The following is a 54,971-nucleotide window of genomic DNA, read 5'->3' as shown; positions in this document are numbered from 1 at the left end:
GGGCGCCACCTCAACAGGCTGTCGAGCTGGCGCGTGCCGCACCTGCGCCGCGAGATCGGCGCGGTGTTCCAGGACTTCCGGCTGCTGCCCAACAAGACCGTGTACCAGAACGTCGCGTTCGCGCTTCAGGTGATCGGCAAGTCCAAGCGCGACATCCAGACCAACGTGCCCGAGATGCTCGAACTGGTAGGGCTGGCGGGCAAGGAGCGACGGCTGCCGCACGAGCTCTCGGGCGGTGAGCAGCAGCGCGTCGCGATCGCGCGCGCCTTCGTCAACCACCCACCCATCCTGCTGTGCGACGAGCCCACCGGCAACCTCGACCCCGGCACGTCCGTGGGCATCATGCGCCTGCTGGACCGCATCAACCGCACCGGCACCACGGTGCTGATGGCGACGCACGATGATGAGATCGTGGACCAGATGCGCAAGCGAGTGATCGAGCTCAAGGGCGGCCATCTCGTGCGCGACCAGGATCGCGGCGTGTACGGCCTGGAGACGGTGTGAGGCGCTCGGCATGAGAATTCGGTTCATCCTCGGCGAGGTCGCGAGCGGCCTGCGCCGCAACTCGACCATGGCGTTGTCCGTGGTGCTCGTGACGTTCGTGTCGCTGACCTTCGTGGGCGCCGCCGCGCTCACCCAGATGCAGGTGCAGCAGCTGCGTGACGCGTGGTACGGCGAGGTGGAGGTGTCCATCTTCCTGTGCCCTGAGAACTCGCTCTACGAACAGTGCGCCGCCGGTCCGGTCTCGCCCGTCCAGGAGGACGACATCCGTGCCGTGCTCGAGGAGGGCTCCGTCGCCGACATCGTCGACGAGGTCTACTACGAGACCCGCGAGGAGGTGTTCGAGAACATCGTGGGCGCCGACGAGACCGGGGTGTATTCACAGCTCGAGCCCGCAGACTTGGGCCCCGTGTTCCGCGTCAAGCTCACCGACCCGGAGCAGTTCCAGGTCGTGGCAGACGCCACCGAGGGGCTGCCTGGCGTCGAGGAGGTCAACGACCAGCGCGAGGTGTTCGACGAACTGTTCCGGTTCCTCAACGCCGCGACGTTCATCGCCGCCGGGCTGGCCGCCATCATGATGCTCGCGGCCGTGCTCCTCATCACCACCACCATCAGGCTCAGTGCGCTCAGCAGGCGCCGTGAGACCACCATCATGCGCATGGTCGGCTCGTCCAAGAGCCTGATCCAGATGCCCTTCATGCTCGAAGGCGCCGTCGCCGCGACGCTCGGAGCGGTGCTCGCCATCGGCGGCCTGTACCTCTCAGCCCGCTACTTGATCGAGGACTGGCTGCACGGCTCGATCGCATGGGTCGACTACGTGGGCCGTGACGACGTCTGGACCGTGGCTCCATGGCTGCTGGCGATCGCGGTGGGCCTCGCGGCCCTCGCCTCGCTGGCGACGCTGGGAAGGTACACGCGGGCATGACTCGGACTCGCAGGCTCTCGGCGCTCGTCGTGGCGATCCTGGTCGCGGCGATCTTCGGCGGCTACGCCGTGGGCGCATCGGCGCTGTCGCCGCAGGGTCTCTCGCAGGCGTCGTCCGACGACTACCAGGACGATATCGACGCGACGGAGCGCGAGCGCAAGGCGGCCGAGCGCCGTGCCGAGCAGCTCGAGCACGAACTCGAGAACACGGACGCCCGCATCGCGGAGGCGCTCATCGAGCTCGAGGAGCTCGAGGCCCAGCTGCCTGCGCTCGAGGCGGAGCTCGAGGAGGCAGAGCGCCTTGTCGAGGCTGCGATCGTCGAGCAGGGCATCGTTCAGGACAAACTGGATTCCGCGGAGGCGCAGGACCGCGCCATCTCCGCGCAGATCGCCGAGGACGAGGAGCGCACCGCCACGCTGGAGGCCCTCGTCGCAGCTATCGCGCGCGAGACCTACAAGGGCAACGACAACTCGGCCGGTCTCGCGATCGTCTTCGGTTCCTCCGACACTCAGGACTTCGTCGACGAGTACACCGCTCAGCAGTCGGCGGCGCGAGTTCAGAGCAATGCGCTGGGCGAGCTCGAGGACATCGCAGCCGTCAACCGCAACCGTGGGGCACGCCAGGCGGCGGTGCGGGACTACATCGGCGAGCTGAAGGCGGAGATCGACGCCCTGGTCATTCAGCTCGACGCCGCGCGCGATGTCGCTCAGGCGGCGCGGGACGAGGTGCAGGCGCTACTGGATGAGCAGCAGGAGGTGCGGGACTATCTCGAGTCGCAGCGCGCCTCGTTCATCGCTCAGCAGGAGGAGAACGAGGCGCTCCAGCGGCAGCTCCGCAACGAGGTGCTGAACCTGTACTCGAAGAAGCGCGAGGCAGAGGAGCGCGAGGCGGAGCAGGCCCGGAAGCGTGCGGAGGCCAACAACGCCAAGCCCAGCAGCGGCCTCACCAAGGGCTCGCTGTCCTTCCCCACGAAGGTGCCGTACAAGACGTCGTCCTACGGCATGCGGTACCTGCAGCACTACGGCTACGCCCGCATGCACGCCGGCACCGATCTGCGCGCGTACTGCGGCACCCCCATCTACGCCTCGGCCGCCGGCACAGTCGAGTGGGCCACGTACAGGCCGGGCTACGGCAACCAGGTCCTGATCGACCATGGGCTCATCGGCGGCAAGTCCGTCATCACGAACTACAACCACTTCTCGCGGTTCGCCGTGGGCGGGGGACAGCGGGTGGCCAGGGGCGACCTGATCGGCTACTCGGGCAACACGGGATCCTCAACGGCGTGCCACCTGCACTTCGAGGTGTACGTGAGCGGCAAGCACGTGGACCCGGAGAACCTGCTCCCCAACTTCCCGTAGGCGCGGCCGCTGCGCGGGGCCTCTATACTCGAACGTCCCTGCATCCATGGGCGACACGTGCGGACGGCACTCGAGGAGGTGAGTCATGGCAGACGAACAGAAGATCGTCGCGACCAACCGGTCGGCGCGCCACGACTACTTCATCGACAAGACCTACGAGGCCGGGATCGTGCTCCAAGGCACCGAGGTCAAGGCCCTCCGCCAGGGTCGCGCGGCGATCGGCGAGGGGTACATCTACGTCGACAACAACGAGGCGTGGCTCGAGAACATCCACATCCCCGAGTACACGCAGGGGACGTGGACCAATCACGCGCCGCGGCGACGGCGCAAGCTGCTCCTGCACCACATCGAGCTCGACGAGCTGATGATCAAGACGCGCGAGAAGGGCTTCACGATCGTGCCGCTGCGGCTGTACTTCGTGAAGGGCCGCGCGAAGGTCGAGATCGGGATCGGCCGCGGCAAGAAGCTGTACGACAAGCGACAGACGCTTCGCCAGAAGCAGGACGATCGGGAAGCGCAGCGGGCCATGAGCCTGCGCCGCAACACGTAGCGCGCCGCGTGGAGGTGCCCCGCGGGTGCCCCCGTCCTCGGCACAATGGAGCCATGCCCTCCAATCGTCGTCAGACAGTGCTGCGCTCGGCCCCTGCGCCCACCTCGCCCACCCGCGACCGGGGCGTCCATGCCCTGCGCGCCCTCCTTGCGATGGGAGCTGCCGCGTTCGCCGTCGCGCTGACGGCGATCCCGGCACCCGCCGCCACCAGTGACGACTACCCCGGTCGCGAGGTGCTCCGGTGGGACGCCACGTACGCGCTCCACGAGGATGGTTCCGTCGACGTGCGCACCGAGATCGACTTCGACTTCGGCAATGAGCCGGGCCACGGGGTGATCTTCACGCTGCCCACGGCCCAGCCCATCGACGACGGCTACGAGCGCGTGTGGGATATCTCCGACGTCACCGCGGACAGCCCCACCGGTGCCCCCGACGATCTGAGCACCGAGGGGCAGGGCGACGTCATGGCAGTGCGGATCGGCGACGAGAACGTCGATGACGTCTCCGGGGTCCAGACGTATGCGATCACCTACTCGGTCGCACACGTGATGAACGAGACCACCGCGGATGAGACGGACGCGGGCGTCGCGGGGGACGAGTTCCACTGGAACGCCATCCCGTCCGCCTGGGAGACGCCCATCGCCGAGGCCTCGATCACCGTGCAGTCACCCGTCGCCGCGACGGACGTCGCGTGCTCCGCCGGGCCGCCGGGCACCAGGGGCGGGTGCGACGCGACCGGCGAGCCGGCCGAGACGATCACGTACGAGGCCTCGGGGCTCGCGGCGGGGGAGCCGCTCACGGTGACCGCGCTGTACCCCTCCGGGTCCTTCGATACCACCGCCAACACGCGCATCGCGAACGACGTCGAGAGAGCCTTCGCGATCACTCCGTGGACGGTGGGCATCGCGGTGGCCATGCTCGCGGTGGGCCTGGGTGCGCTGGCGCTGCACTTCCGTCGCACGGCCGTGGACCGGCAGTACGCGGAGCTCACTCCGGGTCTCGGTCCGGTGTCGGGGGCCGATGCGGGCACGCGCCCGGTCGCCGGCGGCCAGCCTGTGGCGGTGCAGTTCGAGCCCCCGGCGGGGCTGCGGCCGGGGCAGCTCGGCACCCTTCTCGACGAGAAGGCGGATGTGCGAGACGTCACGGCCACCATCGTGGACCAGGCGGTGCGCGGGTACATGCGCATCGACCCGGTGGGTGACGAGCAGGAGCCGGAGGACTACACCCTCGTCAAGCTGCGCGATGGAGACGACGCGATGCCGGCGTACGGGCGCACGTTGTTCGATTCGATCTTCGACGTGCGCGAGCAGGTGACGCTCACGGAGCTGAAGGCCACCTTCGCGGCAGACTTGGCGAAGGTGCAGAAGGAGCTGTACGCGGACGTCACGGACCGGGGCTGGTTCCACCGGAATCCGCAGTCGGCGCGCGTGGCGTGGGCGTCGATCGCAGCGGCGGGCCTCGTCGTCGGCGTGATCGGCACGCTGGTGCTGGCGGCGAACTCCCGGTGGGCGCTCGTGGGCCTGCCGGTCGTGATCGTCTCGATCATCGCACTGGTGCTGACTGGCGCGGCGCCGGCGCGGACCGCCGAGGGCACCCGGGTGCTGGCACAGACCAAGGGCTTCAAGCTCTTTCTCGAGACCGCCGATGGCTACCGCCTGCGCTTCGAGGAGGGGCACGACATCTTCAGCCAGTACCTGCCCTATGCCATCGCTTTCGGCATCGCCGACAAGTGGTCGGCGAAGTTCGCCGCCCTCGCGCAGGAGGGCTACGACGTTCCGACGCCCACCTGGTACGGCGCGTACTACGGAGGCGGCTTCTGGCTGGGTCACCAGAACTTCGGAGCCCAGATGCAGGACTTCACGTCCCTCACCGACGCCGCCATCTCCACGCCGACGGCCGGGGCCAGCGGGGGATCCGGGTTCTCCTCTGGCGGCGGGTTCTCCGGTGGCGGAAGCTTCGGCGGCGGTGGCGGGGGCTGGTGACTCCCGCGGCAGGCTAGCCGCGCGCGGTCTCGGTACGCAGCCGCGCAAGCCCGGCGAAGCCCTCGCGATCGAGGCTCGCGGCCGTGGCGGAGACAAGCGCGAGCCCCACACCCGCATCGCGATCCACCCCCACCCATGACGCGAAGCCGCCCGTGCGGCCGTTGTGCCACGTCACGGAGGCGTCGCCCGCCTGCGTGGTCAGCCACGCGGCGCCGATGCGCGACGTGCCGGGGGCATCGGCTTTCGGGTCGAGCGCGCCGATGCCGGGGGCCCGGCGCTCGATGAGGCCGCTCAGCAGGGCCGCCAGGTCAGCGGCCGTCGCCCTCACGCCGCCGGCGGGGCCGATCGCCTCGCCCGTCCACGGCTCGTGGGGGCGCCCGTTCTTGGATCGTCCCGTGAGCGACGCGGTCCCGAGGCAACGGGGAGTCGACGGGACGGACACCCCCGCCATCCCCAGGGGCTCCGCGACGCGAGCCAGGAGCAGTCGCTCGTACGTGGTGCCAGCCGTCCTCGCGAGCGCCGCTCCGAGCAGTGCGAAGCCCAGGTTCGAGTACAGGAAGCGGGGCCTGCCGAGCCGGACGTCGGCCGCCTCGTCGAGCAGCTGGTCGACCGAGTCGCCGTAGGGATTCTCCCCGTGTCGCCACATGCGCCACGTGCGCCGGACCATGGTGCGCGGGCCGCCATATGGAGGGTGCGGGGGCAGGCCCGAGGCGTGCGTGGCCAGTGATCCCAGCGTCACCTGGGCGTAGGCCCCTTCGGGCCGGTCCAGCGCCTCTCCCAGCGTGGTAGCAGGCGTGACCTCGCCCCGGTCGACCGCGTCCTGGTACAGCAGGCCCGTGAGGCACTTGGAGACCGAGCCGATCTCCGCATCGGCCGTCTCGGGGGCGCTGTAGGTGCGATGAGCGGAGTCGCCGCCCGCCACCGCGGCGATCAGCACACGGTCGTGGCGGCGATGGAGTGCGGAGCGGAGGCCGTCGAGGTCGAGCGTCATGCGCACCACGCTAGGCGGGCGCGCGGCGGCGCGTCATCGGCCGCGCGGACGGTCTGGCCTCAGGGGCCAGGGCGTCACGCGACGCCCTGGCCCCTGAGATCAGGAGCGCTCAGCGGTGTCCGGGGAGGTGGCGGGCTCCGTGGGCGCGGGGGTCTCTGCGGCGTGCGCGTTCACCACTGGGTGTGAGCGCTCGAGAGCCGATCCCTCGACGTCCACGTTGGGCAGGATCCGGTCGAGCCACGCGGGAAGCCACCACGCGCGCTCTCCGGCGACGTGGATCAGCGCGGGCACGATGACCATGCGGACCACGAACGCGTCGAGGAGCACGCCCATCGCGAGCCCCAGACCCATCGGCCGGATCATCGCCGTGTGCGAGAAGATGAACCCGCCGAAGACCGACGCCATGATGATGGCCGCTGCGGTCACGACCGCGCGTCCGCCCCGCATGCCGGCCACGACCGCCTGGCGCGCGTTCGCTCCGTGCACGTACGCCTCCCTCATCCCAGAGGTGAGGAACAGTTGGTAGTCCATCGCGAGCCCGAACAGGATGCCTGTCAGCAGGATGGGCAGGAAGCTCAGTACCGGGCCAGGGGAGTGGACGCCGAAGATGTCCGACAGCCATCCCCACTGGTACACCGCCGTGACCACGCCGAAGGCGGCGAACAACGACAGCACGAACCCGGCTGTGGCGATGATCGGCACCAGCAGCGAGCGGAACACGATGACCAGGATCACCAGCGACAGTCCCACCACGACGGCGAGGTATACCGGCAGCGCCTCGTCGAGCTTCTCGGAGACATCGATGTTTCCCGAGGCGGACCCGGCCACCCCGATCGGGGTCTCGCTCAGGTCCGCGCCCTCGACCTGAAGATCCAGTGGTGACATCGCGCGCAGCGCGTTCACCAACTGCTCCGTGGATTCGCTGGATGGGCCCTCGCGCGGGATGACCTGGAAGGCCATGAAGTCGCGATCGTCCGAGACGGCCGCAGGTGCTGCGGCCGCCACGTCGCTCTCGCCCATGATTGCGTCGATGATGGCGACCTGGGTTGCGAGCACGTCCTCCTCGGCCACCGCCTGGGGGAGGTCTGCGGTGACGAGCAGAGTGCCGTTGAGTCCCTCGCCGAACCGCTCGTCGATGGTCGTGTACGCCTGGTACTGCGTGGAGTCCTCGGGCTCCTGCGTGCCGTCCGGCAGGCCGAGCCGCATGGAGGCAGAGGGAATTGCGATGACGCCGAGAGCCACCGCCGCGACCACGAGAGCGAGCACCGCGCGCCCGGTGCGCATGGGGGTGAGGGGCTTCTCCGCCTCCTCGGGATGGCCGATGCGCGCACGCGAGCGCTTGGAGATCGCCCGCATGCCGGTGAGGCCCAGCAGCGCCGGGGTCAGCGTCACCGCGACCAGCACGGCGACCGCGACGCAGAATGCCGCGACGGATCCCATGACGCCAAGGAACGGCACGCCGGTGACGTTGAGGGCGAGGAGGGCGATGAGCACCGTCGAGCCCGCGAACACCACCGCATTGCCGGACGTGCCGTTGGCGAGGCCGATCGATTCGTGGACGTCCATGCCCCGCTTGAGCTGCGTGCGGTGACGGTTGACGATGAACAGCGAATAGTCGATGCCCACCGCGAGCGCGAGCATCACTCCCAGCACGGGGGTGACGGCGGACATCTCGGTGACGTCCGAGAACGACAGCGCCGTCGCCACGCCCACGCCCACGCCGATGATCGACGTGATGATGGGCTGGATCGCCGGCAGCCAGGCGCGCATCATGACGAGCAGCACCACGAGGGCGAGTGCGACGCCCACGATCTCGCCCACGCCGAGGATGCCGCCCACAGACGTGGCGATCTCGGCGGAGAAGTACACGTCCACGCCGTCGATCGGGGTCGACTCGACCGCATCGATCACGCCGTCCTTGTCCTCCTGCGGGAGGTTGAAGCCGCTGGCGTCGAACTGCACCACACCAAGAGCGGTCGAGCCGTCCTCCGACACAGTGCGGATGCCAGCCGCCGCGTCGGCGAGATCGCGCCCCAGCTCGACCTGAGTCGACTGAGCCTCGAGCTCGGCTACGGCCGCGTCCAGTTCGCTCTGCTGCGTGGCGATCTCCTCGAGCCCCGCGTCGATCTGGGCCTGCTGCTCGGCGAGCGCGGCCTGCTGAGCGTCCAGCTCCGCCTGCTGAACCTCGAACTGTGCCCGCTGCGACTCGTACACGCCTGCGTCCTGCGCCTGCTGAACGGCGGCGTCGAGCTGCGCTTGGCCCTCCTCGAGCTGCGCCTGGCCCTCGTCGAGCTGGGTCTGACCTGCCTCGAGCTCTGCGGTAGCGGCGTCGATCTGCTGCTGCCCGGCCTCGATCTCGGCCCGTGCGCCCTCGATCTGTGTGGCGCCTGCCTCGAGCTGCGCGACCTGCTCGGCGCGCTCGGCGGCGGTGGCGAACGGGTCGACGATGCCGGCGACGGACCCGACGTCAGTGGTCGACGCGAGCGCTTCGCTGATCTGTGATTGCTGCTCTTCATCGAGAGCGGAGCCGTCCTGAGACTCGAACACCACGCGCGCTGAGGCGCCGTCGAGACCCGAGATCTCCTCCGAGAGCTGGTCGGAGACGCGCTGAGTCTCGGTGCCTGGGATCGTGAAGCTGTCGGTGAGTGTGCCACCGAAGGCGAAGAAACCGCCGACCGCTGCCGCGAGTGCGACCAGCCACGCGACGATGGCGACGAATGGCTTCGCAGCAGAGCCACGGCCGATGCGGAAAAGGAGGTTGGCCACGTCAGAGCCTTTCTCAGTAGGGGAAGTGTGAGCGGCGACGATGCCTGCGGAAAGTGTAACCCGCATCGGCCAGTTATACGACAACTGTTGGTTATTGGTTGGTGAACCCAGCGTCGAGGGTGCAGAATGTCGAGGTGGATGCACGCATCGTGAGGACTCGCAGACGCCTACAGGAGGCGCTCTTCTCGCTCGCGCGCGAGCACGGGCTGGACCAGGTGTCGATCAGCGCGATCGCCGATCGCGCAGGTGTCAACCGCACCACCTTCTATCAGCACTATGCCGACAAGGAGACGCTGCTGGCCGACGCGCTCGACCTGGTCGCGCAAGAGGCAGGCGCTCAGCTGCACGGGATCGACGAGTACTCCCTGGAGCCGCCGGCGCCGCTCGTGACCTTCCTCAGGCACATCGATGAGCACGCCGAGCTGTACGGGCAGGTGTTCTCCGAGCCCGGTTCCGGAGTGGTGCTGGCCCGACTGCGTCACCACGTGTACGACGCGGTGTATACGTCGGCGGAGGCGACTGACAAAGGACAGTTCGACATCCCGGTGGACGTCATTGCCGCCGGGGTTGCGGGCTCCATCATTGGGGTCATCGGGGCGTGGCTGGAGCGCGAGCCCCGCGCCTCCGTCGACGATGCCGCCCTGTGGGTCTGGCGCATCATCATGGGGCCGCACGACACGGGGCCGAAACCCGCCTGTTGAGCCGTGTCGGCGCACCGGCGTACACTGGAGGCACAACTGCACAGGGGATGATCGGTTTCGACGTGTGTGCTTTCTTCAGGGGAAGCGGGCCGAGGACGTCACGTTATCTCGTTAACGATCGTGGCAAACCAATAGGTGCCGATTCCAAGCGCACCGACTTCGCCCTCGCTGCTTAAGCGAGCCTAGAAGTCCGTCAGCCCAGGCGTGTTCCCGTCCTGGTTCCTGGCGTCATTCAGGGAACTTGCTCCACCCCTTCGTCACCGGGGGGTGGGGGACTCTAAGGTGACTGGGGCTATCGCACAGTGTGTCTGAAGACAGTGCGGGTCCGAGATACTGAGTATTCAGACTGCGCCCGGAGAATACCTGTCGTCGTGCACGCGGACGCGGGTTCGATTCCCGCCATCTCCACGCTTTCATCCCTGGTAGGTGACCGAAAGGCCATCGCACTCCGTCACTGGAGCGCGGTGGCCTTTCGTGCGCCCGGCGCGGTTGTCGGCGTCGTGGTTGATCGTGATCGTGCGACGGAAGGCCTGCGCCCACTCCGCCAGGAGCCAGCACTCGGTCGCCTCCCCTTCCTCGTCGCATCCACCGACCCGAATGACGTGCAGGATGGCTTCCCCGTGGTGATCGACGACGCCGGTTCGCTCCCGGGTGGCGAACGGCTCAACACGTGCGTGCTGGCCGGGGAGAAGCATCGCGCACGCATGCTCGCGAGCCTCCTCACCGCCTGGCACGACTCTTCCGGATCGTCGGCCGGCACCGAGGCGTTGCGTGCACGGTCGAGGGACTCGAGGTTGCGACGCTCGACGAGCTGATCGGATTCATCCAGTCGGAGTCGAGCGGCGCGGGTCTTCATCTCACGCCGGGCGGTCCTCGCTCTATTCGCCTGGGCCGTGTGGCGACTTACGTCGACGGGGTGTGAAGTCGTTGTCGGAAGGCTGCGGGGGTGACGTCGGCCCGGAGCGCGAAGAACTTGACAAAGTTGCTGGCGTCGGGGAATCCGAGCGCGGACGCAATCGCGGCCACGGAGTCGTCAGTATGCGCGAGCAACCGCTTCACCTCCAGCACCACCCGGCGGTCGATGAACTCTTTGGCGCCGAAGCCGGTGGCTGCGAACGAGGCGCGGGTCAGTGTGCGGGGCGAGTACCCGAGGTGGCGTGCGTAGTGGCCGACATCGCGGTGGCGCGCGAAGTCGGCCTCAACGGCTGTGCGGAAGCGAAGGAAGGTGTCGGCGTACTCGGCGGGTGGCGTGCCGACTGTGGCAGTCCCCGCGGTGAGCCGCAACAGCAGTACAGCCAACAGATTGCTCAGGACTGTCGCCCGCGTGGATGTCGGGATGCCGTTAGACCCGAACTCTGAGATGAGGTGCGTCAGCGCCCGGTGCGTGGCGAGCTGGTCTTCACCGGTCAGCGTCCACAGGGTCGGGGCGAACGGGTTGTCCAGTCCTACGTCGGAGGCGGTGCTGGGTTCGAGGGTGCCAGGTTGGAAGAGGACGACGGTGCCGGTGGCGCCGGTCAGGTCACCGAAATGCTGAACCTGGGTGGGCCGTACCCACACCCACCTGCCGGCGGTGACCGCGTAGTCCTGAAAGTCGACCATGTGCCACAGGAGCCCGTCGGTGACGGCGAGGAGCACGTGGAAGTCGGGGCGTTGAGTCGCTCGTTGCGGGTCGTGGCGTTCCACCCTGCGGTGGAGCTCTGCGATCGACAAGACCTCGATGCCCGCAGCGCCACTGGCGGGGGACGTGTACTGGACCTCGGGAATTCGAGTGTGTCCATTTTTCACCATCATCGGTCCTGAGCATACCTCGCGGCTACGTTGCCCGCCCCCTACCGTGGACAACGCACGCCAGCCGACAACGCCAGCAGGCCACGCAGTCCGGTGGTCGTTCGCACATCGAGCTGGCTGACCGTCTTCCACCAGAACAGGAGCACCACATGGCCTCGCCAGTACGCCTCACCTACGCCTTCGACGCCTATTGCGGCTGGTGCTACGGATTCGCGCCCGCCCTGCACGAGTTCGCCAAGGAGAATGCCGAGCGGATTGATCTGCGGGTGCTGTCCGGGGGACTGTTCTCCGGCGCCGCAGCCAAGCCCATCGGCGCCTATCCGCACATCCCCGATGCGAACAAGCGGATCGCTGCGCTGACTGGTGTCACCTTCGGTCGCGCCTACGAGGAAGTGCTGGCCGAAGGAGTCCGGGTCATGGACTCGACGGACGCGGCGAGTGGGCTGGTGGCGCTGCGCCGACAGACCTCGCCGCTCTCCGCAGCAGCGGCCCTCCAGCACGCTTGGTATGACGACGGTTTGGACCTCTCAGATGTGGAGGTCTACCGATCCATCGCCACCGACCTCGGACTCGACGCCTCCCGGGTGGTCGCAGAACTCACCGACCCCGCGACGGGTGTGGAAGCGCAGGCCGACTTCACTGAACTGCGTCGCCTCGGCGTCGACTCCTACCCGACCCTGCTGCTTCACAGCGACACCGGAGCGCACCGTCTCGGCGGCCCCGTCTCCAGCGCCGCCGCGCTCACCGAGGGGCTCGACAGGCACCTCGCCGTCACCGCATGAGAGCTGCCACCGTGAGGCCCGGACCGCTTCGCCGGGTCTGTCGCCCGGTCCATCGGCACTCGTGATCTCTCTGCTCCACCGCAACACTGGATGGGTCTCCTCGGCCTGTCCCCAACCCAGAAGGAACACCACATCATGACGAACATCGCCATTATCGGTGCCAACGGCACCATCGGATCCGCCATCGTCCGCGAAGCCCTCGGCCGCGGCCATACCGTCACTGCCGTCGTGCGCGACCGGGCCAAGGTCTCCGTCGGTGACCCCCACCTCAGGGTCAGCGTGGGTGACGTCCTCGACCCCGCCTCGATGAGTGCCGCGGCCCAAGGCCACGACGTCGTTGTCAGTGCCGTGGGCGGCGGCGACGGGCCCGGCCACCTCGCCACCATCGCCCCGGCCGCCCGGTCCCTCGTCGAAGGGCTGAGGGCGCTCGGTGACCAGGCACCGCGCCTGGTCACCGTCGGAGGCGCAGGTTCCCTCAGCGTCGGGGACGGCAAGCAGGTGTGGGACGCCCCTGACCTGCCGGAGTTCCTGCTTCAGATCATGCACGCGCACGGCGACGCTCTGGACTTCTACCGTACGGTCGACGACGTCGCGTGGACCAACATCAGCCCGGCGGCCACCATCGCCCCCGGTGAGCGGACCGGCACCTACCGCACCGCACTCGACGACCTGCTGCTCAACGAGCGAGGAGAGAGTGCTATCTCGGTCGAGGACTACGCCGTCGCCGTCCTCGACGAGGTCGACGAGCCTCGGCACACCGGCCGCCGGTTCGCCGTCGGCTACTGAGCCGCCGTCTCCGGGACGGCCGCGCTCGTGCCAGAGATGATCTCGGTCAGCCGGGCATGGGGGTCGACGGGTTCCGCGACCTTCATGCCCAGCCGTCCAGGCCCGTTCCGGGCCCCGCGAGCACATGCTCTGACACGTCACGGCCCCGTGTCGTCAGCGCAACCGCCAGCGAGCGCTCGTCGCGCGAGTCCCGGCTCCGGTTGACCCGGTGCGCTGTGCCAACGGCTGCGACATCGATCCGCGATCGAGACTCCACCTCCTCCGGGCAAGTGCCGCCGCTACCCCTCGCCGCCGCCGAATGACCGTCGTTGACGCACCGAGGCCGGGCCATCACCCCAGTGCCGCGGCGGAGCACGAGGCGGGTCTCACCTGTCTCAAGAGTCGAGGAATCGGGGGCCTCCTCGCTGGCCGTCACCGCATTCCTCCACGTGGCCGCCGGACTACGGGCATCCCCGCAATCCAGATCCAACGTCACGTCCGTCTCGACGCTTTCATCCCTGGCAGGTGACCGCAAGACCATCGCACTCCGTCACTGGACGCGGTGGCCTCTCGTGCGCCCGCCACCGGGGGAGGGCCGATGCGCGGGTGCGCCGTACGGCGCTCGCCCGAGTGCGGCTAGCGTGGGGCGTATGGAACAGCGCACCCTCGGATCCGCCCCCTTCGCCGTCAGTGCCATCGGACTGGGGTGCAACAACTTCGGCCGCCAGGGCACGGTGTCGCAGACGCAGGAGGGCACAGATGCCGTCATTCACGCCGCGCTCGATGCCGGTGTGACGTTCTTCGACACTGCGGACCTGTACGGCGGCGAGTGGGGACTGTCCGAGTCGCTGATGGGGCACGCGCTCAAGGGTCGACGCGACGAGGCGATCGTCGCCACCAAGTTCGGCTTCACGGAGGTCGAGACTCCGCTCGACGAGCGTGGGGCCAAGGGCTCGCGTGCCTACGTCCGCGCCGCCTGCGAGGCCTCGCTCGAGCGGCTCCAGACCGATCGCCTCGACCTCTTCCAGCAGCATCAGCCGGACCCTGCGACGCCCATCGAGGAGACCATCGGCGCGCTCGCCGAGCTGATCGACGAGGGCAAGATCCGCGCCTACGGCGTCTCGCAGTTCACTGCGGAGCAGCTCACGCGTGCCGATGCGGCGGCGTCGCGTCTCGGCGTGCCCGCCATCGCCTCGAGCCAGGACGAGTTGAGCCTGGTCGCACGCGCCGTGGAGACGGACGGTCGTCTCGCCGCCGCCGAGCGCATCGGCGCGGGGTTCCTGCCGTTCTTCCCGTTGGCCAACGGGCTCTTCACCGGCAAGTTCACACGCACCGACATGCCCGCCGATTCGCGGATCGCGCGTCAGCGCCCCCACATCGCCCAGCAGGCGGACTGGGACGCGATGGAGGCGTATCAGCGGCTGTGCGACGAGTGGGGCGTGACCATGCTGGAGGCGACGTTCGGGTGGTTCCTGTCTCGTGCCGCCGTCTCCTCGGTGATCGCCGGCGCCACCCGGCCGGAGCAGATCGTCCAGAACGCCGCCTCGGCCTCGTGGCGCCCCGCGCCGGATCAGGTGACGCTGATCGAGGCGCTCTTCCCGGGCTGAAGGGCGCCGCGTCCGGGCCCGAGAGGGCCGTCCTCCGCGTTTCCGATTGCCCCGTGGAACGGTGCATGTTAACGTTCACTCCATGACGCTCGATGATGGCGGCAGCGACGCCGCACACGACCCCTCGACCGGCGACGCCCATGTGATCGGCATCGACTTCGGAACCCTGTCCGGACGTGCCCTGGTGGTCCGGGTCTCCGACGGCGCCGAGTTGGGCACCGCGGTTCACGACTACAGCCATGCGGTGATGGACTCGACCCTCGCCGCCACCGGCGAGAAGCTTCCGCCGGAGTGGGCCCTCCAGGTGCCGGACGATTACCGCGACGTCCTGCGTGAGGCGGTCCCCGCAGCCGTGAAGGCCGCCGGAATCGACCCCTCCTCCGTGATCGGCATCGCCACCGACTTCACCGCGTCGACGCCGCTTCCCGTGCTCGCCGACGGGACGCCGCTGTGCGAGGTCCCCGGCTTCGAAGGCCGCAAACACGCGTACGTGAAGCTGTGGAAGCACCACGCCGCCCAGCAGCAGGCCGACAGGATCAACGCCGCCGCCCACGAGCGCGGCGAGTCGTGGATCTCACGGTACGGCGGCTTCATCTCCTCGGAGTGGGAGTTCGCGAAGGCGCTGCAGCTGCTCGAGGAGGACCGCGAGATCTACGACCGCATGGACCACTGGGTCGAGGCGGCCGATTGGATCATCTGGCAGCTCTCCGGCACCTACGTGCGCAACGCGTGCACCAACGGCTACAAGGCCATCTATCAGGATGACGCCTACCCGTCGCGCGAGTACCTGGGGGCGCTGAACCCCGACTTCGCCGACTTCGCGGAGACCAAGCTCACGGGCGACATCGGTCAGTTGGGCCACGCTGCCGGAACGCTCACAGCGGAGGCTGCCGAGTGGACCGGACTGCCTGCCGGCATCGCGGTCGCCGTCGGCAACGTCGACGCGCACGTCACCGCTCCGGCCGCCAAGGCCGTCGAACCGGGCCAGATGGTCGCGATCATGGGCACCTCGACCTGTCACGTCATGAACGGCGAGCAGCTCGCCGAGGTCCCCGGCATGTGCGGTGTGGTGCCCGGCGGAATCGTCGAGGGACTGTACGGCTACGAGGCCGGCCAGTCAGGCGTGGGAGACATCTTCGCGTGGTACGTGAAGAACCAGGTGCCGGCGTCGTACTACGCCGACGCCGAGTCGGCCGGTCAGTCGATCCATGAGCACCTCACGGATCTGGGCTACGCCGAGCCGGTGGGCGCGCATGGGCTCATCGCGCTCGACTGGCACTCCGGCAACCGCTCGGTGCTCGTCAATACCGAGCTCTCCGGGATGGTGCTGGGGGCCACGCTCACCACCCGCCCCGAGCAGATCTACCGCGCGCTCCACGAGGCCACCGCCTTCGGCACGCGCGTGATCGTCGAGACGTTCAACGCCTCCGGCGTCCCCGTCACCGAGTTCGTCGTCGCGGGCGGGCTGCTCAAGAACCGCGACCTCATGCAGGCGTACTCGGACATCCTGCGCCTGCCCATCTCCACCATCGCCTCCGACCAGGGCCCCGCGCTCGGCAGCGCCATCCACGCCGCCGTGGCGGCCGGCGCCTACCCGGACGTGCGCGCCGCGGGGGAGGCGATGGGCAAGGTGAACCGCGCCGTCTATACCCCGAACCCCGCATCGGCCGATGCCTACGACGCCCTGTACGCCGAGTACCTGCACCTGCATGACTACTTCGGCCGCGGAGGCAATGACGTGATGAAGCGACTGAAGCACATTCGTCGGGAGGCGCACCAGTGAGCCAGTTCAGCTCTGCCGTCCAGGAGACCATCGACCGCATCCGCGCCGATGTCTCGCGCCTTCACAGTGAGCTGACGCGCTACGAGCTGGTGGTGTGGACCGGCGGCAACGTGTCCGGCCGCGTGCCGGGCGAGGAGCTGTTCGTGATCAAGCCCTCTGGCGTGAGCTACGACGAGCTCGCTCCTGAGAACATGATCCTGTGCACCCTCGACGGGCGTGCCGTTCCCGGATCGCCGGGGTCCGACCGCAGCCCCTCGTCCGACACGGCCGCGCACGCCTACGTGTACCAGCACATGGCCCACGTCGGCGGGGTCGTCCACACCCACTCGACGTACGCGACCGCGTGGGCGGCGCGCGGCGAGCAGATCCCGTGCCACATCACCGGCATGGCGGACGAGTTCGGCGGCCCCATTCCCGTGGGTCCGTTCGCGATCATCGGCGACGACAGCATCGGCCGCGGGATCGTCGCGACCCTCGATGGCCACCGGTCCAAGGCCGTGCTCATGCAGAACCACGGCGTCTTCACCATCGGCAAGGACGCCAAGGATGCGGTGAAGGCCGCCGTCATGTGCGAGGACGTGGCACGGACCACCCACATCGCGCGTCAGGGCGGAGACCTCATCCCCCTCCCGCAGGACAAGATCGACGCCCTGTTCGATCGGTATCAGAACGTCTACGGACAGCGCGGCGGCGCCGCAGAAGGAGAATCGAAGTGAGCACCCGTTCCGTCATCCCTGATCTCGCTCAGTACGAGGTCTGGTTCCTCACCGGCAGCCAGGACCTCTACGGAGACGAGACGCTGCGACAGGTCGCCGAGCAGTCGCAGACGGTCGCGGCTGCGCTCGACGGCGCCGACGCGGTGCCCGCGCGCATCGTGTGGAAGCCGGTGGTGAAGTCTCGGGACGGCATCCGCCAGGCCATGCTCGACGCGAATGCGGACGACAAGGTCATCGGCGTCATCGCGTGGATGCACACGTTCAGCCCCGCGAAGATGTGGATCGCCGGCCTCGGCGCCCTCGACAAGCCGCTGCTCCACCTGCACACTCAGGCGAACGTGGACCTGCCGTGGGACCAGATCGACTTCGACTTCATGAACCTCAACCAGGCCGCGCACGGCGACCGCGAGTTCGGCTACATCGAGACCCGCATGTCGATCCCGCGCACCACCGTCGCGGGGCACGCGTCGCACGCCGCCACGCAGGAGCGGGTGGGCACGTGGGTGCGTGCCGCCGCAGGACGTCACGCGACCCGCAGCCTGCGCCTCGCGCGGTTCGGCGACAACATGCGCAACGTCGCGGTCACCGAGGGTGACAAGACGGAGGCCGAGATCAAGCTGGGGGTCCAGGTCAACACCTGGGGCGTCAACGAGCTCGCCGACGCCGTCCACGCTCAGTCAGAGGCCGACATCGACGCGCTGGTGGCCGAGTATGTCGATGCTTACGACGTGGACGAGAACCTTCGTCCCGGCGGCGAGCGCGCGGACTCGCTGCGCTACGGCGCCGCGATCGAGCTGGGATTGCGGTCCTTCCTCGAAGAGGGCGGGTTCACCGCCTTCACCACGACGTTCGAGGACCTGGGCGAACTGCGTCAGCTCCCCGGCCTCGCCGTTCAGCGCCTGATGGCCGACGGCTATGGCTTCGGCGCCGAGGGTGACTGGAAGACCGCCATCCTGGTGCGCACCGCCGCCGTCATGGGCGCCGGACTGCCCGGCGGCGCGAGCCTCATGGAGGACTACACGTACCACCTCGAGCCCGGCAACGAGCTGATCCTCGGCGCCCACATGCTCGAGGTGAACCCCGCGCTGTCCAGCGAGAAGGCGCGCCTGACGGTCGCGGAGCTCGGCATCGGCGGCAAGGAGGACCCGGTGCGGCTGGTGTTCACGGCCGATGCGGGAGACGCGATCGTCGTGGCGATGAGCGACATGCGCGAGCGGTTCCGCCTGGTCGCCAACGTCGTCGAGAACGTGGCGCTCCCGGCTCCCATGCCCAAGCTGCCCGTCGGTCACGCCGTGTGGAAGCCGCAGCCCGACTTCCACACCTCGGCGACGGCCTGGATCCAGGCCGGCGCGGCACACCACACGGTGATGTCGAACCAGGTGGGCCTCGAGGTGTTCCGCGACTTCGCGACCATGAGCGAGATCGAACTGCTCGTGATCGACGAGTCGACCACGCTGCCCGCCTTCGCCGCAGAGATGCGCGCGAACGCCGCCTACTATCGCCTGGCTCAGGGACTGTAGAGAGGAGCGGCCGCAGGGCTTCGGCGGCCTCGGCCCAGCCCCGTTCGGGGGGCCCTGGCCCATCGGCGTCTCGCGACGATTCGAGCCTCAACTCGGCCAGCGCGTTGTGCCACCCCCCGCTGCAGGCGCTGGCTGGTGGGGCTCGCGGCCACCTGGTTCGCATCCTCGCAGGTGGGGTCGCAGACGGTCACGCTCGCCTCGACCCAGGCTGGCGGCGTGACGGTCGAGGCCACCGTCGAGGTGACCGTGAGCGAGCCTGCGGCGAGCGTCGTCGAGCTGGTCGACGAGGCCACCAGGGTGAGAGTCGTGGAGACCACGGACGCCCTTGCCGGGGCCCGCCTACGGCGCTCTGCGCGAATCCTCCTCCGCGCATCGGCCCCACTGGCGTGTCCGGGGCAGTCGCATCGACCGCACTCCTCACACGGCGGTGACGAAGGGGCGCTGCGGTGAGGTCGTGCAGACCGAGAAGGGTCTAGCGGCCCATCGCGGTGCGCTCGGGGCAGTCGAACGGGTCGCGAGCGGCCAGCCCTACGCGGTTGAGGTACGCGATGACGATGCCGTACGACTCGAGCAGGGAGGTCTCCGTGTAGGGGACGTCGTGCTGCTCGCAGTACTCACGCACGATGGTGCGGGTCGCGGCGAGGTTCGGGCGCGACATGTTGGGGAAGAGGTGGTGCTCGATCTGGTAGTTGAGCCCGCCCATGAAGATGTTCATGCCCCAGCCGCCGCGGATGTTGCGGCTGGTGAGCACCTGCTTGGAGAAGAAGTCCATCTTGACGTCGTCGGGGACGATCATCATGCCCTTGTGGTTGGGGGCGAACGAGGCTCCCATGTAGACGCCGAAGACGGCCATCTGCACGCCGATGAACGCGAAGGCCATGCCGAGCGGCAGCATCAGGAACAGGGGAACCAGGTAGAGGCCGAAGTGGAGAGCGATCATCGGCAGCTCCATCCACCGCTGACGGCGCGAGCCCTGCGTGATCAGCGAGGCCACGGACCGGTAGTGCAGGTTCAGGCCCTCGAACGCGAGCAGCGGGAAGAACAGCCATCCCTGGCGCTGGTTGATCCAGCGGATGACGCCCGTGGTCTTCGCCGCGTCCTCCTCCACGAACGTGATGGTGTCCTGCTCGATGTCAGGGTCGGAGCCGCGCTTGTTCGGGTTGGCGTGGTGACGCGAGTGCTTGGACATCCACCACTGGTGGCTGATGCCGACGATGATCGTGCTGAGGATGCGTCCCAGGCGGTCGTTGGCGGGACCGGAGACGAACACGGCGCGATGCGACGCTTCGTGGCCGAGGAACGCGACCTGCGTGAGGACGAGGCCCAGAGCGGCGGCGATCAGTAGCTGAAACCAGGAGTTGCCCAGCAGGATGAAGCCGGTGATGACCCCGCCGAGCGCGACGGCCAGGCACGCGCCGAAGATGGCGTAGAAGCCGTAGGCCCGCCTCAGGAGGCCGGTATCGCGCACCGTTGCGGCGATCTCGGCGAACCGGTGGGTGATCGGGTTGCTAGGAAAATTGGTGGGCGCGCTGCGCGGCGATTGCGTCATGCCTCTCCAGATGGGAGTCGTCGGTCCGGTGTGGGGGCCGGCGACGAGCGGGAGCTCATCGTTGATGTCCTCACCCTACGCGACCGTAGGTTGACTGTCACACCCCCGCGCGGGGGATCTCACACGAGGGAATGTGTGAGCGCAGGTACTCTCAAGCCCATGGTCGTCCCCGTCATCGCCACTCTTGTCGGACTCGCGATCCTCGCGTGGAGTGCCGAGAAGTTCGTGATGGGCGCGGCGACGGTCGCGCGGTTCCTGGGGATGGCGCCCCTGCTGATCGGCATGATCGTGATCGGCTTCGGCACGTCCGCTCCCGAGATCGTGGTGTCGTCATTCGCGGCCGCCCAGGGCACGCCTGAGATTGCGCTCGGCAACGCCTTCGGGTCCAATATCGCGAACATCGGCCTGATCCTCGGCGTGACCGCGATCGTGCTTCCGATCATCGTCAAGCGCGGCATCCTGCGCAAAGAGATGCCCCTGCTGATCGTGGTGACCCTGGTCGCGTGGCTGCTGCTGAGCGACGGCGAGCTCTCGCGCGGCGACGCCGCGGTGCTGGTGCTGCTGCTCATCGTCCTGCTCACCTGGTCGGTGATGCAGTCGAAGCAGGAGACCGACGGCGACTACGCCCACGACGTGGACCAGGAGACCGATGAACGCGGGCTGTCTCGCAAGGCCGCGTGGATCTGGCTAGTGGTGGGGCTCGTGCTGCTGGTCCTGTCCTCCCGCCTACTGGTGTGGGGCGCGACCAAGATCGCGCAGGAACTCGGCTGGTCGGACCTCGTGATCGGCCTGACGGTGGTGGCGATCGGCACCTCTGCACCGGAGCTGGCGTCCTCGCTGGCGGCTGCCCGCAAGGGCGAGAACGACCTCGCCCTGGGAAACATCATCGGCTCCAACCTCTTCAACACGCTCGGCGTGGTGGGCGTCGCGGGTCTGATCGCGCCGGCCGCGGTGGGAACCGACCTGCTGTACCGCGACATCCCCATGGTGATGCTCATGACCGTGCTGCTGCTCGTGTTCGGCTTCCGACTGCGGCGCAACGGGCGCATCAACCGGTTCGAGGGCGCGGCGTTCGTGGCCCTGTGGCTCGGCTACACCGCCTACCTCGTGCTCAACCCCGCATGACGGGCACCGATGCCCGGGCGACGGCCCTGTCGCTGCGCGGCCTGACCAAGCGCTTCGGGGCGACCCTTGCGGTGGACGGCATCGACCTCGACATCCCCACTCACACCTTCTACGGCGTGGTAGGCCCCAACGGCGCGGGCAAGACCACCACGCTCTCGATGGCCACGGGCCTGCTCGAGCCCGATGCCGGAGCGGTGTCCGTGCACGGCATCGACCTGTGGTCGCGTCCCGATGAGGCGAAGCCCATGATCGGCGTCCTGCCGGACGGCCTGCATACGTTCGACCGGCTCACGGGAGCCGAGCTGATCAGTTACGCGGGCCTCCTGAGGGGCATGCCCAAGGACGTGGTGCGGGAGCGTCGCGACGATCTGCTGGCGGCGCTTGACCTGGGGTCTGCGGGCTCGACCCTCGTGACCGACTTCTCCGCGGGCATGACCAAGAAGATCGGGCTGGCGTGCGCGCTGGTCCATGCACCCCGCGTGCTGGTGCTCGATGAGCCGTTCGAGGCCGTCGACCCCGTCAGCGCGGGCGCCATCCGGCGCATCCTGCGCGCATTCGTGGAGACGGGCGGCACCGTGGTGCTGTCGTCCCATGTGATGGCCCTGGTCGAGCGTCTGTGCGATCACGTCGCGGTGGTGGGTGGAGGTCGCATCCTCGCTGCGGGCACGGTCGACGACGTGCGCGGGGGAGTGGACCTCGAGGAGCGGTTCGTGGGGCTCGTCGGCGGGCAGACCGATGCGCGGGATTTGACGTGGTTGCGGCAGTCCTAGGGCTCAAGGCCCGCGTGCTGCGCCATCAGCTGCGACGGGAATGGTGGCGGGCGCTGCTGCTGCTTGGCGGTGTGGTGTGGTCCCTGTCGCTGATCCCCGCGACGTTCTGGGTGCAGCGCTACCTGTCGACCGAGGCCTCTGATGTGCGTGCGACGCTGCTGGTCGGCTTCGCCACGGTGTGCGTCGCCGGCTGGCTCGTGGTGCCGCTGCTCGTGACCGGGCTCGAGGACGCCCTCGATCCGGGCCGATTCGCCAGCCTGGGGGTGCAGGCACGGCGCCTGATGCCGGGCCTCACGATCGCCGCCGCGCTGACGTTGCCCACGCTGTTCTTCGTCGCGGTCTTTCTCATCCTGGCCGGATCGTGGCGGTACGCGGGTGGGGAGGCGGTGACGGTGGCGAGCGTGGGCGGGCTGCTGACGGTCGCGCTGATGGTCGTCACCGCTCGCGTGGCGGTGGCGTGGTCGGGCCGGCTGCTGTCGTCGCGCCGCTCTCGGTGGGGTGCGTTCGCGGGACTCGTGGTGGTGGCCGCGGGGCTGGGGCCAGCGGTGTGGCTCACGTTCCGCGACGGCGTCGACTCCGCGCTCGCCTACGAGATACCCGTGATTCTCGAGTGGCTGGGCCGCACGCCCGTCGGTGCAGGCATGGCCGCCCCTGGAGCGCTCGCCCAGGGCGATGTGCTCGGCGCCGTGTGGCGACTCGCCTTGCTGGCGGCCACGGTGGCGGTCGTCCACGGCGCCTGGCGTGCGAACGTCGAGTACACGCTCGTGCACCCGACGTTCCGGGGGGCGGGCACGCGCCGTCGGGGGGACGCGGTCCTCGATGCCCGTCAGCGAGCCACGGGCGACGGCATCGCGGCGGCCGTGCGCTCTCGTTCCCTCATCTATTGGCGTACGGACCCCCGCTACCTCGTGGGCGCCATCGGCGTCATCGCGTTGCCGCTCGTGTTCTTCGCGCTGGCGATGCCCGTGCTGGGTCTGGACCAGCGATGGGGATTCGCGGCGCCCGTGATGCTCGCCGCCTCGATCGGATGGGGACGTCACAACGACGTCGCCTACGACTCGACGGCGCTGCACCTGGACATCGTGGCCGGACGCGTCGGCCGGGCGGTGATGACGGGTCGCACCCAGGCGGTGCTGGTGTGGGCGGTGCCGCTCGTGGCCCTCGCCGCGCTCGGTCTTCTCGCATGGACGGGGCAGTGGGACGCCGCGCCCGGCCTGATCGGGGCGTGCACGGGGGCGCTCGGCCTCACGCTGGGCATCTCGGCCGTGACCTCCGTGCTGCTGCCTTACCGCGCGCCGGCGCCGGGACAGAACCCGTTCGGCGCCGAGGTGGGCGCCGTCGGCGCAAGCCTGGTCGCGCAGCTCGTCTCGGGGGCCGCGATGGCCGCGGCGCTCCCGATCGTGACCGTCGCCTTCGTGCTCTCCCTGACGGCCGATGCGCGCTGGGGTTGGCTCGCGCTCGTCGCCGGGACGGGCCTGGGCGTGGCGGGGGCGCTGGCTGGGGTGCGCGCCGCAGGGGCGCTGTACGACCGCCGTGCCGGGCGCCTGCTGGCCGCCGTCTCCTGACCGTCGATCCTGCCGCGCGCGGGCCTGTGCGTGCCCGCGCGGTGGTCGTAGGATGGGCGGCATGAGCGAGACCCTCGACCCCCAGTCGGACCCCGGCTCCCCTCAGGGCGGCACCGCGACCATCGAGCGCGTCAGCACCCGCGAGCTGGCGGAGCCGGGAGATGCCGAGCGCTTCGCGCACTACGTGCGCAAGGAGAAGATCATGGAGTCCGCGCTCTCGGGCGACCCCGTGATCGCGCTGTGCGGCAAGGTGTGGATCCCCGGCCGCGACCCGAACAAGTTCCCGGTGTGCCCGGCCTGCAAGGAGATCATCGACGGCAGGTTCGGCAGCGACGACGGGGACGACTGACCCGCAGGCGCACCACGCCCCCGTGACGCCCGGCCTCCCCACCCCGCGCGCGCATCGGCCCTAGGCTGGAGACGTGTCCACGCAGGAGGAGATCGAGCGCGACGGCGCTGTCGCGACCCGCGCGGACGACGCCTGGGTCACCATCGTGTGGAATGACCCTGTCAACCTCATGAGCTATGTCACCCACGTGTTCCAGACGTACTTCGGGTTCTCGCGTCACGATGCTGAGGCACGCATGCGCGAAGTGCACGAGAAGGGCCGCTCCGTGGTCAGCTCCGGCGGCCGCGAGAAGATGGAGGTCGACGTGCAGGCCATGCATGGCTACGGACTGTGGGCGACCCTGCAGCGGAGTGGCGAGTGAAGGGCTTCACCGCTCGTGACGGTGCCGCCGTCGCAGAGCTGGACGATGAGGAGCGCATGGTGGTCGCGCGCATCGTGGCCGACGTGGGGCTGCTGCTCGGGGGCGAGCAGTTCGGCATGGACTCGCCGATCGACCGTGACGCGGGAACCGATGAGGCGGACGAGATCTTCCGCCACCTGCGCGGTCTCGAGGAGTCCCTGACGGAGCCGGACGACCCTGCGGTGCTGCGTCTGCTGCCGTCGGCCTCGAAGGACGACCGCGACGTCGCGGACGAGTTCCGTCGCCTCACCGAGCACGATCTGCGCGACCTCAAGGTCGCGCGACTGCGCACCATGTGGTCGCAACTGAGCGAGGACGGCCCCGACTGGGCCGTCGCGCCCGCCGACGCGATGTCCACGGCGGCCGCACTGACGGACGTGCGCCTGGTGCTCGCCTCTCGACTGAGGCTGGCGAGCGACGAGGATGCCGAGCGCCTTCATGCGGAGATCGACCTGGCGACGCACGCGCTCGCGACCGACGCCGACGATGACCTGGAGGTGGACCCCGAGCGGGTCTGGCTCGGCATGCTGTATCAGGCGCTGACGTGGCTGCAGGAGTCGTTGGTGCAGTTCGCGATGGAGGAGGACGCCGGTGAGTGACGCGCCCATCGGGGTGTTCGACTCGGGAGTGGGAGGTCTCACGGTCGCCCGCGCGATCATGGATCAGCTGCCCCACGAGTCCATCCACTACGTGGGGGACACCAAGTACGGCCCCTACGGACCGCTGCCGATCTCGGATGTCCGCAAGCATGCGCTGTCGATCATGGACGCCCTGGTCGAGGACGGCGTGAAGATGCTGGTCATCGCGTGCAACACCGCATCGGCCGCCGTGCTCCGTGACGCCCGCGAGCGGTTCTCGCGCGAGCGCGGCGTCCCGGTGGTCGAGGTGATCGTCCCCGCAGTGCGGCGCGCGGCATCGCTCACCAAGTCCGGGCGCATCGGCGTGATCGGCACCACCGCCACCATCACGTCCGGGGCGTACGACGACGCGCTCGCGGCGGCCCCGGACATCTCCGTGCACTCTCAGGCGTGCCCGCGCTTCGTGGAGCTGGTCGAGGGCGGCATCACGTCCGGTCCCGAGGTCATCGACATCGCCCGCGAGTACCTCGCCCCGCTCCAGGACGCGGACGTGGACACCCTCATCCTCGGCTGCACCCACTACCCCATGCTGCAGGGCGCGATCAGCTACGTGATGGGTCCCGACGTCACGCTGGTCGACTCCGCGACCGAGACCGCCATCGACGTCTACCGGGCGCTCACCGCATCGGGCCTCGAGCGCAGCCGCGACGCGGCGGCCACGCATCGGTTCTCCGCCACCGGGGAGCGGGAGCGGTTCGAGGCGCTCGCACAGCGGTTCCTCGGTCCGGTCGTCACGAGCGTGGAGAGCCTATGAGCATGCGACTCACCATCGTGGGGTGCGCGGGGTCCACGGCCGGCCCCGACTCACCCGCGTCGTGCTATCTGCTGGAAGCGGAGGACGACGAGGGGCGCCGGTGGCGCCTGGTCATGGATCTCGGCTCGGGGGCCATCGGCCCGCTGCAGCGGTATTGCGATCCCGCGCGCGTGGACGGGGTGCTCATCTCCCACGGCCATCCCGATCACTGCGCGGACCTGGGTGCGCTGTCCGTGCTGCGCCGGTACGGCCCCGCCCGCGACGAGAGCCTGCCGCTCATCCCCCTGTGGGGCCCTCCGGGGCTCGACCGGCGCGTGGAGGAGGTCGCCGGCGACCCCGACGGCTCCGACATGGATGTGTACGACTACCGCCCGCTCGCGCACGGCGACGAGGCACGCATCGGCCCCTTCGTCATCGAAGCCGCTCGCGCTCGCCACCCCGTGCCGGCCTTGGCCTACCTCGTGACGGTGGGCGACTCGCGGCTCATGTTCACCGGCGACACGGACCGGTGCGACGAGGTGGACGCGCTCGCGACGCGCGCGTCGCTCATCCTGGGCGAGGCCGGATGGGCGCACCGGGAGGTCAACCCCGAGGGCGTCCACATGAACGGAGACCAGTTGGGGCGCATGGCGGCCGAGGCCGGCGTCGAGGCGCTGATCGTCACGCACATCGCGTCGTGGATGGATCCGCACCCCACGCTTTCGGCAGTACGACGGCATGCGCCGCTCGCGTGCCTCGCGAAGCCCGGCCACGTGCACGGCTTCTGAGCGGGGCTCGCGACGCCGTTAGGCTCGGGGCATGACCTCCCTCACCCGCGCCGATGGGCGCACTCCTGACCAGCTCCGCCCCGTGACCTTCGAGCGCTCGTGGCTCGACTCCGCCGAGGGCTCGTGCCTCGTGACGTTCGGCGGCACGCGCGTGCTCTGCGCCGCGTCGTTCACCCCGGGCGTGCCGCGATGGAAGAAGGGCTCGGGCGAGGGCTGGGTCACCGCCGAGTACGCGATGCTTCCGCGCTCGACCAACACCCGCAACGACCGCGAATCGGTGCGCGGCAAGATCGGCGGCCGCACCCACGAGATCAGCCGGCTCATCGGTCGCTCACTGCGCGCCGTGATCGACGTCAAGGGGTTGGGCGAGAACACCATCGTGCTCGACTGCGACGTGCTGCAGGCAGACGGCGGCACCCGCACCGCGGCGATCACCGGCGCGTACGTCGCGCTGGCCGATGCGATCGCCTGGGGACGCGCCAACGGCGCCATCAAGTCAGGCGCGCAGCCGCTTTCGGGCTCCGTCTCCGCGATCTCGGTAGGCATCATCGACGGCACCCCGATGCTCGACCTCCCCTACGAGGAGGACGTGCGTGCGGAGACGGACATGAACGTGGTGATGACCGGCGACGGCGGCTTCGTGGAGGTGCAGGGCACCGCTGAGGGCAAGACCTTCAGCAAGACCGAACTGGACGAGCTGCTCGCGCTCGCGACCGCCGGCAACGCCGACCTCGCTCGCCTGCAGGCACAGGCGCTGAGTCTTGATGGCGCGGTGAGCTGAGATGGCCGTCCTCGCGATCGCCACACGCAACGCCCACAAGGTGGACGAGATCTGGGCGATCCTCGCGCCGCTGCTGCCGCATGTGCATCGCGAGGACGTCGCCTCGGCGCTCGACCTCGACGCGCCGTCGCCCGTCGAGGACGGCGTCACCTTCGAGGCCAACGCGCTGATCAAGGCGCGCGCCCTGGCGGCATCGACGGGACTGCCGGCGCTCGCGGACGATTCGGGTATCAGCGTCGACGTCTTGGGCGGGGCGCCCGGCGTATTCTCCGCACGCTGGGCGGGGTCTCACGGCGACGACGCCGCGAACCTGACGCTGCTGCTCGACCAGATCGCGGACGTGCCCGACGAGCACAGGGGCGCGTCGTTCATCTGCGCCGCGGCGTTCGTGACCCCCGACGGGCGCGAGTTCGTCGAGGTGGGCCGCATGCAGGGCACCGTGGCACGAGAGCCTCGCGGCGAGGGCGGGTTCGGCTACGACCCCGTGTTCGTGGCAGACGGCCAGCGGGTCACCAACGCGGAACTGTCGCCGGAGCGCAAGAACGAGCTCTCGCACCGGGGCGGAGCCTTCCGATCCATGGCGCCGCACGTGGCCGCCGTCGTGGCCGAGCCTCAGCACTGACGCGCGACCGGCACGTGCATCGGCCGCCTCGGCAGGGGCGGTGTCTCTAGCGCAGGACGCCGCAGTGGGCCAGCGCCCGCCTGAGCAGGCTGTGCTGACCACCAGTCATGTCGCGCGCGACGTCGTCGCTGGCGGCCTCTTCCGGGCTCAGCCACACGATGTCGAGCGCGTTCTGGCTGGGCTCGCACGAACCGTCGACAGCCACCACGAACGCCAGCGCGACCGCGTGCTGGCGGGAGTCGTGAAACGCGCCGTACCCCTCGGTGGGGAAGTACTCGGCCACCGCGAACGGGGTCGGCGAGACAGGAATGCGCGGCATCGCGACGGACCCCAGGTCCTTCTCGAGGTTGCGCAGGAGCGCGTCGCGAACGGTCTCGTGGAACAGCACCCTGCCTGCGACGAGGGCGCGCGAGATCGCGTCGTCGTCGGCACGCAGCAGCAGGCCCACCTCCGTCACCTCGCCGGTGGCGTCGACGCGCACCGGCACGGCATTGATGTACAACAGCGGCAGCTCCCGGCGGACGTGCTGGAGCTCGCGTTCGGACAGCCACCCCGAGGGTTCGGAGGGCATCTCTGCCATGTCAGTCATGAGTCCTTTCTACCGCGCCGGGGTGGCATGGTGCGCACGCGCGCCGAGGCATGGGATTCTGGTCAGGAATACCCCCCGGCGGTGACGCGTTATGGGGGCGTACGGGGAATCGACAGAGGAAGGAACCCCATGGCAACCGTGGAACTGACCACCGAGAACTTCGAGCAGACTGTCACCAAGGACGGCATCGTCCTGGTGGACTTCTGGGCCGAGTGGTGCGGACCCTGCAAGCGCTTCGCGCCGATCTTCGAGCAGTCCTCCGATGACAAGCCCGAGATCACCCACGCGAAGGTCGACACCGAGGACCAGCAGGCGCTGGGTGCTCAGTTCGGCATCACCGCGATCCCCACGCTGATGGCGTTCCGCGACGGCATCATGGTCTACAACCAGGCTGGCGCGCTCGCGGGACCCGACCTGCAGAACCTGGTCAAGGCCGTCGAGGACCTCGACATGGACAAGGTCCGTGCCGACGTCGCCGCTCAGCAGTCGGAAGAGCAGCACTCGCACTGACGTGTACTGAAGAGCCCTGGACCCTGAGGGGTCCGGGGCTCTTTGCGTTCCTCCCGGGCGCGTGCGATCAGGCCGAGCAGGCCACGCATCGCTCCCGCAGCGGCCGTGCCTCGAGCTGCGCGGGTGGGATGGGACGGTGACAGTCCACGCAGATGCCGTACTCGCCTGCGTCCAGGCGCTCCACTGCATCGGCAGCCTGCCGAGACTCGTCACGGGCGGACTCGAGCAGCCCCGCCAGCATCGACCACTGCGAGGAGAGCGTCGCTCCCTCGGGATCGTGCTCGTCGTCGTCGAACTCGCCGCGGCGAGCACGGGTCAGGGCGTCCATCTCCGCTTCGAGCTCCGCCACGCGGGCGCGCACCCGCTCCTGCTGTTCGACCAGCAGGGATCGCTGGTCATCCTTCCGGGGCGCCATGATCTCAGCGTAGGCGGAGCGTCAGCACTCCGCCTGGACGGGGTCCGCCGGGCCGCTGGTCCCTCGTGGGCGCGTGCAGTCCGCGCCCCACGCCACTCTCGTGTGCGTGGGGTCGACGTCCCTGCATGGTGCGCGAGGGGGGACTTGAACCCCCACGTCCGAGGACACTGGAACCTAAATCCAGCGCGTCTGCCAATTCCGCCACTCGCGCGCGGCCACCAGGATACGCGGGCAGCGCGCCCACACCCGATCGCCCAGGGGCGCCGTCAGTCGATTCCGAGGTCCCGGCGCAGCTTCGCGACGTGGCCGGTGGCCTTGACGTTGTACTGCGCGAGCTCCACGGTGCCGTCGGGGCCGATCACCACGGTCGAGCGGATCGAGCCCTCGACCTCCTTGCCGTACAGCTTCTTCATGCCCCACGCGCCGTAGGCGTCCTGCACAGTGCGGTCCGGGTCGGACACGAGCGTGAACGTGAGTCCCTCCTGCTCGCGGAACTCGGCCAGCTTCGCGGGCTCGTCCTTGGACACGCCCACCACCTCGTAGCCTGCGGCCTTGAGGGCGTCGAGCGAGTCGCGGAAGTCGCAGGCCTGCGTGGTGCAGCCGGGCGTCATCGCGGCGGGGTAGAAGTACAGGATGACGCGGCTGCCACGGTGCTCGGAGAGGGTGAACGAACCCTGGTCCGTGGGGGCGGTGAAGTCGGGCGCGGTGTCGCCTGCGGCGAGTCGGTTCTCAGTCATGATGCCAACCTAACGCCGATGCGGGCGTGGGTGATTCCCGCTACGGGTGCGATTTCGCATCCTCCGGCCGGTCCTGCTAATGTTGTCTTTCGCACCGCGCGGCACCATGCCCGCGACGCGAGCACCTCTAGCTCAATTGGCAGAGCAACTGACTCTTAATCAGTGGGTTCCGGGTTCGAGTCCCGGGGGGTGTACCAGCGGCATCTTCTCGATTGCTCTCGCGAGAATTCGCGATTGGGTCGGGAACGTCAGTCTCGAGGCGGTTCGGTCACTCTTGGAGGGTGGCGGTGCTGACTCGAACTGCTTCCGGAGGCGGTTTGCGCCTGGAAGTCGCCGCACACACGTGTGCCGAGGTGGCGGAGCGCATAGCTCCGCCCCCTCGGCGTCTGTTTGTGAAGTTCTCTTGCGGCCGGAGGGCTGCTAAGCGGCTCGTGCCGGTCTACCCGGCGGTTCGGGCTTCTTGGGCTTGCCCGGCTTGTCCTTCGCGGGCCGGCCTGCGATACGGATCGGCAGGTCGTAGGGCTCGCGGCGGTAGTTGGCGAGGGTCGTGGTCGCGGGGCGGCCACCGGGGTTAGGTGCCGGCGCCTCGCGCTCCGCGAACTCCCGCAGGATCGCAAGCACCGCTTGGATGTTGGCGCCGAGTGCCTTGAACACCAGTGCGAGGTTCTGCTTGCCTAGGCCTCGGTAGCGACGGTGGTCGGGCGCGGAGATCGCTGCGGCGGTTGCGTCCTTCAGCACCCGGTTGTAGCCCTCCATCTGGTTGCGCCGAGGGCCGTACGCGTCGTGCCACTCGGGGCTGCGGTACGGGATCTCCTAGGCCCAACGGGCGCCGACAGCGATGGGGATCGTGGTCTTGGACTTGTTGGTGCACACGGCCTGCCGGATCTCGGGGACCTGATCATCGCGGACGCTCTGCCGCTTCTTGGCAGGCCTGCCGCGGCTGCCCGGCTTCTTCGTGGTGCGCGAGGGCTTGGCGCGGTTCTTGAGAGAGCAGTTCATGGCACACCCGGTTCCTTGGGCGGGGCACTCGTAGTTCTCTCCCTCGCCGTTGCTGCTGACCTCGAGGAGTCTCATCTGGTACTTGCTGCGCTGTGCAAGCTGAGCGCGGTACTGGTCCTCAGTGAGCAGACCGGTTTCGTAGTTGGGAGACGGATCAATGGACTGCTGCTCGAGGCACGCGCCGTACCACCTGCCATCGACGAGCAGAGCGCCCTCGTAGTCTGCTTGGATGCCGAGATCGTTCTTCTTGTACATGATGTTGAGGCCGTATCCGAGGGCGCGCACCGGGAGTGCGAAGTTCTCTGGGTCGAGTTGGCTGTAGCCGAGGTCGACGGTCACCAAGCCTTGGGGCAGGTCGTGGGGGGACTGCTGAAGGTTCTGGTGAATCGAGGGGTTAGGCCGCGAAGGCGTCGACTATGGCAAGTGGTGGAATGATCACGGAGAGAAGGTGCTGATCGGCGCCAGAGTAGTTGTTGCTGGGGTGTGCATCGTCGTGTCATTCGGGACGTGTGCGGTCGCCACCGCCGTTGTCGTCGCCGGCACCGCTGTCGATGGCATGGCGAACCGGCACTGGACAGCGCAACGAGCTGCCGGCTACGTAGCGGTGTCCGCCCTAACTCTCGGCGTCGGAGGTGTTGCCATGGGTTCCCTTACATATCGAGGTATGTTGCCGAAGTTGGTGGATGAGGCCAGCAAGTTCGCCACCCAGTGGGGCACTTCCGTGACCCAAGTGGGTCGTCACCAGTATGTGGGTGTGGCGAGCACGACGAATCTGCCAGGCACAATGTTCGCTGGAATGTCTGGAGCGGGGTGACGGGGATGAAACCGGCTAGGCGCAGGCTCGCCCTCATTCGGCCAGCGGATGTATCGCTTGTCGCTTCCGGTCTCATGGCAGTCGTGGGGCTTTTTATCTTCTTCTCGGTCTCGTTGTCGCCTCGCGTGCCGGTGTGGGCCGCAGTCCTGTGGATCCTCCCTGGCATCTTGATCAATGGTCTCGTCAACCAAGGGGCCTGGCTCACCAGAGAGTCGGTGGTATTGGAGACCGTCCTTGGCCGAGCGAAGATCCCGTCGGACGCGATCGACGCCATTCACGTGAACAGAGCGATGACGCAGATCGTTGTCGAGACTGAGGGCGTCTACATCGCGCAGAGCATCGCGGCTCCGGTGAGTTTCAAGGTCCCGAGCAGTAGGCGAGCTCGGATGCAGCACGCGCTGAGGTCGCGCGGCATCCCTTTGCGCTGGCACACCGAGTACTCGACGATGCTCGCGCTGCAACCGCACAAGTCTGCTTCCTTCCGAAAGGGGGCGATCTTCGCCACGCTTCTTCAGCCAGCTGTTTGGATGACTGTCACCGCGGGAGCGCTCACGCTCGTGCTGAGGCCTTGAGCTACGCGCCAGTGGGTGGGACGTAGTGGGCGACGTACCTCTCGGCTGGTTTGCCGCCCAGGACCCGGCAGCGCCGTCGTTCAGGTTCGCGCCGGGTTTAGCGCGGGAGAGTCCGGCTGCGCGCTCCGCCACGGTCGGCGCCAATTCTTGCGGCTCGAACGAGCGGGCCACGTTGACCGCACCTACCGACTCAGGTGCGATCGAACACCCGCAGGGACAGCACCCTTTGGTGGCGCCAAGAAGCCGTCAGCGACGGCCACGGCAGACCCGAACGCCTTGTAGAGCTCGGTGACGTAGTCGGCCGCGACCCAGCCATCGACCTCGTCCAGGTCCAGCAGGACGTCCGCGTCGAGCTCGTCACGGTCGCCGACCGGATTGATGATGGTCCGCTGTGCGTATGAGCCTTGGGGGATGAGTTCGTTGAAGTGCTTCCCGATCGGGTGGTCGACCCTGTCTATGAACCTGCTGACCGCTGCAACGCGGTCCTCAAGCTGGCTCAGGTGGGCAGCTCGCAGGTTCACGACGTCCTTCAGAAATGCGTCGTGCTGCTTGATGAGTTTCACTGGTCGACCTCCCTGTATGGCGTGAAGGGTTCGCGTTCTCCTGTGAGGAAATCGCGGATGATGAGCGGTGCCTCAGCGTGGGCATGTTCGACCGCGAGCGCCTTGAGCGAGTCGATCGCACGTACATCATCGAGCGAATAGCGCCCCGCATCGACTGTCGGGGACACGCGTTGGACATGGTGGCGATCGAGGAGATGCTGGGCCGTTCCCAGCGATGCTGAGGACTGACCCATCATGAACGTGTCCGCGACTCGGCCAGCCCAGTACGCGTACCCGTGGCCTCGCTTGGTGTCGTCCTTGAGGGTTGAAGGCGAATGAGTGCATCCGATCGACAGCAGGCGAGTTGTGTCCGGCGACCAGCCGAGCACTCCGACAGCTTCCACCGCCGCCGGACCCATGGGATTGCTTGCCCACATCCCCCCGTCGATGAGTGGCACCCCAGACTGGCTCGTGTATGTCGGGAAGAACGTCGGTGCCGCCGACGTCGCCATTGCCACGTCAACGACACCTACGTTGTAGTCGGTGAAGAGCCGCTCTAGGTGAGAGGTCTTTTAGATGTGGACTTCGCCGGTGTTGAGGCTCATTGACGGGATCAGCATCCGGGTCAGACTGTGCCCGAGTTTGCGTGCGCCGAACACCTCCTCGAGCGCCGACTTCAGCGGTGCGGGGTCATACTTCGCGCGGGTGATCTGCCGGAGCTTGCCGCGCCGAGGAAAGATCGTCGGCCCGTGCCGCTCATAGATTGACAAGATCTCTGCTGGCGACATGCCTAAGCCAATGCCGAGCGCGACGATCCCACCCGTGGAAGTGCCTGCAATGAGGTCGAACTGGTCGATCACGCGGCTCTTGCTGCACCGCTCGAGCTCTGCCAAGAAGGCAGCGATGAACACGCCCTTGATCCCGCCGCCGTCGAGTGCAAGTACCCGCCGCGCTTGTGGGTTCGCCGTGTCGATCTCATCCACCATTGTCAGGTACTCCTCCCTCAGCGCACGAGCGCCTGCATACTTGGCGCCTCTGACGCACCTCGTAGCGCTCGCAGGCAACCGTATCCTCCGCCACTGACACGCAACCGGGGCTGGTTGGCGAGACGCGAGGCAGCGCCGTCTGGCCTAGTGCGCGGCTTGTTTCGCCGCCCGGCTGGTACCGAGTCTGCGGTTGTCAGAACGTTGGGAGGGACAGGAGGTTATTCGTCCACGCTCCATCGGCGTACGTGCGCAGGTACGCCTCCGCGCCGCTCGGATGCACGGTTCCCACCGAGACGCGGTTCGCGCCTGAGCCCACGTAGGCCACGCCTCGCTCGTCAACCCACTTGACCATGCTGGGCTTGTCGTTGTCGCCGGTGGCGTTGTCCTCGAGGCTCTTCCACCGGTAGCGGATGATGGCGCTCTCAGTGCGGCCGACCTGTCCGAAGCCCACGTGCGTAATCTCAATGGCCATGTTTTCCCCCAGGGCTCTCAAACGTGCGATCCATTCGTGAGTCTGCCACGGTGCTTTTCGCGTGTCACGGCGTTGAGCAGGTGGCAACTCCGCGCCCTTGAACGTCGACGCTGGGCAGCGCTGCTGAACGGAGGCTCGCATGGACCCTGCGGCATCAGCCCGGGGCCATGGAGAGGAACTCGAGGTTCCATGGAAGAGAACCCTCGGAGCCCCCGTATCCGCCCAGGTAGATCCCAACCGCGAAGACACCACCACGCACAGAAGGCCCGGTCCCCTCAGGGGCCGGGCCTTCTATCGTTCAGCGATGTGTCAGCTGGCCGCGAGTGCGCCGTCCGACGAGAACACCAGTCCCACGGCCACCTCACCGGTGGTGATCGCGGTCTTGCTCAGCGGGCCGCCGGCGTCGAGGGCGCGGAACTCCGCCACCTCAAGGCCATACGTGCTCTCGAGGCCCGGCTGGCAGAACGGGCGCTCGGGGCACTCGGGAGGCCCACCCAGCACGATCGGCCCGCACGACTCGGCGAGCTCGGACAGCGTGGTGACGCCGTACGCGTCGACGAATCCCTGCGTCACGGCGAAGGCGTTCTGGTCCTGCGCATCGGCGGCTGCGCCGACGACCAGGCCCTGCTCCTCCGCGAGGGGCTCGAGAGCCGCGACCGTCTCAGCGATGTCCCCGGAGGCGACCACGTTGTCGATGTCGCCGTCGAGGAACTCCGCAAAGGTGGCGGCGTACTCGGGGACGATGTCGATCTCGCCGCTGGTGAGCGCGGGGAGGTACGTCTCGCGATTGCCGATCTCGCGCACCTCGGTCTCGTAGCCGGCGTCGTCGAGGATCTCGGCGTAGATCTCGGCGAGCGTGATGTTCTCGGTGAAGTTGGCCGCGCCGACCGTGATGCTGGAGCCGTCGCCGGTCTCCTCGACGGAGATGCCGGCCTCGTCGACCCAGGCCTCGGCGACCTCTTCGGAGGTCTGGCGGTCGATGTCGACGGCCTTGTTGAGCTCGATCAGGCCCTCGGTGTCGAGCGCGGCGGACACGGCGTCCAGCGCCGCCAGCACATCGTCGGTCGCGACGTCGGCGTTGAGCGCGGGGATGATGTTGTCAGAGTTCTGCAGCATCATGTCGTCCTCGAGCACCACGAGCTGTTCGCCGGGGACCGGGAGACACTCCTGGGCGGTGGCGGGTTCGGAGGTGCCCGTGGTGGGGGCGGCGGAATCGTCAGGGGTGGGGTCGTCACTGCCGCCGGAACTGCAACCGGCGAGAGTCAGGGACGCGACGGCCAGGGCCGCCAAGGTGGCGTTGCGGGTGCGCATGAGAGCTCCTCGTTTAGGTGTCAATCAGGGTCAGCAACCAACGCGACGCCCGGGTTGTTCCCGGCAGCACGTCTCTACCAGGCTAAGCGCACTGGGGCATTGGTGCCAGGATCGCTGCGGCCGATGCTCGGGTCAGGCCCTCGCCGCAGCGGCCTCGCGCAGTGGTGTGGCGGTGGCGGCGTGCTGGATGCGTGACATGACTGCATCGGTCAGAAGCGCCACCGCAGCGACCAGCACCGCCCCGGCGAGCACCTGTCCGTAGCGCTGCGTGGCGAGGCCGGTGTTGATGATCACGCCCATGCCACCGCCGGCGACGAGGGCCGCGAGCGGGACGGTCGCGACGGTCTGCACGGCCGCGGTGCGCAGCCCGGCGGCGATCAGCGGCACGGCGAGCGGGAGCTCGACCCGGGTCGCCACTTGGAATCGGGTCATGCCCTGGCCCAGCGCCGCCTCCCGGATGTCGGGGTCCACGTCTGCCATGCCGGTGAACGCGTTGGACAGGATCGGGGGGAAGGCGAAGATCGCGGCCGCGAGGATCACGGCGTTGTTGCCGAAGCCGATGGCCGATGCGGCGAAGAGCGTGAGCAGCGCGAGCGTGGGGACGGCGCGGCTGACGTTGGAGGTCACGACGGTGACGGCGCCGCCCTTGCGGACGTGACCGAGGAACACGCCCAGGGGAAGAGCGACCACGACGGCCAGAGCGACGGCCGCGAAGCTCATCCAGAGGTGTTCGAGGGTGAGCGCGATGATCGAGTCCTGCGCGAACCTCCAGCCGCCGTCGAACGTCGGAGTGGTGATGCCGTTGGCGCCGGTCCAGTTCTCGGCGGTGGTGAGATAGGTCCAGGCCTCGCTGAGGGTGCTCATGCGGCCGTCCTCCGTCGTGCCCAGGGCATCGCGAGCCGTCCGGCGAGAGCGAGCAGCAGGTCGAGCACCAGCGCGAGCGCGAGGCACAGCAGCGTCGCCGTCATGATCTGCGCGCGGTAGTCGGACTGGAGCCCGCGGAACATGAGCTGGCCCAGGCCGCCGTAGCCCACGACCACGCCGACGGTCACCAGAGCGACCGTGCTGACGGCGGCGATGCGCAGTCCCGCGATGATCGACGGCAGTGCGTTGGGCAGCTCCACCTGCAGGAGCAGACGCATGGGCGTGTAGCCCATGCCGCGCGCCGCGTCCGTCACGTCCCGATCCACGCCCTGCAGGCCCACCACGATGTTGCGCACCAGCACCAGCAGCGCGTATGCGACCAATCCGATCAGCACGGTGGTGCGGCCGATCCCGGTGAACGGCGCGAGCAGGCCGAACAGTGCGAACGACGGGATCGTGTAGAGCACGCCGCTCACGCCCATGATGGGGGAGGACAGGCGTGGAGCGCGGCGGGCGATCACCGCGAGCGGGAACGCGATGGCGAACGCGATGGCGAGCGCCTGAAGGGTCAGCGTGGTGTGGATGACGAGCTGCTCCGACACCTCGCCCCAGTTGCGCTCGAGGTAATCCAGGGAGAGCCACGGATTGTCGGGCGCGTCCATTCCACTGACGCTACAGGGCGCACACGGTCGTGGCGAGCACCGCACCGGCGAATACGCCGAAGGCGCGCACCCGCGTGGCGCGCGCCCCGCTGGCGACGGCCGCGCACGGTAGCGTGACGGGATGGATCACGCTGGCATCACCTTCGATCACGTCCGTAAGGAGTACCCCGACGGCACGGTCGCGGTCGAGGACCTGAGCCTCGACGTCGCGCCAGGGGAGATCATGTGCCTCGTGGGGCCGTCTGGCTGCGGCAAGTCGACCACGCTCCGCATGGTCAACCGTCTGGTCGAGCCCACGTCGGGCACCATCACCGTCGACGGCGCGGACATCATGAGTCAGGACGCGGTGCAGCTGCGGCGATCGATCGGCTACATGATCCAGCACGTGGGGCTGTTCCCTCACCGGACGGTCGCGCAGAACGTCGCCACGGTGCCGAGCCTGCTGCGCTGGGACAAGGACCGCAAGCAGCGTCGCGTCGAGGAGCTGCTGGACCTGGTGGGCCTCCCGCACTCGACGTACGGCGCCCGGTATCCCCACGAACTGTCGGGTGGAGAGCGTCAGCGGGTGGGCGTGGCACGCGCTCTCGCGATCGAGCCGCCCGTGCTGCTGATGGACGAGCCGTTCGGCGCGGTCGACCCGCAGCGGCGCCGCAGCCTGCAGCAGGAGTTCCGAGACCTGCAGCGGCAGCTGGGCCTCACGGTGATGATGGTGACCCACGACATTCGCGAGGCCGTGATCCTCGCGGACCGCATCGCGGTGTTCTCCGAGGGAGGAGCGATCGAGCAGATCGGCACCCCTGACGAGGTCATCACGAGCCCGGCCAACGACTTCGTCGAGGACTTCCTCGCAGACTTCGGCGCGATCGCCGACTAGCCCAGGCCCCGCATCGGGCCGATGCGGGGGCGAGACCGCGCGCAGGCGCGGGCCCGGTCTACGGGGACTGCGGCGTGCGCGGGCTCTGTGACGTCGGGGGAGTGTGCGGCGTCGAGGCGCTGGCGTCCTTGCCCTCGATCCACGCGTGGCGGGCCGAGCGCGACAGCCGTCGCGGCTCGCGCCACTTGGACCGCCACCAGGCGACCATGCCGCCCTCGGCCTCATGAGACTCGCGCTCCAAGCGCTCCTCTGCCTGACGCATCTCCCGGTGACGGCGCCGTCTCCGGCCCGTGGTGACGATGCGGTACACGGCGATGCCCATGACGATGAAGACGAAGACCACCAGCACGGGCACAAAGATCGCCACCAGCACGAGTCCGACGGCGATGGCGTCCTCGGCGAACGAGGCCAGCGGTGCGCCGGTGCCGCCGGTGGTGGCGTTCACGGCGGGGCGGGACGCCGCCTTCGCGACGTGGGTGGCGAGCGCGATCACCGCGCCGACCAGTCCTGCGATCAGCGGGTTGTCCTGCCAGAAGTTCGACTGGTCGACCACGGTCGAGGCGGCGGTGGCGGCGAAGATCACGCCGCCGACCACGGGACGCACGGCGGTCTGGATGAGGTCGTTGACGTGGTCGACACCAGGGATCTTGTCGAGGATCAGCTCCGCGACCAGCAGCGCCAACGAGATGATGATCGCCGGCCAGGACTGCAGCCACTCGAGGTGCGAGGGGAGCTGGATGAACTCGGTGAAGCGGGCGAAGACCCCCACCAGCACGAGCGGGATGAATGCGTTGAGACCAGCGGCCGCAGACAGGCCTGCGCCGGTGAGCGCTGCGAGCATCCATTCCTCCGATCCGCGCGCCGATGCGGCGCGGGTAGGTGACCGCTCAACGATAGCCCGTCGCGGTGGGTGAGGCGGGCCCGCCCGGCAAATGCAGAAGGGCCGCCCCTCGCGGGACGGCCCTTCTGGCTGACGGGTGGCTAACGGGACTTGAACCCGCGACCCCCTCGACCACAACGAGGTGCTCTACCACCTGAGCTATAGCCACCATCGGCCCACCAAAGTGAGCCAGCGAAGATCATACCTTGCCACAGTGCTCCCGGTCGACGCAGCGCCCTGAGTCGACGCAGTGCCGTCAGTCGACGCGTGGGCTACTCCTGGGGTGCCACTCGTGCGGCAGCGGCCTTCGCGGCATCGGAGTCGGGGCCCGGCATCGGGACCAGCACGGTCTCGCGGTAGTACCGCAGTTCGCGGATCGAGTCCTGGATGTCCCCGAGCGCCCGGTGTCCGCCCGTCTTGGGCGGAGAGTTGAAGAACACACGCGGGTACCAGCGGCGCACCAGCTCCTTGATGGAGCTGACGTCCACCACCCGGTAGTGAAGGTGGGCCATCAGTTCGGGCATGTCGCGCTCCAGGAACTGGCGATCCATGCCGACGGTGTTGCCGGCGAGCGGTGCCTTGCCCTTGGCGGGCACGTGCGCTCGCACGTACTCGAGCACCATGCGCTGCGCCTCGGCCATGGTGGTGCCGCCGGCGAGTTCGGGGAGGAGTCCCGACTCGACGTGCATGGTGCGCACGAAGTCGTTCATCTGCGCGAGCGACTCGTCGGAGGGCTTGATCACCACCTGAACGCCATCGCCGAGCACATTGAGTTCAGCGTCGGTGACCAGGCAGGCGACCTCGACGAGCGCATCGGCCGTCGTGTCGAGCCCGGTCATCTCGCAGTCGATCCAGACGAGGGGGGAGTCAGCCATGGCGACCACTCTACGACCCGGGTGCGACGGCCCAGGCGAAGGGGACGATGCGCGGGCGGAGTTGACGAATCCGGCGATGCATGGTTGGTTAGTTGGTGAAGTAACTAACCAACGAACATGGCGACGAGCGGAGGGCGACAACGGTGGATGACGGACGGCCGATCTTCCTGCAGATCGCGGACGGCCTCGAGGGCCAGATCCTCGACGGCTCGATGCCGGAGGAGTCGCAGGTGCCATCGATCAACGAGCTGGCGCAGTTCCACCGCATCAACCCGGCCACGGCGCTCAAGGGCGTCAACCTGCTGGTGGATGCCGGGATTCTGTACAAGCGCCGTGGCATCGGGATGTTCGTGGCGGAGGGGGCGCGTGCACGCCTCCTCGCGGACCGGCGGGCGGAGTTCGCGGAGCTGCACGTGCGCCCCGTGGCGGAGCGAGCGAAGGGGCTGGGAATGAGTGTGAAGGACCTGCAGGACATGATCGGAAAGGAGATGGGGCGATGACAGCCATCGTTGAGGTGGAGGGTGTGAGCAAGAGGTTCGGGAAGGTGCGCGCCGTCGACGACGCGACGTTCTCGCTCGAGGGGGGCGGAATCCATGGGCTGCTGGGCCGCAATGGCGCCGGCAAGACCACCATGATGCAGCTGCTCACTGGTCAGGAGTTCGCGACCTCGGGGCACGTGCGCATCTTTGGGGAGACCCCGGTCGAGAACGCACCCGCGCTGCGCCGGGTGTGCTTCATCAAGGAGTCCCAGGTGTACCCGGACGCGTTCAAGGGCAAGCACGTGCTGCGTGCCGCGCCGTGGTTCTTCGACCGTTGGGATGCGGCATTCGCGGAGCGTCTCGTCCGCATCTTCGACGCGCCGCTGGACCGCCCGATGAAGAAGATGTCGCGTGGCCAGCGCAGCGCCATCGGGGTGATCGTCGGGCTCGCCTCGCGTGCCGAGCTGACGTTCCTGGACGAGCCCTATGCCGGACTCGACGCGGTGGCGCGGCAGCGCTTCTACGATCTGCTGCTCGAGGACTACACCTCGCACCCGCGCACCGTCGTCCTCTCCACGCACCTCATCGACGAGGCGGCCAACCTGCTCCAGCGCGTGCTGGTCATCGACGACGGCAGGATCGTGATCGACGCGGACGCGGATGAACTGCGGGCGACAGCGACCACGCTCGTGGGCCGAGCGCCTGACGTCGAGGCGTTCGCGGTGGGTCGCGAGGTGCTCGACCGCACCAACCTGGGCGGAATCGCCTCGGTCACCGTCGCGGGGCTGAGCGACGACGACCGCCGCGCCGCCGCATCGGCGGGGCTCGAGGCGAGCCCGGTGTCATTGCAGGGCCTGGTGGTCAGTCGCACCGGCCGTGCCGACCGTGAGGAGCAGAACGCATGAGCGCCACCGACATCTCCCCTTCGCGAGCCGACGGCGCCGCGGGCCGTGCCTGGAGCGTGGTCCGCATGCATGTCGCCAACCCCGTACCCACCCTCGTGTTCCCGTGGGTCATCACGCTCGCGATCTTCGGGATCAACGTCGCGATCTGGTCCATGGTGGTCAGCGCCGCCGGAGGGGTGGAGAACCTCGAGGCGGACGCCTTCCAGTACAACGGCGGCATCTCGTGGATCGTGGTCTTCATGATGATCACCGCTGTCCAGGCGATGAACCAGGCGTTTCGCTTCGCCCTGGGCTTCTCCGTGACCCGACATGACTTCTTCATCGGCTCCGCGTCCTACTTCGTGCTGCTGTCGCTGGTGTACTCCGCCGGCCTGACGGTGATTGCCGGGGTCGAGCGAGCGACGGACGGATGGGGCCTACGCGCCGCGTTCTTCGCGCCATGGGGACTGGTCGACCAGCCGCTGGGCACGGTGGGCCTGGTGTACCTTGCGGCGCTGCTGCTCGCCTTCTTCCTGGGAGCCGCCGTCGCCTCCGTGTGGGTGCGCTGGAAGACGTACGGCCTCTACTCCTTCTTCCTGGGCGTGGCCGTGGTCGTCGTCGGCGGTCTGTGGGTGGTGACGACCACGAACTCGTGGGCGGACCTTTGGAGCTTCCTCACGTCCACGTCGCCGGCCGCGCTCGCCGGCTGGACGGCGCCGGTCACGGTGCTGTGCGGCGTCATCGGATACCTCTTCATGCGCCGAGCGACACCGCGCGCCTGACCGACCTGCCACGAGGGCCGATGCGCTTCCCCGACCGGGGGAAGCGCATCGGCCCTGTCGCGGTGGAGGCCGGGGGAGATATCGGGGTGATCCCCGATAGACACTCAGGGTATACACCGTGTTTATAGTTACCCCATGGACAGATCACTCGCCCTCCTGGGGCTGATGAGCGCCGGCCCCACCCACGGGTACGACCTCAAGAGCCGCTATGACGCGATCTTTGGTGCTGCCCGCACCATCGCGTACGGACAGATCTACGCGACCCTGTCGCGCATGATCCGAGACGGCCTGATCGAGCAGATCGGTCAGGAGCCGGGCTCGGGCCCCGATCGCAAGCGCTATGCCGTGACCGACGCGGGCCGCACGAGGCTCGCCTCCTGGCTGCGCGAGCCCGACACCCCGTCGCCCACGCTGCAATCGAACCTGTTCGCCAAGACGATCCTTGCTCTGGTCCTCGACGACGATGCCGATGCGCTGCTCGACATCCAGCGTCACGCGCACCTGGCGCGCATGCGCGAGCTCACGACCGCCAAGGCGGGGGCACCCCTGCTCGACCGCCTCGCCATCGACTACGCCCTCTTTCAGATCGAGGCCGACCTGCGCTGGATCGACCTGACCAGCGCCCGCCTGACCGACATGCGAAAGGAGGTCCGCCGCCATGGCTGACCCCATCATCACCGCCACGGGACTCACCAAGTCCTTCGGACCCACTCAGGCCCTGCGTGGCATCGACCTGTCCGTCGAACGCGGCGAAGTGCTCGCCGTCATGGGGCCGTCAGGCTCAGGGAAGTCCACGCTGGTGCACTGTCTCGCAGGCGTGATCTCGCCCGATTCGGGCAGCGTCGTGCTGGATGGCACGGACCTCACGGCCCTGAGCCCGGATCAGCGCGCAAAGGTGCGGCTGCAGCGCATCGGCTTCGTCTTCCAGTTCGGGCAGCTGCTCCCGGACCTCACGGCCACGGACAACGTCGCCCTGCCGCTGCTGATGGCGGGGCGCTCCCGGCGCGCGGCCAACACCCAGGCGATCGCCTGGCTCGACCGCCTCGGGCTGGGCGACCACGCCGACAAGTCTCCCGGGTCGATGTCGGGCGGGCAGGCGCAGCGGGTGGCGATCGCTCGGGCCCTTGTGACCCGTCCCGCCGTCCTGTTCGCCGACGAGCCCACCGGTTCGCTCGACTCGGTCAGTTCGGAGAGCGTCCTGGGGGCGATGCTGGAGGTGGTGCGCGAGGCGGGCACCACTGTCGTGCTGATCACTCACGACGCCCGCACCGCCGCCTACGCGGACCGCGAGGTCATCGTGCGGGACGGTCTGCTGTCGGGCGCGTACGCCCCGGTGCCCGCGTGAAGCCCGGTGCCGCCCGCATCCTCGTGCTTCACGGGGGCGCGGCCTACCGCAGGCTGGCGGGGATCGTCGCGGGCGTCTCTCTCGGTGTCGGGTTGCTGCTCATCCTCCTGGGTGCGTTCCTGCACATGCCGGACCGAGACGCCAGATCCGCGTGGGTCGATCCTCAGGGCGCCTGGCTCGAGGCCACCGAGGACGGCGAGGTCATCGTCCCGGCGGCGACCTCGACGGTCATGCTTGCGCAGTCGTCCCAGGACTATTTCGATGGCTCGATCATCTCCGTGATGCGGATGGCGACGGCCCCGGACACAGACGTGACGCTGCCGAGCGGGCTCGCGCCGCCCGCTCCGGGCCAGTACTACGCGTCCGCCGCCATGATTGATGTCATCGATGCAGCGCCGGCCGATCAGCTCGGGCAGCGCTACGGAGAACGCCTCGGAGAACTCCCCGCAGAGATGCTCAAGGGCCCGAGCCAGCGAGCCGTCCTGGTGGGGGCGGGGTGGGATGCCGTCGCCAACCGCGCCGGCGCAGTGATGCTCGAAGGCTTCCCGTCGGAGACCCGCTACAGCGCATCCACCACCTTTCAGGTGATCCTCGCGATCGGCGCCATTGCGATCCTGGTGCCGATCGTCCTGCTGATCTCGATCGTGGGGCAGCTCGGAGCCGCCGAGAGGCGCGACAGGTTCGCAACAGTGCGGCTGATCGGCGCGGGGCGGCGTGCGGTCGCGTGGCTGTCCGCGTGGGAGATGGCTGCTGCGTCCGCGGTGGGCGCGGTGCTGGGCGTCGGCGTCGCGGCGGCACTGACGCCGCTCGCGACTCGGCTCACGCTCAACGGCGCCACCACCTACGCCGCCGATCTCACCCCGTCGCTCGCCTGGACCGCAGCGATGGTGGTAGGCGTGACCGCTCTGGGTGCCGCCACCGCGTGGTGGCGTGCCTTCAACGATGACGTGGGCGCGCCGGGAGCGACACGGGAACGCGCGGAGAAGAGGGTCACGGCGTGGCGTGCGCTGACCCTCGGGCTCGGCGTCGTGCTCATGGTGGGTTCCGCCTGGATGGCGAGAAGCGGCATCGGTCCGGTGGTCCTCGTGTCCTATGGCCTCATCCTGGGATTCGCGCTGATCGCCTTCGGCATCGTCATCGCAGGCCCGTGGCTGACTCGCGTCGCGAGTTCGGCACTGCGCCGGTTCGCCTCTCGCGCCTCCGCCGTCGTCGCCGCAGGGAGGCTCGAACGGCACCCGCGGTCGACTTTCCGTTCGGTGGCGGGCCTCGTGGTCGCGGTGTTCATCGTGAGCGCTTTCGCGGGATCTGCCAGCGCGATTCAGGGCCTGATCGAGCCGAAGGACCGGCCCGGCCTTCTCGATCCGCATGCAGTGGCGGCCTCGGCCGGACCCGGCGTCGACGCGGAGGCCGCACGGGCCATCGTGGGCGACATCGAGGGGGTCGAGCACGTGGCCATCGGGTACTGGCCGGAGGAAGACGAGGCGAGCGGAGCGCTGATGTCCCGCGCGGACGCCCGAGCCATCGGCGCCACCGACCTGCCTTCCTCGGAAGGAGCGATCATCGACGTGTTCGGCATGCTCGCGGACAACGGTGAGGGGAGCGGCATCTCGATCGAACCGCCTCGAGAGACCTCGACTGCCGTGCGAGGCGACGTCTCGTACGTGATTGCGGTCACCGACGGCACGACGGCGTCGATCGAACGCACCCGTACGGCGCTGTTCGGCGTGGCCAACCCGGATCTCGCGCCGCTCACCCGAGCGGATTACGCCAACGCGGGCACGGCGGAGGTCACGAATGAGCTGGCCATCATGGCGTACCTCGGCATGGCCATCGCGATTGGCATCTCCGCACTCTCGCTCGCGGTCGCCACGGCAGCCGCAGCGCTGGACCGCAAGCGCACGTTCGGTCTGCTGCGTCTGGCCGGGATGCCGGTGCGTCAGCTGCGTTCGACGGTCTCGATCGAGGCGACGGTGCCGCTCGCGGCCACGCTGCTCGCCTCCGCCGGGCTCGGCTTCGGCGTCGCGTGGCTGATGATCGAGGTGCTCGGCAATGGGCTGAGCGTGGACTGGCCTGACCCGCGGTATTGGTGGGCGATCGCGGCGGCGCTTGCGATCGCGGCGGCGTCCGTCACGGCCTCGTTCGGCGCGGTGCGCCGCTCGACGGAACTCGAGTCGACGCGCTTCGAGTAGGGCCGCCACGCGACTGCCCGGCGGTAGCCATCACCGCCGGGCAGTCGCGTGGGGTGGCTCAGGCGGGACGGTCCGCGAAGGTGCCGCGCTCGTATTGGGTGGGCCAGTAGTCCACGGTGACGCCGAGCTCGTGTGCCGCACGCAGGGCGAAGTGCGGATCGCGGAGGAACTCGCGCCCCGCCATCACCGCATCGGCCTGGCCGGTGGCAACGACGTGTGCGGCCAGTTCTGGGTCAGTCACGAGCCCCACGGCGCTCGTCGGCACGCTCGCTCGCTCGCGCACCTCGGCAGCGAAGGGCACCTGGTAGCCCGGCCCGACCGTGATGCGCGCGTCGGGGACGTTGCCGCCGGACGAGACGTCGATGAGGTCCGCGCCCGCCTCGCGCAGCCAGCCCGACAGGGCCACGGTGTCCTCGAGGGTCCAGCCCTCAGGCTCCATCCAGTCCGTCGCGGACAATCGCACGAACACCGGCACGTTCTCACCAGCGACGCGCCTGACTTCCTTCATCGACTCAAGAACGATGCGGGCGCGATTCTCGAGCGAGCCGCCGTACTCGTCCGTGCGGTCGTTGCTGAGGGGCGACAGGAACTCGTGCAGGAGGTAGCCGTGAGCGGCGTGCAGCTCGAGGACGTCAAAACCCGCGTCGAGCGCGAGGCGAGCAGAGGTGCCGAAGGCGGCGACCGCATCGGCGATCTGGGCGTGGGACATGGCCGCGGGTTCCGCGAGACCCGCGAAGGGCAGGTCGGACGGGCCTAGGGGCTCCCAGCCGCCCTCGGCGGGCGTGACCGCGCCGCGGCCCTCCTGGCCGCGATGGGTGGAGGCCTTGCGGCCCGCGTGGGCGAGCTGGATGCCTGCGGCTGCGCCCTGAGAGTGGATGAAGGACACGATCCGTGCCCACGCGTCGCGCTGCTCGTCGTTCCACAGGCCGGTGTCCCACGGAGTGATGCGGCCCTCGGGGAGCACCGCGGTCGCCTCTGCGACGACCAGTCCGGCGCCTCCGCGCGCCATGCCGCCCAGGTGGACGAGGTGCCAGTCGGTCGGCACGCCGTCCCGCTCCTCGACCGAGTACTGGCACATGGGAGCGACCCACAGTCGGTTGCGGAAGGTGGTGCCGCGCAGCGTGAGCGGCGAGAACAGAGACGGGGCTGTCATGGATGGCCTTTCGTGTGGAGCAGACGTCGGCACAACGCGCACCGAGCGTCGCGGATTCCGAGAGCGCGCCGCCTGCACCGCGCGTGCGGCGCAGATCGCCCATGCGGCCGCGGGTGACGCCATGCCTCGAGCGATCGCGGTGCGGGAATGTGAGGGCTCCCAAGTGAACCTTCACATGATGCAAGCGCTGTCGGTGCCGAAACGCGCGCTTCGTGCGGAGACGGGTCGATCTTCGTTACTCAATCGTGACCGCGGTGCGGTTGCGGGGACCCCAAATGTGAGCGCTAATATTCAGACACCGGCCGCAACGCGGCACGGAGGGAAACCACCCCCACCCGGCAACGCAGCCGGACCAGAACGAGGAGGTTCTTGGTATGAGGAAAAGGTTCTTGTCCACCATTGCACTTGCAGGAGCGGCGGCGCTGACCATCGCGGGATGCTCGAGCGACGGAGACGGCGACACGCCAGACGACGCAGCCACCGGCGGTACCGGAGGCGGCGAGACCACTGAGACCATCACCGTCGGCTTCGCGCAGACCGGTGCCGAGTCCGGATGGCGTTCGGCCAACACGGAGTCCATGCAGAGCGCGTTCTCGGAGGAGAACGGCTTCGATCTCGTCTTCAACGCGGCCGACAACGACCCGGCGGCCCAGATCTCCGCCGTGCGCAACTTCATCAACCAGGGCGTCGACGCGATCGTCATCGCCCCGGTGGTCGAAGACGGCTGGGACGACGTGCTCAAGGAAGCTCAGGACGCCGGAATCCCGGTGATCCTCGAGGACCGCACGGTCACGGCGCCGGAGGACCTGTATGCCGCATGGGTCGGCCTCGACTTCAAGGCCGAGGGAGTGAAGGCCGGCGAGTGGGCCGTCCAGGAGTTCGGCGACGAGCCCACCAACATGGTGGTGCTGGAGGGCACGACGGGCTCGGCTCCGGCCAACGACCGTGCGGAGGGCTTCAACGAGGCCATCGCTGGCTCGGCCATCGAGACTCTCGACTCGCAGACCGGTGACTTCACCCGTGATGGCGGCAAGTCCGTCATGGAGGGCTACATCGCCAACTACGGCATCGACGCCATCGACCTGGTCTACGCACACAACGATGACATGGGTCTCGGTGCGATCGAGGCGATCGAGGCGGCGGGCGGAAAGCCCGGCGAGGACATCAAGATCGTCACCATCGATGCCGTCAAGGACGGCATGCAGGCCCTGGTCGACGGCAAGATCAACTTCATCGTCGAGTGCAACCCGCTGCTGGGTGAGAAGGCTGCCGAGCTCGTCAAGGCTGTCCTGAACGGCGAAGAGGTCGAGAAGGTTCAGTTCGTGGAGGACCAGTCCTTCACTCAGGAGCAGGCCGCCGAGGTCATCGACTCCCGTCCGTACTGATCCCAGGAATCCGTCCGACGGCCCTGGTCGTCTGACAGCATGATCCTGTGAACCCCGTCGGGGGGCCGGCGCGAGCCGGTCCCCCGACGGGTCCACCTACGAGACGAAGAGGTCGTAACGCCCATGCCTGCGGACACCGAAGTCCAGCCCATCGTCGAGATGCGCGGCATCACCATCGCATTCCCCGGAGTACTGGCGCTCGACGGCGTCGACTTCCGACTCATCCCCGGCGAGATCCACTCGCTGATGGGAGAGAACGGGGCCGGCAAGTCCACGCTGATCAAGGCCCTCACCGGCGTCTACGCGATCGACAGCGGCACCATCGCTGTGTCAGGGAGCGAGCGCCGGTTCGAGGCCACCGCCGACGCTCAAGCAGCCGGCATCTCCACCGTGTACCAAGAGGTGAACCTGTGCGCGAACCTCTCGGTGGGTGAGAACGTGATGCTGGGGCACGAGAAGCGCGGCCGTGCCGGGATCGACTGGCGCGCTACGCACTCGGAGGCCGAGAGGCACCTCGCGGGTCTGGGGCTCCGGCTCGACTCGAGGTCTGAGCTCGGCAGCCATTCCATCGCCATTCAACAGCTCATCGCGATCGCCCGCGCCATGGTGCTGGACGCCAAGGTGCTGATCCTCGACGAGCCCACCTCGAGTCTCGACCGAGGTGAGGTCGAGCAGCTGTTCGCGGTGATCCGCGACCTTCGCGATTCTGGCGTGGCGATCCTGTTCGTCAGCCACTTCTTGGATCAGGTCTACGAGATCTCCGACCGCATCACGGTGCTGCGCAACGGCCAGCTCGTGGGTGAGCACCTTGCCGCCGACCTTCCCAAGGACGCTCTGGTGGCCGAGATGATCGGGCGAGAGCTCGAGGACCTCGCGGCGATCTCGGATCGCGCGGACCGCGAGATCGATCGCACCGGCACGCCCATCGTCAAGGCGACCGGGCTCGGCAAGCGAGGCATGCTCGAGCCGGCGGACCTCGAGGTCTACGACGGCGAAGTCGTCGGCCTGGCAGGGCTGCTCGGATCCGGCCGCACGGAACTGGTGCGCCTGCTGTACGGCGCCGACCGCGCCGAGACCGGTGAGGTCGCGGTGGACGGCACATCTGTCCGCATTCACAGCCCGCGCCACGCCATCGACCACGGCATCGCGTTCTCCTCCGAGGACCGCCGAGGCGAGGGAGTGGTCGCCGACCTGACGGTGGCCGAGAACATGATCCTCGGCATCCAGGCGCGTCGTGGGTGGCTGCGCCGTGTCTCGAAGGCCGAGCAGGACGCGGTGGTCGCTGAGTACATGGAAGCGCTCGGCGTGCGCCCCGCGGACCCCCATGTGCCCATCGGCAATCTCTCGGGCGGCAACCAGCAGAAGGTGCTCCTGGCTCGCTGGCTCGCGACGGCTCCCGAACTGCTGATCCTTGACGAACCCACCCGTGGCATCGACGTCGGTGCCAAGGCGGACATCCAGCGCAAGGTCGCCGAGCTGTCCGAGAAGGGACTGTCCGTCATCTTCATCTCGTCCGAGCTCGAGGAGGTGCTGCGCCTCGCGCAGCGCGTCATCGTGCTGCGTGACCGCAAGGCCGTCGGCGAGCTCGATGCTCATGAGGTGGACCTTGACGGGCTCGTGGATTACATCGCCCACTCCGAAGAAGGGAGCGTGTCGCGGTGAGAATCCTCAGACACCGCCTGTTCTGGCCCGCCGCGGCGCTGGTGACCCTGCTCGTGGTCAACACGATCGCGAACCCCAACTTCGCACGGATCACCATCCGCGACGGCCAGTTGTACGGCAACCCGATCACGATCCTGCGCGACAGCGCCCCCTTGATGCTGGTCGCGCTCGGCATGACTCTGGTCATCGCCACACGCGGCATCGACCTGTCCGTCGGCGCGATCATGGCGGTCTCGGGAGCGGTCGCGCTCACGATCATCGACGACTCTCCCAACCCAGGGAGCGTCGGGACCGTGGTCGTCGCCGTCATCGTCGCCGTGGTCGTGGGCCTGGTGCTCGGGGTGTGGAACGGGTTCCTGGTCTCCGTGATCGGCATCCAACCGATCATCGCCACCTTGGTGCTCATGCTCGCCGGCCGTGGCGTCGCGCTGCTGATCACCGGCGGTGAGATCACCACCGTCAACAGCGCACCGTACAAGTTCATCGCGAGCGGCTATCTGATCATCCTGCCCATCGCGTTCTTCATCTGGGTCGCGGCCGTGGTGGTGGTCAGCATGCTCGAGCGGCGCACCGCGCTGGGCATGCTCACCGAGTCGGTGGGCATCAACCCCGAGGCCAGCCGCCTCGCAGGGGTGCGCTCACGCGGCATCATCTGGAGCGCCTACATCGCCTCGGGAGTTCTCGCTGGCATCGCAGGCGTGATCTACGCCTCGAACACGATGGCGGCGGACGCCAACTCGGCGGGCTACCTCATCGAGCTGTACGCGATCCTTGCGGTGGTGCTCGGCGGCACGTCCTTGATGGGCGGCAAGTTCTCGATCGCCGGCACTGTCATCGGCGTGATGACCGTCCAGGCCTTGGAGAAGGCGATCCTGTTCCTCGGCGTCCCGCCCGCGCAGGCCCCCGTGTTCTTCGCCGTCGTCGTGGTCGTCGTGGTGCTTCTGCAGGCGCCCCGAGTCCACGCCTGGGGCCGTGCGGCAGGGCGCCGCATGGGCGTGGGTGCCAAGCCGAGAACCGATGACCGGAAGGAGGTGGCGGCATGAGTGCCACCGACGCCACGACCACCACCAGCAGCGCATCAGGCGCCGGCGCCAAGGGCATGATCGGCACCTTCACGAGTCGCTACGCCTCGGTGCTTCCCACGTTCGCGGCCATCACGATCCTGATCGCGCTGCTCGCGGGCGCCGAGATCTACTTCGGCAACTTCCTCACCGGCCGCAACATGTCCGCATTGCTGCTCGACAACGCGTACCTGATGGTGCTGGCGGTCGGCATGACGTTCGTGATCGTCACCGCCGGCATCGACCTCTCGGTCGGGTCCGTGATGGCCTTCACCGGCATCTTCGGAGCCAGCCTGTTCGCGAGCGGTGTGCCGTTCGTCATCGTGATCCCCGTGATGCTGCTCTCTGGCGTCGCGATCGGGCTGCTCATCGGAGTGCTGGTGCAGTACTTCAACGTGCAGCCGTTCATCGCGTCGCTGGCCGGGCTGTTTCTTGGGCGGGGCCTGGCGTACGTGGTGAGCCTGCAGTCGATCCGCGTCGAGGACCCCGTCCTCTTGTGGCTGGGGTCGACCCGGTTCACGCTCGGTGACTTCTACATCGCACCGACGGGTGTGATCGCCCTGCTCACCGTGATCGTCGGCGCGCTCGTCATGCACTTCACGCGGTTCGGTCGCACGGTCTATGCGGTGGGCGGCTCCGAGCAGTCCGCTCGCCTCATGGGACTGAACGTCGCCCGGACCAAGGTGATGGTGTACGTGATCAGCGGCCTCTGCGGCGGACTCGCCGGATTGGTGCTGACGGCCTACACCGGTTCCGGCTACCCACGCAACGGCATCGGCACCGAGCTCGACGTGATCGCGGTCGTCGTGATCGGCGGCACCCTGCTGAGCGGAGGTCGCGGCTACGTGCTCGGCTCGATGATCGGCGTGTTCGTCTTCGGCACCATCAACACGATCATCAACTTCATGGGCGCCGAGCAGTCGTGGACCCACATCATCGTGGGTGCGTTGCTGCTGCTGTTCATCGTGGTCCAGCGGGCCATCGTGGCGCGCTCCGACAGATCTCGGTGACCGCGAGTCCCGTTCTTCTCAGCGATGTGGTCTCGCCCCGTCCACCGTGCCAGGATGGCTCCGTGGACGGGGCAGAGCCGCTCGTGGAGCTGGAGGGTGCGACGGTGCGCTTCGGCGCGTTCACCGCGCTCGACGGCGTCGACTTCCGGATGTTCCCCGGCGAGGTGCACTCCCTGATGGGAGAGAACGGCGCCGGCAAGTCCACGCTGATCAAGGCGATCACAGGAGTGCTGCCGCTCGACGAAGGCTCCCTGACGTTGGCCGGCGAGTCGGTGCAGTTCGCCACGCCCCACGCCGCGCAGGCCGCCGGCGTGTCCACGGTCTACCAAGAGGTCGACCTGCTCCCCAACCTGTCCGTGGCGGAGAACATCTGGCTTGGCCGCGAGCCCCGGCGCTTCGGCCTCATCGACAACGCGGCCATGAGGCGTCAGGCGAGCGAGGTCCTCGACGGGCTCGGCCTCGACATCGACCCGGCCTCGATCCTGGGCAGTCACTCGCTCGCGGTGCAGCAGCTGGTCGCCATTGCGCGCGCGATCTCCACCGACCTCAGGGTGCTGGTGCTCGACGAGCCCACCTCGAGCCTCGACACGGACGAGGTCGCGGAACTGTTCCGCGTCATTCGCGACCTGAAGCAGCGCGGCGTCGCCATTCTGTTCGTCAGCCACTTCCTGGACCAGGTCTACGAGATCTGCGATCGCGTCACCGTGCTCCGGGACGGTGCGCTCGTGGGGGAGTACCTCACCACCGAGCTGCTGCGGATCGATCTGGTGCAGAAGATGCTGGGCCGCGACGTCGCCGAGTTCGCGACTCGCGAACGCGTGGTCGAGCCCGACCTCCCGCCGGACCCCTTCCTCAGTGCCCGCGGCATCACCAGCGCGCCGGGGATCGTCGACGCTGACATCGATGTCGCCGAGGGTGAGGTGTTGGGCCTCGCGGGCCTCCTCGGCTCGGGGCGCACCGAGTTGGCCCGGGCGCTGACGGGGATCGACCGGCCGCAGTCGGGGATCATTCGCATCGAGAAGAGCGAGGTGAGGCTCGAATCTCCCCGGCACGCGCTCCAGATCGGCGTCGTCTACTCGTCCGAGAACAGGCGGACCGAGGGACTCCTGCCGGAGCTCTCGATCCTCGAGAACATCGTGCTCGCCGTGCAGGCGCAGCAGGGAGCCATGCGCCGCATCCCGCTCGCGCGTCAACGGGAGCTCGCGATGAGCTGGATCGACGCACTCGGCATCCGTCCGTCCGATCCGGATCGCAAGGTCGGCACGCTGAGCGGCGGCAACCAGCAGAAGGTGATGCTGGCCCGCCTGCTCGCGCTCTCGCCCCGCGTGCTGGTCCTCGATGAGCCGACCCGAGGCATCGACGTGGGCGCGAAGGTCGAGATCCAGAACCTGGTCGGAGAGCTCGCGGACAACGGCCTGGCCGTGATCTTCATCTCGGCGGAGCTCGAGGAGGTACTGCGCGTCGGCGACAGGGTGGCGATCCTGCGCGAGGGGCGCGTCGCCGAGACTCTGACGGCGGATAGTCTGAACCCCGACACATTGCTGGCGCTGGTGGCGCAGCCGGACCTGCCGGAAGCCTGAGGGGGACTGCGTGGCGCAAGAGAAGCCGGCCCGCGCGGCGAACATCTTCGATGTCGCGCGCCTCGCCGGCGTCTCCCACCAGACCGTCTCGCGGGTGATCAACGGGCTTCCCAACGTGCGGCCGGCGACAAAAGAGCGCGTCGAGCAGGCGATGAAGCAGCTGCGCTACAGCCCGTCCCCGGCGGCCCGGGCACTGGTCACTCGCCGCACCCGCACCATCGGCCTCATCACCTCGGGTTCGGTGGACTACGGGCCGAGCTCGATCGCGATGCACTTCAACCGCGCCGCTCGCGACGCCCGCTACAGCGTCGACACCGTCTCGACGGGGGAGCGCGATCCCGAGACCGCCAAGCGAGCCGTCGAGGGTCTGCTGCGTCAGCGCGTCGACGCGGTGGTGATCGTCGTCAACGACGCAGAGGTGCTGGAAATGGTCCGCGCGCTGGACCTGGGAGTGCCGCTCGTCGTGGCCGCGTCGACCGCGCGGCGCGGCCCTCAGCTCGTGGCGATCGACCAGTACCGCGGGGCGAGGGCCGCCGTACGCCACCTCGCCGAGCTGGGCCACACGCACATCCTTCACCTCGCGGGTCCGGAGCAGTCGACCGATGCGATCGAGCGGGTGCGAGGCTGGCGAGACGAACTGGCGGCGCGACGTCTCGACGCGGTCGAGCCCCGTCACGGCGACTGGACGGCGGAGTCGGGGTTCGTGATCGGCGCGGAGCTTGACCTCGGCCCCGGCGCCGCGGTGTTCGTCGGGAACGATCAGATGGCGATCGGTCTCATGTCAGCATTGCGCCGGCGCGACCTGCTGGTGCCCGACGACGTCAGCATCGTGGGATTCGACGACATTCCCGAAGCAGCCTACCTGTACCCGCCGCTGACGACGGTGCGACAGGACTTCGCGGCGCTTGGCCAGATGATGATGCAGAAGGTGCTCGTCGCTCTCGAGGAGGGAGCTGACGAATCTGCGGACACGCCGCTGCCGACTCAGCTCGTGGTGCGGGACTCGACGCGCGACGTCACCATCGGCTGACCGGACTCCCGCCCGGCACTCAGCGTCGCCTCGTCGCTCAGCTGGACCGGCATCGGGCGGACTTCGTCGCGCAGGGTGCCCATGCGCTCGTCGAGTGTGGCCGCCAGTCGCGCCGCATCGGCGAGCTCGCTCGCGAGGTCCGCAGGCATGTCGTGGCGGTACTTGTAGAACAGCTTGTGCTCGATGCTCGCCCAGAAGTCCATCGCCATGGTGCGGATCTGGAGCTCGACGGTGATGTGCTCGGTGGTGGAGGA

Annotated in this window: 59 protein-coding genes, 3 tRNA genes and 1 other RNA gene (2 of these 63 only partly in view); 40 read left to right on the top strand and 23 right to left on the bottom strand. The window is 68.5% G+C overall.

Features of this window, described 5'->3' with window-relative positions:
- The 5 genes from ftsE to AOP72_RS09660 all read left to right on the top strand — a co-directional run.
- Nucleotides 1-504, top strand: the 3' portion of a protein-coding gene (gene ftsE / locus AOP72_RS09680) for a cell division ATP-binding protein FtsE (RefSeq protein ID WP_062135606.1). 189 nt of this gene lie to the left of the window's left edge; the window shows 504 of its 693 coding nt (coding positions 190-693); the start codon falls outside the window, past its left edge; the stop codon is at nt 502-504.
- A 10-nt stretch (nt 505-514) separates the two neighbouring features.
- Complete coding sequence (gene ftsX / locus AOP72_RS09675; protein ID WP_062135603.1) at nt 515-1,426, top strand: permease-like cell division protein FtsX; 912 nt, start codon at nt 515-517, stop codon at nt 1,424-1,426.
- Nucleotides 1,423-2,784 carry a peptidoglycan DD-metalloendopeptidase family protein gene (locus AOP72_RS09670; protein ID WP_062135601.1) on the top strand — a complete coding sequence of 454 codons (1,362 nt, stop codon included), beginning with the start codon at nt 1,423-1,425 and terminating at the stop codon, nt 2,782-2,784. Before ftsX ends, AOP72_RS09670 begins: the two co-directional genes overlap by 4 nt.
- 85 nt (nt 2,785-2,869) lie before the next feature.
- Nucleotides 2,870-3,334: an SsrA-binding protein SmpB gene (smpB, locus tag AOP72_RS09665; RefSeq protein ID WP_062135598.1), complete on the top strand. Its 465-nt coding sequence runs from the start codon at nt 2,870-2,872 to the stop codon at nt 3,332-3,334.
- Nucleotides 3,335-3,387: 53 nt separating this feature from the next.
- A complete protein-coding gene (locus AOP72_RS09660) occupies nt 3,388-5,316 on the top strand; it encodes a DUF2207 domain-containing protein (protein ID WP_062135595.1) in 1,929 nt (642 codons plus the stop codon).
- A 13-nt stretch (nt 5,317-5,329) separates the two neighbouring features.
- Here the strand turns inward: AOP72_RS09660 and AOP72_RS09655 are convergent, their stop codons facing one another.
- The gene (locus AOP72_RS09655) at nt 5,330-6,307 is read right to left on the bottom strand and encodes a serine hydrolase domain-containing protein (RefSeq protein WP_062135592.1); all 978 of its coding nucleotides are present in this window, start codon (nt 6,305-6,307) and stop codon (nt 5,330-5,332) included.
- Between the two features lie 99 nt (nt 6,308-6,406).
- The gene (locus AOP72_RS09650; RefSeq protein WP_062135588.1) at nt 6,407-9,073 is read right to left on the bottom strand and encodes an MMPL family transporter; all 2,667 of its coding nucleotides are present in this window, start codon (nt 9,071-9,073) and stop codon (nt 6,407-6,409) included.
- A 134-nt stretch (nt 9,074-9,207) separates the two neighbouring features.
- Here AOP72_RS09650 and AOP72_RS09645 point away from each other — a divergent pair, with 134 nt between their 5' ends.
- Complete coding sequence (locus AOP72_RS09645; protein WP_193746403.1) at nt 9,208-9,774, top strand: TetR/AcrR family transcriptional regulator; 567 nt, start codon at nt 9,208-9,210, stop codon at nt 9,772-9,774.
- Between the two features lie 43 nt (nt 9,775-9,817).
- Nucleotides 9,818-10,185: a transfer-messenger RNA gene (gene ssrA / locus AOP72_RS09640) on the top strand.
- A 2-nt stretch (nt 10,186-10,187) separates the two neighbouring features.
- Here the strand turns inward: ssrA and AOP72_RS13440 are convergent.
- Both AOP72_RS13440 and AOP72_RS09630 read right to left on the bottom strand, forming a co-directional pair.
- On the bottom strand, nt 10,188-10,469 hold the full coding sequence (locus AOP72_RS13440) for a hypothetical protein (RefSeq protein WP_152650340.1): 282 nt from the start codon (nt 10,467-10,469) through the stop codon (nt 10,188-10,190).
- A 208-nt stretch (nt 10,470-10,677) separates the two neighbouring features.
- The gene (locus AOP72_RS09630) at nt 10,678-11,565 is read right to left on the bottom strand and encodes a helix-turn-helix domain-containing protein (protein ID WP_152650339.1); all 888 of its coding nucleotides are present in this window, start codon (nt 11,563-11,565) and stop codon (nt 10,678-10,680) included.
- 146 nt (nt 11,566-11,711) lie between these two features.
- Between AOP72_RS09630 and AOP72_RS09625 the strand changes: the two genes are divergently transcribed.
- The 7 genes from AOP72_RS09625 to AOP72_RS09590 all read left to right on the top strand — a co-directional run bounded on the left by AOP72_RS09625 (nt 11,712) and on the right by AOP72_RS09590 (nt 19,185).
- A complete protein-coding gene (locus AOP72_RS09625; RefSeq protein ID WP_062135579.1) occupies nt 11,712-12,344 on the top strand; it encodes a DsbA family protein in 633 nt (210 codons plus the stop codon).
- Nucleotides 12,345-12,479: 135 nt separating this feature from the next.
- Nucleotides 12,480-13,130 (top strand): NAD(P)-dependent oxidoreductase, encoded by a 651-nt coding sequence (locus AOP72_RS09620; protein WP_062135577.1) that lies wholly within the window; start codon nt 12,480-12,482, stop codon nt 13,128-13,130.
- Nucleotides 13,131-13,759: 629 nt separating this feature from the next.
- On the top strand, nt 13,760-14,716 hold the full coding sequence (locus AOP72_RS09610) for an aldo/keto reductase (RefSeq protein WP_062135572.1): 957 nt from the start codon (nt 13,760-13,762) through the stop codon (nt 14,714-14,716).
- Nucleotides 14,717-14,798: 82 nt separating this feature from the next.
- Nucleotides 14,799-16,499: a ribulokinase gene (locus AOP72_RS09605; RefSeq protein ID WP_062135570.1), complete on the top strand. Its 1,701-nt coding sequence runs from the start codon at nt 14,799-14,801 to the stop codon at nt 16,497-16,499.
- Nucleotides 16,496-17,215 carry an L-ribulose-5-phosphate 4-epimerase gene (locus AOP72_RS09600; protein ID WP_062135567.1) on the top strand — a complete coding sequence of 240 codons (720 nt, stop codon included), beginning with the start codon at nt 16,496-16,498 and terminating at the stop codon, nt 17,213-17,215. The genes AOP72_RS09605 and AOP72_RS09600 overlap by 4 nt, the downstream gene beginning before the upstream one ends.
- Complete coding sequence (araA, locus tag AOP72_RS09595; RefSeq protein WP_062135564.1) at nt 17,212-18,735, top strand: L-arabinose isomerase; 1,524 nt, start codon at nt 17,212-17,214, stop codon at nt 18,733-18,735. Before AOP72_RS09600 ends, araA begins: the two co-directional genes overlap by 4 nt.
- A gap of 135 nt (nt 18,736-18,870) precedes the next feature.
- Nucleotides 18,871-19,185, top strand: a complete 315-nt coding sequence (locus AOP72_RS09590; RefSeq protein ID WP_062135561.1) for a hypothetical protein — start codon at nt 18,871-18,873, stop codon at nt 19,183-19,185.
- A 22-nt stretch (nt 19,186-19,207) separates the two neighbouring features.
- Here AOP72_RS09590 and AOP72_RS09585 read toward each other — a convergent pair whose 3' ends face one another.
- Complete coding sequence (locus tag AOP72_RS09585; protein ID WP_062135558.1) at nt 19,208-20,284, bottom strand: fatty acid desaturase family protein; 1,077 nt, start codon at nt 20,282-20,284, stop codon at nt 19,208-19,210.
- A gap of 159 nt (nt 20,285-20,443) precedes the next feature.
- On the opposite strand from AOP72_RS09585, the gene AOP72_RS09580 reads away from it, so the two are divergent.
- The 10 genes from AOP72_RS09580 (at nt 20,444) to rdgB (ending at nt 28,055) form a co-directional block, all read left to right on the top strand.
- Nucleotides 20,444-21,409 (top strand): calcium/sodium antiporter, encoded by a 966-nt coding sequence (locus AOP72_RS09580; RefSeq protein ID WP_062135556.1) that lies wholly within the window; start codon nt 20,444-20,446, stop codon nt 21,407-21,409.
- Nucleotides 21,406-22,179 carry an ABC transporter ATP-binding protein gene (locus AOP72_RS09575; protein WP_062135553.1) on the top strand — a complete coding sequence of 258 codons (774 nt, stop codon included), beginning with the start codon at nt 21,406-21,408 and terminating at the stop codon, nt 22,177-22,179. The genes AOP72_RS09580 and AOP72_RS09575 overlap by 4 nt, the downstream gene beginning before the upstream one ends.
- Complete coding sequence (locus AOP72_RS09570; protein WP_152650337.1) at nt 22,161-23,744, top strand: hypothetical protein; 1,584 nt, start codon at nt 22,161-22,163, stop codon at nt 23,742-23,744. The genes AOP72_RS09575 and AOP72_RS09570 overlap by 19 nt, the downstream gene beginning before the upstream one ends.
- Before the next feature lie 61 nt (nt 23,745-23,805).
- The gene (locus tag AOP72_RS09565; RefSeq protein WP_062137129.1) at nt 23,806-24,093 is read left to right on the top strand and encodes a DUF3039 domain-containing protein; all 288 of its coding nucleotides are present in this window, start codon (nt 23,806-23,808) and stop codon (nt 24,091-24,093) included.
- A gap of 73 nt (nt 24,094-24,166) precedes the next feature.
- Nucleotides 24,167-24,454, top strand: a complete 288-nt coding sequence (gene clpS / locus AOP72_RS09560; RefSeq protein WP_062135546.1) for an ATP-dependent Clp protease adapter ClpS — start codon at nt 24,167-24,169, stop codon at nt 24,452-24,454.
- Nucleotides 24,424-25,092 (top strand): DUF2017 family protein, encoded by a 669-nt coding sequence (locus tag AOP72_RS09555; protein WP_062135543.1) that lies wholly within the window; start codon nt 24,424-24,426, stop codon nt 25,090-25,092. The genes clpS and AOP72_RS09555 overlap by 31 nt, the downstream gene beginning before the upstream one ends.
- Complete coding sequence (gene murI, locus AOP72_RS09550) at nt 25,085-25,885, top strand: glutamate racemase (protein WP_062135540.1); 801 nt, start codon at nt 25,085-25,087, stop codon at nt 25,883-25,885. The genes AOP72_RS09555 and murI overlap by 8 nt, the downstream gene beginning before the upstream one ends.
- Nucleotides 25,882-26,652 carry an MBL fold metallo-hydrolase gene (locus AOP72_RS09545; RefSeq protein ID WP_084631670.1) on the top strand — a complete coding sequence of 257 codons (771 nt, stop codon included), beginning with the start codon at nt 25,882-25,884 and terminating at the stop codon, nt 26,650-26,652. Before murI ends, AOP72_RS09545 begins: the two co-directional genes overlap by 4 nt.
- A gap of 31 nt (nt 26,653-26,683) precedes the next feature.
- Nucleotides 26,684-27,433 carry a ribonuclease PH gene (gene rph, locus AOP72_RS09540; protein ID WP_062135538.1) on the top strand — a complete coding sequence of 250 codons (750 nt, stop codon included), beginning with the start codon at nt 26,684-26,686 and terminating at the stop codon, nt 27,431-27,433.
- Nucleotide 27,434: 1 nt separating this feature from the next.
- Nucleotides 27,435-28,055, top strand: coding sequence for an RdgB/HAM1 family non-canonical purine NTP pyrophosphatase (gene rdgB, locus AOP72_RS09535; protein WP_062135535.1), 621 nt, complete (start codon nt 27,435-27,437; stop codon nt 28,053-28,055).
- A gap of 46 nt (nt 28,056-28,101) precedes the next feature.
- Here rdgB and AOP72_RS09530 read toward each other — a convergent pair whose 3' ends face one another.
- Complete coding sequence (locus AOP72_RS09530) at nt 28,102-28,644, bottom strand: DUF4916 domain-containing protein (protein ID WP_152650335.1); 543 nt, start codon at nt 28,642-28,644, stop codon at nt 28,102-28,104.
- A gap of 129 nt (nt 28,645-28,773) precedes the next feature.
- Between AOP72_RS09530 and trxA the strand changes: the two genes are divergently transcribed.
- On the top strand, nt 28,774-29,154 hold the full coding sequence (gene trxA / locus AOP72_RS09525) for a thioredoxin (protein ID WP_062135530.1): 381 nt from the start codon (nt 28,774-28,776) through the stop codon (nt 29,152-29,154).
- A gap of 67 nt (nt 29,155-29,221) precedes the next feature.
- Here trxA and AOP72_RS09520 read toward each other — a convergent pair whose 3' ends face one another.
- The 3 genes from AOP72_RS09520 to bcp form a co-directional block, all read right to left on the bottom strand.
- A complete protein-coding gene (locus AOP72_RS09520; protein ID WP_062135527.1) occupies nt 29,222-29,569 on the bottom strand; it encodes a TraR/DksA family transcriptional regulator in 348 nt (115 codons plus the stop codon).
- Nucleotides 29,570-29,695: 126 nt separating this feature from the next.
- Nucleotides 29,696-29,780: transfer RNA gene (locus tag AOP72_RS09515), tRNA-Leu, on the bottom strand.
- A 55-nt stretch (nt 29,781-29,835) separates the two neighbouring features.
- Nucleotides 29,836-30,306, bottom strand: coding sequence for a thioredoxin-dependent thiol peroxidase (bcp, locus tag AOP72_RS09510; protein WP_062135524.1), 471 nt, complete (start codon nt 30,304-30,306; stop codon nt 29,836-29,838).
- Between the two features lie 121 nt (nt 30,307-30,427).
- Between bcp and AOP72_RS09505 the strand changes: the two genes are divergently transcribed.
- Nucleotides 30,428-30,503, top strand: a tRNA-Lys gene (locus AOP72_RS09505).
- A gap of 223 nt (nt 30,504-30,726) precedes the next feature.
- Here AOP72_RS09505 and AOP72_RS09500 read toward each other — a convergent pair.
- Together AOP72_RS09500 and AOP72_RS09495 are read right to left on the bottom strand one after the other, a co-directional pair.
- Nucleotides 30,727-31,062, bottom strand: coding sequence for a hypothetical protein (locus AOP72_RS09500; protein WP_062135521.1), 336 nt, complete (start codon nt 31,060-31,062; stop codon nt 30,727-30,729).
- A 57-nt stretch (nt 31,063-31,119) separates the two neighbouring features.
- Complete coding sequence (locus AOP72_RS09495; RefSeq protein ID WP_062135516.1) at nt 31,120-31,644, bottom strand: hypothetical protein; 525 nt, start codon at nt 31,642-31,644, stop codon at nt 31,120-31,122.
- 558 nt (nt 31,645-32,202) lie between these two features.
- Between AOP72_RS09495 and AOP72_RS09490 the strand changes: the two genes are divergently transcribed.
- Nucleotides 32,203-32,691 carry a hypothetical protein gene (locus AOP72_RS09490; protein ID WP_193746402.1) on the top strand — a complete coding sequence of 163 codons (489 nt, stop codon included), beginning with the start codon at nt 32,203-32,205 and terminating at the stop codon, nt 32,689-32,691.
- Nucleotides 32,692-32,873: 182 nt separating this feature from the next.
- On the opposite strand, the gene AOP72_RS09485 is transcribed toward AOP72_RS09490, so the two are convergent.
- The 7 genes from AOP72_RS09485 to AOP72_RS09455 all read right to left on the bottom strand — a co-directional run bounded on the left by AOP72_RS09485 (nt 32,874) and on the right by AOP72_RS09455 (nt 37,528).
- The gene (locus tag AOP72_RS09485; protein ID WP_062135510.1) at nt 32,874-33,254 is read right to left on the bottom strand and encodes an SMODS domain-containing nucleotidyltransferase; all 381 of its coding nucleotides are present in this window, start codon (nt 33,252-33,254) and stop codon (nt 32,874-32,876) included.
- Nucleotides 33,251-33,751: a patatin-like phospholipase domain-containing protein gene (locus tag AOP72_RS09480; protein WP_152650332.1), complete on the bottom strand. Its 501-nt coding sequence runs from the start codon at nt 33,749-33,751 to the stop codon at nt 33,251-33,253. Before AOP72_RS09480 ends, AOP72_RS09485 begins: the two co-directional genes overlap by 4 nt.
- Nucleotides 33,752-33,805: 54 nt before the next feature.
- Nucleotides 33,806-34,219, bottom strand: a complete 414-nt coding sequence (locus AOP72_RS09475; RefSeq protein ID WP_062135503.1) for a patatin-like phospholipase family protein — start codon at nt 34,217-34,219, stop codon at nt 33,806-33,808.
- Nucleotides 34,220-34,412: 193 nt separating this feature from the next.
- Nucleotides 34,413-34,691: a DUF3892 domain-containing protein gene (locus tag AOP72_RS09470; protein WP_062135500.1), complete on the bottom strand. Its 279-nt coding sequence runs from the start codon at nt 34,689-34,691 to the stop codon at nt 34,413-34,415.
- Between the two features lie 309 nt (nt 34,692-35,000).
- Nucleotides 35,001-36,002 (bottom strand): glycine betaine ABC transporter substrate-binding protein, encoded by a 1,002-nt coding sequence (locus tag AOP72_RS09465; protein WP_062135497.1) that lies wholly within the window; start codon nt 36,000-36,002, stop codon nt 35,001-35,003.
- 132 nt (nt 36,003-36,134) lie between these two features.
- A complete protein-coding gene (locus AOP72_RS09460) occupies nt 36,135-36,866 on the bottom strand; it encodes an ABC transporter permease (protein WP_062135494.1) in 732 nt (243 codons plus the stop codon).
- The gene (locus tag AOP72_RS09455; RefSeq protein WP_062135492.1) at nt 36,863-37,528 is read right to left on the bottom strand and encodes an ABC transporter permease; all 666 of its coding nucleotides are present in this window, start codon (nt 37,526-37,528) and stop codon (nt 36,863-36,865) included. The genes AOP72_RS09460 and AOP72_RS09455 overlap by 4 nt, the downstream gene beginning before the upstream one ends.
- Nucleotides 37,529-37,649: 121 nt before the next feature.
- On the opposite strand from AOP72_RS09455, the gene AOP72_RS09450 reads away from it, so the two are divergent.
- Nucleotides 37,650-38,402: an ABC transporter ATP-binding protein gene (locus AOP72_RS09450; RefSeq protein WP_084631669.1), complete on the top strand. Its 753-nt coding sequence runs from the start codon at nt 37,650-37,652 to the stop codon at nt 38,400-38,402.
- Nucleotides 38,403-38,460: 58 nt separating this feature from the next.
- Here the strand turns inward: AOP72_RS09450 and AOP72_RS09445 are convergent, their stop codons facing one another.
- The 3 genes from AOP72_RS09445 to orn all read right to left on the bottom strand — a co-directional run bounded on the left by AOP72_RS09445 (nt 38,461) and on the right by orn (nt 40,157).
- Entirely contained in the window at nt 38,461-39,243 is a 783-nt protein-coding gene (locus AOP72_RS09445; RefSeq protein ID WP_084631667.1) for a DUF4126 domain-containing protein, read from the bottom strand.
- A 135-nt stretch (nt 39,244-39,378) separates the two neighbouring features.
- A tRNA-His gene (locus AOP72_RS09440) sits at nt 39,379-39,451 on the bottom strand.
- 103 nt (nt 39,452-39,554) lie between these two features.
- The gene (gene orn, locus AOP72_RS09435) at nt 39,555-40,157 is read right to left on the bottom strand and encodes an oligoribonuclease (RefSeq protein WP_062135489.1); all 603 of its coding nucleotides are present in this window, start codon (nt 40,155-40,157) and stop codon (nt 39,555-39,557) included.
- Between the two features lie 143 nt (nt 40,158-40,300).
- Here orn and AOP72_RS09430 point away from each other — a divergent pair, with 143 nt between their 5' ends.
- From AOP72_RS09430 to AOP72_RS09405, 6 genes are all read left to right on the top strand, one after another.
- The gene (locus tag AOP72_RS09430) at nt 40,301-40,657 is read left to right on the top strand and encodes a GntR family transcriptional regulator (RefSeq protein ID WP_062135485.1); all 357 of its coding nucleotides are present in this window, start codon (nt 40,301-40,303) and stop codon (nt 40,655-40,657) included.
- Entirely contained in the window at nt 40,654-41,541 is an 888-nt protein-coding gene (locus AOP72_RS09425; protein WP_062135482.1) for an ABC transporter ATP-binding protein, read from the top strand. Before AOP72_RS09430 ends, AOP72_RS09425 begins: the two co-directional genes overlap by 4 nt.
- Complete coding sequence (locus AOP72_RS09420) at nt 41,538-42,302, top strand: hypothetical protein (RefSeq protein ID WP_062135479.1); 765 nt, start codon at nt 41,538-41,540, stop codon at nt 42,300-42,302. The genes AOP72_RS09425 and AOP72_RS09420 overlap by 4 nt, the downstream gene beginning before the upstream one ends.
- Nucleotides 42,303-42,437: 135 nt before the next feature.
- Nucleotides 42,438-42,968 carry a PadR family transcriptional regulator gene (locus AOP72_RS09415; protein WP_062135477.1) on the top strand — a complete coding sequence of 177 codons (531 nt, stop codon included), beginning with the start codon at nt 42,438-42,440 and terminating at the stop codon, nt 42,966-42,968.
- Nucleotides 42,961-43,647, top strand: a complete 687-nt coding sequence (locus tag AOP72_RS09410) for an ABC transporter ATP-binding protein (RefSeq protein ID WP_062135475.1) — start codon at nt 42,961-42,963, stop codon at nt 43,645-43,647. Before AOP72_RS09415 ends, AOP72_RS09410 begins: the two co-directional genes overlap by 8 nt.
- On the top strand, nt 43,644-45,836 hold the full coding sequence (locus AOP72_RS09405) for an FtsX-like permease family protein (RefSeq protein ID WP_062135472.1): 2,193 nt from the start codon (nt 43,644-43,646) through the stop codon (nt 45,834-45,836). Before AOP72_RS09410 ends, AOP72_RS09405 begins: the two co-directional genes overlap by 4 nt.
- A 58-nt stretch (nt 45,837-45,894) precedes the next feature.
- Here the strand turns inward: AOP72_RS09405 and AOP72_RS09400 are convergent, their stop codons facing one another.
- Nucleotides 45,895-46,989: an NADH:flavin oxidoreductase/NADH oxidase gene (locus tag AOP72_RS09400; protein ID WP_062135469.1), complete on the bottom strand. Its 1,095-nt coding sequence runs from the start codon at nt 46,987-46,989 to the stop codon at nt 45,895-45,897.
- Between the two features lie 374 nt (nt 46,990-47,363).
- Between AOP72_RS09400 and AOP72_RS09395 the strand changes: the two genes are divergently transcribed.
- The 6 genes from AOP72_RS09395 to AOP72_RS09370 all read left to right on the top strand — a co-directional run bounded on the left by AOP72_RS09395 (nt 47,364) and on the right by AOP72_RS09370 (nt 54,717).
- Entirely contained in the window at nt 47,364-48,374 is a 1,011-nt protein-coding gene (locus AOP72_RS09395; RefSeq protein WP_062135466.1) for an ABC transporter substrate-binding protein, read from the top strand.
- 123 nt (nt 48,375-48,497) lie between these two features.
- Nucleotides 48,498-50,036 (top strand): sugar ABC transporter ATP-binding protein, encoded by a 1,539-nt coding sequence (locus AOP72_RS09390; RefSeq protein ID WP_062135463.1) that lies wholly within the window; start codon nt 48,498-48,500, stop codon nt 50,034-50,036.
- Nucleotides 50,033-51,079: an ABC transporter permease gene (locus AOP72_RS09385; RefSeq protein ID WP_062135460.1), complete on the top strand. Its 1,047-nt coding sequence runs from the start codon at nt 50,033-50,035 to the stop codon at nt 51,077-51,079. The genes AOP72_RS09390 and AOP72_RS09385 overlap by 4 nt, the downstream gene beginning before the upstream one ends.
- Nucleotides 51,076-52,107 carry an ABC transporter permease subunit gene (locus AOP72_RS09380; RefSeq protein ID WP_084631665.1) on the top strand — a complete coding sequence of 344 codons (1,032 nt, stop codon included), beginning with the start codon at nt 51,076-51,078 and terminating at the stop codon, nt 52,105-52,107. Before AOP72_RS09385 ends, AOP72_RS09380 begins: the two co-directional genes overlap by 4 nt.
- Before the next feature lie 62 nt (nt 52,108-52,169).
- On the top strand, nt 52,170-53,687 hold the full coding sequence (locus AOP72_RS09375) for a sugar ABC transporter ATP-binding protein (protein ID WP_062135457.1): 1,518 nt from the start codon (nt 52,170-52,172) through the stop codon (nt 53,685-53,687).
- A 10-nt stretch (nt 53,688-53,697) separates the two neighbouring features.
- Nucleotides 53,698-54,717, top strand: coding sequence for a LacI family DNA-binding transcriptional regulator (locus AOP72_RS09370; RefSeq protein ID WP_062135454.1), 1,020 nt, complete (start codon nt 53,698-53,700; stop codon nt 54,715-54,717).
- Here the strand turns inward: AOP72_RS09370 and AOP72_RS09365 are convergent.
- Nucleotides 54,672-54,971: the final stretch of a GTP pyrophosphokinase gene (locus tag AOP72_RS09365; protein ID WP_238581653.1), read on the bottom strand. The gene runs 504 nt beyond the window's last position; the window shows 300 of its 804 coding nt (coding positions 505-804); the start codon falls outside the window, past its right edge — the gene reads right to left on this strand; it ends in the stop codon at nt 54,672-54,674. The two genes, AOP72_RS09370 and AOP72_RS09365, sit on opposite strands and share 46 nt — an antisense overlap.

This window comes from Demequina aestuarii (assembly GCF_000975095.1).
GTDB classification, from domain to species: Bacteria; Actinomycetota; Actinomycetes; order Actinomycetales; family Demequinaceae; genus Demequina; species Demequina aestuarii.
Note: the sequence above shows the minus strand (reverse complement) of the source record. Positions and strands in the feature narration are given on the sequence as shown.

What these genes read in the sequence shown, in the direction of transcription:
- ftsX (WP_062135603.1), top strand. Translation starts at nt 515, where the DNA reads ATGAGAATTCGGTTCATCCTCGGCGAGGTCGCGAGCGGCCTGCGCCGC.
- AOP72_RS09670 (WP_062135601.1), top strand. Translation starts at nt 1,423, where the DNA reads ATGACTCGGACTCGCAGGCTCTCGGCGCTCGTCGTGGCGATCCTGGTC.
- smpB (WP_062135598.1), top strand. Translation starts at nt 2,870, where the DNA reads ATGGCAGACGAACAGAAGATCGTCGCGACCAACCGGTCGGCGCGCCAC.
- AOP72_RS09660 (WP_062135595.1), top strand. Translation starts at nt 3,388, where the DNA reads ATGCCCTCCAATCGTCGTCAGACAGTGCTGCGCTCGGCCCCTGCGCCC.
- AOP72_RS09655 (WP_062135592.1), bottom strand. Translation starts at nt 6,307, where the DNA reads ATGACGCTCGACCTCGACGGCCTCCGCTCCGCACTCCATCGCCGCCAC.
- AOP72_RS13440 (WP_152650340.1), bottom strand. Translation starts at nt 10,469, where the DNA reads ATGCTTCTCCCCGGCCAGCACGCACGTGTTGAGCCGTTCGCCACCCGG.
- AOP72_RS09630 (WP_152650339.1), bottom strand. Translation starts at nt 11,565, where the DNA reads ATGATGGTGAAAAATGGACACACTCGAATTCCCGAGGTCCAGTACACG.
- AOP72_RS09625 (WP_062135579.1), top strand. Translation starts at nt 11,712, where the DNA reads ATGGCCTCGCCAGTACGCCTCACCTACGCCTTCGACGCCTATTGCGGC.
- AOP72_RS09620 (WP_062135577.1), top strand. Translation starts at nt 12,480, where the DNA reads ATGACGAACATCGCCATTATCGGTGCCAACGGCACCATCGGATCCGCC.
- AOP72_RS09610 (WP_062135572.1), top strand. Translation starts at nt 13,760, where the DNA reads ATGGAACAGCGCACCCTCGGATCCGCCCCCTTCGCCGTCAGTGCCATC.
- AOP72_RS09605 (WP_062135570.1), top strand. Translation starts at nt 14,799, where the DNA reads ATGACGCTCGATGATGGCGGCAGCGACGCCGCACACGACCCCTCGACC.
- AOP72_RS09585 (WP_062135558.1), bottom strand. Translation starts at nt 20,284, where the DNA reads ATGACGCAATCGCCGCGCAGCGCGCCCACCAATTTTCCTAGCAACCCG.
- AOP72_RS09580 (WP_062135556.1), top strand. Translation starts at nt 20,444, where the DNA reads ATGGTCGTCCCCGTCATCGCCACTCTTGTCGGACTCGCGATCCTCGCG.
- AOP72_RS09575 (WP_062135553.1), top strand. Translation starts at nt 21,406, where the DNA reads ATGACGGGCACCGATGCCCGGGCGACGGCCCTGTCGCTGCGCGGCCTG.
- AOP72_RS09565 (WP_062137129.1), top strand. Translation starts at nt 23,806, where the DNA reads ATGAGCGAGACCCTCGACCCCCAGTCGGACCCCGGCTCCCCTCAGGGC.
- AOP72_RS09545 (WP_084631670.1), top strand. Translation starts at nt 25,882, where the DNA reads ATGAGCATGCGACTCACCATCGTGGGGTGCGCGGGGTCCACGGCCGGC.
- rph (WP_062135538.1), top strand. Translation starts at nt 26,684, where the DNA reads ATGACCTCCCTCACCCGCGCCGATGGGCGCACTCCTGACCAGCTCCGC.
- rdgB (WP_062135535.1), top strand. Translation starts at nt 27,435, where the DNA reads ATGGCCGTCCTCGCGATCGCCACACGCAACGCCCACAAGGTGGACGAG.
- AOP72_RS09530 (WP_152650335.1), bottom strand. Translation starts at nt 28,644, where the DNA reads ATGACTGACATGGCAGAGATGCCCTCCGAACCCTCGGGGTGGCTGTCC.
- trxA (WP_062135530.1), top strand. Translation starts at nt 28,774, where the DNA reads ATGGCAACCGTGGAACTGACCACCGAGAACTTCGAGCAGACTGTCACC.
- AOP72_RS09520 (WP_062135527.1), bottom strand. Translation starts at nt 29,569, where the DNA reads ATGGCGCCCCGGAAGGATGACCAGCGATCCCTGCTGGTCGAACAGCAG.
- bcp (WP_062135524.1), bottom strand. Translation starts at nt 30,306, where the DNA reads ATGACTGAGAACCGACTCGCCGCAGGCGACACCGCGCCCGACTTCACC.
- AOP72_RS09500 (WP_062135521.1), bottom strand. Translation starts at nt 31,062, where the DNA reads ATGGAGGGCTACAACCGGGTGCTGAAGGACGCAACCGCCGCAGCGATC.
- AOP72_RS09475 (WP_062135503.1), bottom strand. Translation starts at nt 34,219, where the DNA reads ATGGTGGATGAGATCGACACGGCGAACCCACAAGCGCGGCGGGTACTT.
- AOP72_RS09470 (WP_062135500.1), bottom strand. Translation starts at nt 34,691, where the DNA reads ATGGCCATTGAGATTACGCACGTGGGCTTCGGACAGGTCGGCCGCACT.
- AOP72_RS09465 (WP_062135497.1), bottom strand. Translation starts at nt 36,002, where the DNA reads ATGCGCACCCGCAACGCCACCTTGGCGGCCCTGGCCGTCGCGTCCCTG.
- AOP72_RS09460 (WP_062135494.1), bottom strand. Translation starts at nt 36,866, where the DNA reads ATGAGCACCCTCAGCGAGGCCTGGACCTATCTCACCACCGCCGAGAAC.
- AOP72_RS09455 (WP_062135492.1), bottom strand. Translation starts at nt 37,528, where the DNA reads ATGGACGCGCCCGACAATCCGTGGCTCTCCCTGGATTACCTCGAGCGC.
- AOP72_RS09450 (WP_084631669.1), top strand. Translation starts at nt 37,650, where the DNA reads ATGGATCACGCTGGCATCACCTTCGATCACGTCCGTAAGGAGTACCCC.
- AOP72_RS09445 (WP_084631667.1), bottom strand. Translation starts at nt 39,243, where the DNA reads ATGCTCGCAGCGCTCACCGGCGCAGGCCTGTCTGCGGCCGCTGGTCTC.
- orn (WP_062135489.1), bottom strand. Translation starts at nt 40,157, where the DNA reads ATGGCTGACTCCCCCCTCGTCTGGATCGACTGCGAGATGACCGGGCTC.
- AOP72_RS09425 (WP_062135482.1), top strand. Translation starts at nt 40,654, where the DNA reads ATGACAGCCATCGTTGAGGTGGAGGGTGTGAGCAAGAGGTTCGGGAAG.
- AOP72_RS09420 (WP_062135479.1), top strand. Translation starts at nt 41,538, where the DNA reads ATGAGCGCCACCGACATCTCCCCTTCGCGAGCCGACGGCGCCGCGGGC.
- AOP72_RS09415 (WP_062135477.1), top strand. Translation starts at nt 42,438, where the DNA reads ATGGACAGATCACTCGCCCTCCTGGGGCTGATGAGCGCCGGCCCCACC.
- AOP72_RS09410 (WP_062135475.1), top strand. Translation starts at nt 42,961, where the DNA reads ATGGCTGACCCCATCATCACCGCCACGGGACTCACCAAGTCCTTCGGA.
- AOP72_RS09400 (WP_062135469.1), bottom strand. Translation starts at nt 46,989, where the DNA reads ATGACAGCCCCGTCTCTGTTCTCGCCGCTCACGCTGCGCGGCACCACC.
- AOP72_RS09395 (WP_062135466.1), top strand. Translation starts at nt 47,364, where the DNA reads ATGAGGAAAAGGTTCTTGTCCACCATTGCACTTGCAGGAGCGGCGGCG.
- AOP72_RS09390 (WP_062135463.1), top strand. Translation starts at nt 48,498, where the DNA reads ATGCCTGCGGACACCGAAGTCCAGCCCATCGTCGAGATGCGCGGCATC.
- AOP72_RS09380 (WP_084631665.1), top strand. Translation starts at nt 51,076, where the DNA reads ATGAGTGCCACCGACGCCACGACCACCACCAGCAGCGCATCAGGCGCC.